The organism is Amycolatopsis sp. NPDC051061 (genome assembly GCF_040682935.1).
Taxonomy (GTDB): Bacteria; Actinomycetota; Actinomycetes; order Mycobacteriales; family Pseudonocardiaceae; genus Amycolatopsis.
Map to the genome: position 1 here is coordinate 111171 of NZ_JBFBBZ010000014.1, position 54500 is coordinate 165670.

Annotated in this window: 59 protein-coding genes (1 of these 59 only partly in view); 26 read left to right on the plus strand and 33 right to left on the minus strand. The window is 71.9% G+C overall.

Translation table 11 applies throughout. The annotated features are described in order from the left end of the window. Positions 1 to 126: 126 nt before the first annotated feature. The 3 genes from AB0N03_RS20710 to AB0N03_RS20720 form a co-directional block, all read right to left on the minus strand. Entirely contained in the window at positions 127 to 564 is a 438-nt protein-coding gene (locus tag AB0N03_RS20710) for an Hsp20/alpha crystallin family protein (RefSeq protein WP_364373890.1), read from the minus strand. Positions 565 to 661: 97 nt separating this feature from the next. After that, positions 662 to 1453, minus strand: coding sequence for a GAF and ANTAR domain-containing protein (locus AB0N03_RS20715; protein ID WP_364373892.1), 792 nt, complete (start codon positions 1451 to 1453; stop codon positions 662 to 664). Next, on the minus strand, positions 1450 to 1839 hold the full coding sequence (locus AB0N03_RS20720) for an STAS domain-containing protein (protein WP_364373895.1): 390 nt from the start codon (positions 1837 to 1839) through the stop codon (positions 1450 to 1452). The genes AB0N03_RS20715 and AB0N03_RS20720 overlap by 4 nt, the downstream gene beginning before the upstream one ends. A gap of 149 nt (positions 1840 to 1988) precedes the next feature. Between AB0N03_RS20720 and AB0N03_RS20725 the strand changes: the two genes are divergently transcribed. Next, positions 1989 to 2750: a methyltransferase gene (locus AB0N03_RS20725; protein ID WP_364373898.1), complete on the plus strand. Its 762-nt coding sequence runs from the start codon at positions 1989 to 1991 to the stop codon at positions 2748 to 2750. On the opposite strand, the gene AB0N03_RS20730 is transcribed toward AB0N03_RS20725, so the two are convergent. Then, positions 2726 to 3313: a helix-turn-helix domain-containing protein gene (locus AB0N03_RS20730; RefSeq protein WP_364373899.1), complete on the minus strand. Its 588-nt coding sequence runs from the start codon at positions 3311 to 3313 to the stop codon at positions 2726 to 2728. The genes AB0N03_RS20725 and AB0N03_RS20730 overlap by 25 nt on opposite strands. A 107-nt stretch (positions 3314 to 3420) precedes the next feature. Here AB0N03_RS20730 and AB0N03_RS20735 point away from each other — a divergent pair, with 107 nt between their 5' ends. Further along, positions 3421 to 4314, plus strand: a complete 894-nt coding sequence (locus tag AB0N03_RS20735) for an SDR family oxidoreductase (RefSeq protein ID WP_364373901.1) — start codon at positions 3421 to 3423, stop codon at positions 4312 to 4314. Here AB0N03_RS20735 and AB0N03_RS20740 read toward each other — a convergent pair. The 3 genes from AB0N03_RS20740 to AB0N03_RS20750 all read right to left on the minus strand — a co-directional run bounded on the left by AB0N03_RS20740 (position 4311) and on the right by AB0N03_RS20750 (position 7443). Further along, positions 4311 to 5978: an alpha/beta fold hydrolase gene (locus tag AB0N03_RS20740; RefSeq protein WP_364373904.1), complete on the minus strand. Its 1668-nt coding sequence runs from the start codon at positions 5976 to 5978 to the stop codon at positions 4311 to 4313. The genes AB0N03_RS20735 and AB0N03_RS20740 overlap by 4 nt on opposite strands. A gap of 111 nt (positions 5979 to 6089) precedes the next feature. Continuing rightward, positions 6090 to 6248: a hypothetical protein gene (locus tag AB0N03_RS20745; protein ID WP_364373906.1), complete on the minus strand. Its 159-nt coding sequence runs from the start codon at positions 6246 to 6248 to the stop codon at positions 6090 to 6092. Between the two features lie 55 nt (positions 6249 to 6303). Further along, a complete protein-coding gene (locus AB0N03_RS20750; RefSeq protein ID WP_364373909.1) occupies positions 6304 to 7443 on the minus strand; it encodes a serine hydrolase domain-containing protein in 1140 nt (379 codons plus the stop codon). Positions 7444 to 7595: 152 nt separating this feature from the next. Between AB0N03_RS20750 and AB0N03_RS20755 the strand changes: the two genes are divergently transcribed. Next, positions 7596 to 8558, plus strand: coding sequence for a zinc-binding dehydrogenase (locus AB0N03_RS20755; RefSeq protein WP_364373912.1), 963 nt, complete (start codon positions 7596 to 7598; stop codon positions 8556 to 8558). Positions 8559 to 8637: 79 nt separating this feature from the next. Here the strand turns inward: AB0N03_RS20755 and AB0N03_RS20760 are convergent, their stop codons facing one another. The 6 genes from AB0N03_RS20760 to AB0N03_RS20785 form a co-directional block, all read right to left on the minus strand. Further along, entirely contained in the window at positions 8638 to 9039 is a 402-nt protein-coding gene (locus AB0N03_RS20760) for a cupin domain-containing protein (RefSeq protein WP_364373915.1), read from the minus strand. Between the two features lie 42 nt (positions 9040 to 9081). After that, the gene (locus AB0N03_RS20765; protein WP_364373918.1) at positions 9082 to 10014 is read right to left on the minus strand and encodes a PDR/VanB family oxidoreductase; all 933 of its coding nucleotides are present in this window, start codon (positions 10012 to 10014) and stop codon (positions 9082 to 9084) included. After that, positions 10011 to 10175 carry a hypothetical protein gene (locus AB0N03_RS20770; protein ID WP_364373921.1) on the minus strand — a complete coding sequence of 55 codons (165 nt, stop codon included), beginning with the start codon at positions 10173 to 10175 and terminating at the stop codon, positions 10011 to 10013. The genes AB0N03_RS20765 and AB0N03_RS20770 overlap by 4 nt, the downstream gene beginning before the upstream one ends. Continuing rightward, complete coding sequence (locus AB0N03_RS20775) at positions 10172 to 11203, minus strand: aromatic ring-hydroxylating dioxygenase subunit alpha (RefSeq protein WP_364373923.1); 1032 nt, start codon at positions 11201 to 11203, stop codon at positions 10172 to 10174. The genes AB0N03_RS20770 and AB0N03_RS20775 overlap by 4 nt, the downstream gene beginning before the upstream one ends. A gap of 83 nt (positions 11204 to 11286) precedes the next feature. Next, complete coding sequence (locus AB0N03_RS20780) at positions 11287 to 12051, minus strand: IclR family transcriptional regulator (RefSeq protein WP_364373926.1); 765 nt, start codon at positions 12049 to 12051, stop codon at positions 11287 to 11289. 76 nt (positions 12052 to 12127) lie between these two features. Then, positions 12128 to 12793: a DUF4097 family beta strand repeat-containing protein gene (locus tag AB0N03_RS20785; protein WP_364373929.1), complete on the minus strand. Its 666-nt coding sequence runs from the start codon at positions 12791 to 12793 to the stop codon at positions 12128 to 12130. A gap of 461 nt (positions 12794 to 13254) precedes the next feature. On the opposite strand from AB0N03_RS20785, the gene AB0N03_RS20790 reads away from it, so the two are divergent. Beyond that, positions 13255 to 13818 carry a hypothetical protein gene (locus AB0N03_RS20790; RefSeq protein ID WP_364373932.1) on the plus strand — a complete coding sequence of 188 codons (564 nt, stop codon included), beginning with the start codon at positions 13255 to 13257 and terminating at the stop codon, positions 13816 to 13818. A 127-nt stretch (positions 13819 to 13945) separates the two neighbouring features. Continuing rightward, a complete protein-coding gene (locus tag AB0N03_RS20795; protein ID WP_364373935.1) occupies positions 13946 to 14992 on the plus strand; it encodes a DUF2235 domain-containing protein in 1047 nt (348 codons plus the stop codon). Positions 14993 to 15013: 21 nt separating this feature from the next. Here the strand turns inward: AB0N03_RS20795 and AB0N03_RS20800 are convergent, their stop codons facing one another. Next, a complete protein-coding gene (locus AB0N03_RS20800) occupies positions 15014 to 15835 on the minus strand; it encodes an alpha/beta fold hydrolase (RefSeq protein WP_364373938.1) in 822 nt (273 codons plus the stop codon). 98 nt (positions 15836 to 15933) lie between these two features. On the opposite strand from AB0N03_RS20800, the gene AB0N03_RS20805 reads away from it, so the two are divergent. Both AB0N03_RS20805 and AB0N03_RS20810 read left to right on the plus strand, forming a co-directional pair. Next, entirely contained in the window at positions 15934 to 16314 is a 381-nt protein-coding gene (locus tag AB0N03_RS20805; protein ID WP_364373941.1) for a helix-turn-helix domain-containing protein, read from the plus strand. 56 nt (positions 16315 to 16370) lie between these two features. After that, a complete protein-coding gene (locus AB0N03_RS20810) occupies positions 16371 to 16670 on the plus strand; it encodes an EthD family reductase (protein WP_364373944.1) in 300 nt (99 codons plus the stop codon). An 18-nt stretch (positions 16671 to 16688) separates the two neighbouring features. On the opposite strand, the gene AB0N03_RS20815 is transcribed toward AB0N03_RS20810, so the two are convergent. After that, positions 16689 to 18584, minus strand: a complete 1896-nt coding sequence (locus AB0N03_RS20815; protein WP_364373947.1) for a primary-amine oxidase — start codon at positions 18582 to 18584, stop codon at positions 16689 to 16691. Positions 18585 to 18710: 126 nt separating this feature from the next. On the opposite strand from AB0N03_RS20815, the gene AB0N03_RS20820 reads away from it, so the two are divergent. Beyond that, complete coding sequence (locus tag AB0N03_RS20820) at positions 18711 to 19301, plus strand: TetR/AcrR family transcriptional regulator (protein ID WP_364373950.1); 591 nt, start codon at positions 18711 to 18713, stop codon at positions 19299 to 19301. Positions 19302 to 19308: 7 nt separating this feature from the next. On the opposite strand, the gene AB0N03_RS20825 is transcribed toward AB0N03_RS20820, so the two are convergent. Next, complete coding sequence (locus AB0N03_RS20825; RefSeq protein ID WP_364373953.1) at positions 19309 to 19989, minus strand: TetR/AcrR family transcriptional regulator; 681 nt, start codon at positions 19987 to 19989, stop codon at positions 19309 to 19311. Positions 19990 to 20057: 68 nt separating this feature from the next. Here AB0N03_RS20825 and AB0N03_RS20830 point away from each other — a divergent pair, with 68 nt between their 5' ends. The 3 genes from AB0N03_RS20830 to AB0N03_RS20840 all read left to right on the plus strand — a co-directional run bounded on the left by AB0N03_RS20830 (position 20058) and on the right by AB0N03_RS20840 (position 23115). After that, positions 20058 to 21197: an FAD-dependent monooxygenase gene (locus AB0N03_RS20830; protein ID WP_364373956.1), complete on the plus strand. Its 1140-nt coding sequence runs from the start codon at positions 20058 to 20060 to the stop codon at positions 21195 to 21197. A gap of 124 nt (positions 21198 to 21321) precedes the next feature. After that, positions 21322 to 22563, plus strand: coding sequence for a cytochrome P450 (locus tag AB0N03_RS20835; protein ID WP_364373959.1), 1242 nt, complete (start codon positions 21322 to 21324; stop codon positions 22561 to 22563). A 150-nt stretch (positions 22564 to 22713) separates the two neighbouring features. Continuing rightward, complete coding sequence (locus AB0N03_RS20840) at positions 22714 to 23115, plus strand: STAS domain-containing protein (RefSeq protein WP_364373961.1); 402 nt, start codon at positions 22714 to 22716, stop codon at positions 23113 to 23115. Between the two features lie 8 nt (positions 23116 to 23123). Here the strand turns inward: AB0N03_RS20840 and AB0N03_RS20845 are convergent, their stop codons facing one another. Next, complete coding sequence (locus tag AB0N03_RS20845) at positions 23124 to 23534, minus strand: ATP-binding protein (RefSeq protein WP_364373964.1); 411 nt, start codon at positions 23532 to 23534, stop codon at positions 23124 to 23126. A 243-nt stretch (positions 23535 to 23777) separates the two neighbouring features. On the opposite strand from AB0N03_RS20845, the gene AB0N03_RS20850 reads away from it, so the two are divergent. Then, the gene (locus tag AB0N03_RS20850) at positions 23778 to 25142 is read left to right on the plus strand and encodes an NAD-dependent succinate-semialdehyde dehydrogenase (protein WP_364373967.1); all 1365 of its coding nucleotides are present in this window, start codon (positions 23778 to 23780) and stop codon (positions 25140 to 25142) included. Between the two features lie 12 nt (positions 25143 to 25154). On the opposite strand, the gene AB0N03_RS20855 is transcribed toward AB0N03_RS20850, so the two are convergent. Genes AB0N03_RS20855 through AB0N03_RS20880 form a run of 6 tightly spaced genes read right to left on the minus strand, consistent with a single transcriptional unit; the run spans position 25155 to position 31094 of the window. Continuing rightward, positions 25155 to 26705 (minus strand): fused response regulator/phosphatase, encoded by a 1551-nt coding sequence (locus AB0N03_RS20855; RefSeq protein WP_364373970.1) that lies wholly within the window; start codon positions 26703 to 26705, stop codon positions 25155 to 25157. A 1-nt stretch (position 26706) separates the two neighbouring features. Then, the gene (locus tag AB0N03_RS20860) at positions 26707 to 28455 is read right to left on the minus strand and encodes an ATP-binding protein (RefSeq protein WP_364373973.1); all 1749 of its coding nucleotides are present in this window, start codon (positions 28453 to 28455) and stop codon (positions 26707 to 26709) included. Continuing rightward, a complete protein-coding gene (locus tag AB0N03_RS20865; protein ID WP_364373976.1) occupies positions 28452 to 29477 on the minus strand; it encodes an ATP-binding SpoIIE family protein phosphatase in 1026 nt (341 codons plus the stop codon). Before AB0N03_RS20865 ends, AB0N03_RS20860 begins: the two co-directional genes overlap by 4 nt. Continuing rightward, positions 29474 to 29884 carry an anti-sigma regulatory factor gene (locus tag AB0N03_RS20870; protein ID WP_364373978.1) on the minus strand — a complete coding sequence of 137 codons (411 nt, stop codon included), beginning with the start codon at positions 29882 to 29884 and terminating at the stop codon, positions 29474 to 29476. The genes AB0N03_RS20865 and AB0N03_RS20870 overlap by 4 nt, the downstream gene beginning before the upstream one ends. Then, positions 29881 to 30246: an STAS domain-containing protein gene (locus AB0N03_RS20875; protein WP_364373981.1), complete on the minus strand. Its 366-nt coding sequence runs from the start codon at positions 30244 to 30246 to the stop codon at positions 29881 to 29883. Before AB0N03_RS20875 ends, AB0N03_RS20870 begins: the two co-directional genes overlap by 4 nt. Then, positions 30246 to 31094, minus strand: a complete 849-nt coding sequence (locus AB0N03_RS20880; RefSeq protein ID WP_364373984.1) for an STAS domain-containing protein — start codon at positions 31092 to 31094, stop codon at positions 30246 to 30248. The genes AB0N03_RS20875 and AB0N03_RS20880 overlap by 1 nt, the downstream gene beginning before the upstream one ends. A gap of 162 nt (positions 31095 to 31256) precedes the next feature. On the opposite strand from AB0N03_RS20880, the gene AB0N03_RS20885 reads away from it, so the two are divergent. Both AB0N03_RS20885 and AB0N03_RS20890 read left to right on the plus strand, forming a co-directional pair. Then, complete coding sequence (locus tag AB0N03_RS20885; protein WP_364373987.1) at positions 31257 to 31619, plus strand: STAS domain-containing protein; 363 nt, start codon at positions 31257 to 31259, stop codon at positions 31617 to 31619. Next, a complete protein-coding gene (locus AB0N03_RS20890; protein ID WP_364373989.1) occupies positions 31616 to 32044 on the plus strand; it encodes an ATP-binding protein in 429 nt (142 codons plus the stop codon). The genes AB0N03_RS20885 and AB0N03_RS20890 overlap by 4 nt, the downstream gene beginning before the upstream one ends. Positions 32045 to 32067: 23 nt before the next feature. Here AB0N03_RS20890 and AB0N03_RS20895 read toward each other — a convergent pair whose 3' ends face one another. Together AB0N03_RS20895 and AB0N03_RS20900 are read right to left on the minus strand one after the other, a co-directional pair. Next, complete coding sequence (locus AB0N03_RS20895) at positions 32068 to 32832, minus strand: DUF1206 domain-containing protein (RefSeq protein WP_364373992.1); 765 nt, start codon at positions 32830 to 32832, stop codon at positions 32068 to 32070. A gap of 41 nt (positions 32833 to 32873) precedes the next feature. Then, complete coding sequence (locus AB0N03_RS20900) at positions 32874 to 33227, minus strand: hypothetical protein (RefSeq protein ID WP_364373995.1); 354 nt, start codon at positions 33225 to 33227, stop codon at positions 32874 to 32876. Between the two features lie 71 nt (positions 33228 to 33298). Between AB0N03_RS20900 and AB0N03_RS20905 the strand changes: the two genes are divergently transcribed. Further along, on the plus strand, positions 33299 to 33859 hold the full coding sequence (locus AB0N03_RS20905) for a DinB family protein (protein ID WP_364373998.1): 561 nt from the start codon (positions 33299 to 33301) through the stop codon (positions 33857 to 33859). 10 nt (positions 33860 to 33869) lie between these two features. Here the strand turns inward: AB0N03_RS20905 and AB0N03_RS20910 are convergent, their stop codons facing one another. Together AB0N03_RS20910 and AB0N03_RS20915 are read right to left on the minus strand one after the other, a co-directional pair. Then, on the minus strand, positions 33870 to 34814 hold the full coding sequence (locus tag AB0N03_RS20910) for a hypothetical protein (RefSeq protein ID WP_364374000.1): 945 nt from the start codon (positions 34812 to 34814) through the stop codon (positions 33870 to 33872). Between the two features lie 28 nt (positions 34815 to 34842). Then, positions 34843 to 34998 (minus strand): hypothetical protein, encoded by a 156-nt coding sequence (locus AB0N03_RS20915; protein WP_364374003.1) that lies wholly within the window; start codon positions 34996 to 34998, stop codon positions 34843 to 34845. Positions 34999 to 35587: 589 nt separating this feature from the next. Between AB0N03_RS20915 and AB0N03_RS20920 the strand changes: the two genes are divergently transcribed. Next, positions 35588 to 37075, plus strand: coding sequence for a PKD domain-containing protein (locus AB0N03_RS20920; protein ID WP_364374006.1), 1488 nt, complete (start codon positions 35588 to 35590; stop codon positions 37073 to 37075). 17 nt (positions 37076 to 37092) lie between these two features. Beyond that, positions 37093 to 38574, plus strand: a complete 1482-nt coding sequence (locus tag AB0N03_RS20925; RefSeq protein ID WP_364374008.1) for a hypothetical protein — start codon at positions 37093 to 37095, stop codon at positions 38572 to 38574. A 54-nt stretch (positions 38575 to 38628) separates the two neighbouring features. Here the strand turns inward: AB0N03_RS20925 and AB0N03_RS20930 are convergent, their stop codons facing one another. Continuing rightward, positions 38629 to 39981, minus strand: coding sequence for a glycoside hydrolase family 6 protein (locus AB0N03_RS20930; protein ID WP_364374205.1), 1353 nt, complete (start codon positions 39979 to 39981; stop codon positions 38629 to 38631). 412 nt (positions 39982 to 40393) lie between these two features. Here AB0N03_RS20930 and AB0N03_RS20935 point away from each other — a divergent pair, with 412 nt between their 5' ends. Both AB0N03_RS20935 and AB0N03_RS20940 read left to right on the plus strand, forming a co-directional pair. Then, complete coding sequence (locus AB0N03_RS20935) at positions 40394 to 45319, plus strand: RHS repeat-associated core domain-containing protein (protein ID WP_364374011.1); 4926 nt, start codon at positions 40394 to 40396, stop codon at positions 45317 to 45319. Between the two features lie 13 nt (positions 45320 to 45332). Next, positions 45333 to 46976 (plus strand): phospholipid carrier-dependent glycosyltransferase, encoded by a 1644-nt coding sequence (locus AB0N03_RS20940; protein ID WP_364374014.1) that lies wholly within the window; start codon positions 45333 to 45335, stop codon positions 46974 to 46976. 33 nt (positions 46977 to 47009) lie between these two features. Here AB0N03_RS20940 and AB0N03_RS20945 read toward each other — a convergent pair whose 3' ends face one another. Further along, positions 47010 to 47978: a LysR family transcriptional regulator gene (locus AB0N03_RS20945; protein ID WP_364374017.1), complete on the minus strand. Its 969-nt coding sequence runs from the start codon at positions 47976 to 47978 to the stop codon at positions 47010 to 47012. 74 nt (positions 47979 to 48052) lie between these two features. On the opposite strand from AB0N03_RS20945, the gene AB0N03_RS20950 reads away from it, so the two are divergent. The 4 genes from AB0N03_RS20950 (at position 48053) to AB0N03_RS20965 (ending at position 49875) form a co-directional block, all read left to right on the plus strand. Next, a complete protein-coding gene (locus AB0N03_RS20950) occupies positions 48053 to 48664 on the plus strand; it encodes a hypothetical protein (RefSeq protein ID WP_364374020.1) in 612 nt (203 codons plus the stop codon). Continuing rightward, a complete protein-coding gene (locus AB0N03_RS20955; RefSeq protein WP_364374022.1) occupies positions 48661 to 49032 on the plus strand; it encodes an SgcJ/EcaC family oxidoreductase in 372 nt (123 codons plus the stop codon). Before AB0N03_RS20950 ends, AB0N03_RS20955 begins: the two co-directional genes overlap by 4 nt. Beyond that, entirely contained in the window at positions 49029 to 49412 is a 384-nt protein-coding gene (locus AB0N03_RS20960; protein ID WP_364374025.1) for a VOC family protein, read from the plus strand. Before AB0N03_RS20955 ends, AB0N03_RS20960 begins: the two co-directional genes overlap by 4 nt. A gap of 64 nt (positions 49413 to 49476) precedes the next feature. Then, complete coding sequence (locus AB0N03_RS20965; RefSeq protein ID WP_364374028.1) at positions 49477 to 49875, plus strand: DUF3558 family protein; 399 nt, start codon at positions 49477 to 49479, stop codon at positions 49873 to 49875. On the opposite strand, the gene AB0N03_RS20970 is transcribed toward AB0N03_RS20965, so the two are convergent. Both AB0N03_RS20970 and AB0N03_RS20975 read right to left on the minus strand, forming a co-directional pair. Further along, the gene (locus AB0N03_RS20970) at positions 49824 to 50654 is read right to left on the minus strand and encodes a hypothetical protein (protein ID WP_364374031.1); all 831 of its coding nucleotides are present in this window, start codon (positions 50652 to 50654) and stop codon (positions 49824 to 49826) included. The genes AB0N03_RS20965 and AB0N03_RS20970 overlap by 52 nt on opposite strands. Positions 50655 to 50656: 2 nt before the next feature. Continuing rightward, positions 50657 to 50944 carry a hypothetical protein gene (locus AB0N03_RS20975; RefSeq protein ID WP_364374034.1) on the minus strand — a complete coding sequence of 96 codons (288 nt, stop codon included), beginning with the start codon at positions 50942 to 50944 and terminating at the stop codon, positions 50657 to 50659. Between the two features lie 487 nt (positions 50945 to 51431). Here AB0N03_RS20975 and AB0N03_RS20980 point away from each other — a divergent pair, with 487 nt between their 5' ends. Beyond that, positions 51432 to 51995 (plus strand): chemotaxis protein CheB, encoded by a 564-nt coding sequence (locus AB0N03_RS20980; protein WP_364374208.1) that lies wholly within the window; start codon positions 51432 to 51434, stop codon positions 51993 to 51995. 157 nt (positions 51996 to 52152) lie between these two features. After that, a complete protein-coding gene (locus tag AB0N03_RS20985; RefSeq protein WP_364374037.1) occupies positions 52153 to 52398 on the plus strand; it encodes a hypothetical protein in 246 nt (81 codons plus the stop codon). Here the strand turns inward: AB0N03_RS20985 and AB0N03_RS20990 are convergent. Continuing rightward, positions 52386 to 53186 (minus strand): alpha/beta fold hydrolase, encoded by an 801-nt coding sequence (locus AB0N03_RS20990; protein WP_364374040.1) that lies wholly within the window; start codon positions 53184 to 53186, stop codon positions 52386 to 52388. The two genes, AB0N03_RS20985 and AB0N03_RS20990, sit on opposite strands and share 13 nt — an antisense overlap. A 126-nt stretch (positions 53187 to 53312) precedes the next feature. After that, the gene (locus tag AB0N03_RS20995; RefSeq protein WP_364374042.1) at positions 53313 to 54113 is read right to left on the minus strand and encodes an MBL fold metallo-hydrolase; all 801 of its coding nucleotides are present in this window, start codon (positions 54111 to 54113) and stop codon (positions 53313 to 53315) included. Between the two features lie 372 nt (positions 54114 to 54485). On the opposite strand from AB0N03_RS20995, the gene AB0N03_RS21000 reads away from it, so the two are divergent. Next, on the plus strand, positions 54486 to 54500 hold the beginning of the coding sequence (locus AB0N03_RS21000) for a hypothetical protein (protein ID WP_364374045.1). The gene runs 438 nt beyond the window's last position; 15 of the gene's 453 nt are visible here — the first part of the coding sequence; its start codon is at positions 54486 to 54488; the stop codon falls past the right edge of the window.

The following is a 54500-nucleotide window of genomic DNA, read 5'->3' on the forward strand; positions in this document are numbered from 1 at the left end:
CGGTGTATTCTGCCCCCCTGTGGGCTGCCGGGGCAGGGCGGTCGGTGGCGAATTATACTGTGGGGGCGTGGGAGGCCGGGAATGAGTCATTCGCGACGCTGCCGGCCGCGTGGGTGACCAGCCGAGTCAGGCCTTGATCTGCTTCCGGTCGGACTCCTCGCCGGAGATCTCGATCCGGCGCGGCTTGGCCTTCTCGGCGACCGGGATGCGCAGCGTCAGCACGCCGGCCTCGTAGTCGGCCACGATGCGGTCGGCGTCGAGGGTGTCGCCGAGGAACAGCTGACGGGAGAAGACGCCGAGGGGGCGTTCGGAGACCTGCATCTGCACGTCGTCACCGCCGGGGAAGGGACGTCGTTCGGCCTTGACGGTCAGGACGTTGCGCTCGATGTCGAGCTCGATGGCGTCCTTCGTGACGCCGGGCAGGTCGAAGCAGACGACGAACTCGTCGCCGGCGCGGTAGGCGTCCATGGGCATCGCGGCCGGCTTGGACCAGGTGCCGGGGCCGCCGAAGACCTGCTGGGCGAAGCGGTCGAGCTCGCGGAACGGGTCGGTGCGCATCAACATCGTTCTCCTCCTGTTCGATGTTCGGGCGTCAACACGCACTGCTTTTCTATCATGTCGTCCGAACGATGACAAGAGGGAAGTCGTCGATGTGATGACGTCAGCCGGCGGGTAGGTCGATCTCGGCGTGCCGTTCGGCGAGGGTCCGCGCCAGCTCGGCCAGCTTCACGTTCAGGTCCTGGGAGGTGCGCCGCAGGACGTCGAACGCCTCCTCCGCCGAGACGCCCCGCCGGGCCATGATGATGCCCTTGGCCTGGCCGATCACGTCCCGGCTGTCGATCGCCTTGCTCAGGTGCGCGGCCTGCAGCCGGCCGCGGGTCACGGCGTCGGTGGCCGCGACGGCCAGCGACGCGTGGGTGGCCAGCAGCAGCAGGACGTCGCGGTCGGCCTCGTCCAGCCCGCCGGCGGAGCGCGAATAGACGTTGAGCGCGCCGACGGACCGGCCGGTCGGCTCGCCGGGGATGAGCGCGGTGGAGAGGACGGCGCCCACCCCGAGCCCGACGGCGGCCGGCGCCCACTGCGGCCAGCGGGGCTCGTCGGCGAGGTCCGGCGCGATCGCCACGGCCGGACCGGCCGGCACGGCGGCCTCGACGCACGGCCCTTCCCGGAACCGGTACTGCAGCAGGTCCAGCTCGACGGCGACCTCGTCGGTCTCCGCGGGCGTGTGGAACTGCCCGTCGGCGTCGATGAGCGTGAAGCTGGCCAGGTCGGCGGAGGGAACCATGAGCGTGGTGGCTTCGAGGACGCGCTCCAGGACGTCTTCGACGCTCGGCGCGGTGAGCAGCCGGCTCGTCAGCCGGACGAACTCCCCGGCCAGCGGGCCGGTGCCGCGCCGGTCCGCGCCGGAGACGAACCTCTCCTTGTCGCGCTGCCACTCCTGGTCACTGGTCACGGTGCGAGCCGGTTCTCGGCCTCGGCGAGCGTGCGGTGCAGGGGCAGCTCGGCCTCGAGTCCCAGGGCCCGGACCGGGCGCAGCACCGCGCGGCTCTCGGCGACGACGGCCACCGGGACCCCCGCCGCGCGGGCCGCCGAGACCGCGTCCAGCACCACGCCCAGCCCGCGGGCCGAGCAGAAGGCCAGCCCGGTCAGGTCGATGACCAGCGCTCTCGGTGCCAGTTCGAGCTCTTCGCCCAGCAACGACGCCAGGTGGTCCGTCCGCGCCAGGTCCAGCTCGCCCGTGACGGCCACGGTCGTGCGTTCGGCCGTCGTCGTGATCGCCGTGCTGGACGGTGCGTTCGCCAGCAGGGCGATGCCCGGGCGAATGATGGTGGCTTGCATGGTTTCTCACCTCGATCCCGGCCGGCGCGGGAGCGCGCGCGGCCCCTCGGGGTTCCAGGAGGCGGCTGCTGTGCTCAACCGCAGCGACGCCGACACTACCCCCGCGCGGCGCCCCGAGTCACCAGGCACGCGCCGGTATCGTGCCTCCGATGGGTGACGACACCTGGGCCGCATTGGCCGGCCGGTTCGCCGACGACGCCTACGCGTCGGTGAAGGGCCGCGTGCGCACCTACGTCATGCATCGCCAGCTGCTGGAACACCTCCCGGCGCCGCCGGCCGCGGTGCTCGACGTCGGCGGCGGCGCCGGGCACCAGTCCTTCCCGCTGGCCGAGGCCGGGTACGAGGTCACGCTGCTGGACTCATCGCCCGCGATGCTGGCCAAGGCGCGGCAACGGCCGGGTTCCGGGCGCGTGACGTTCATCGAGTCCGACGGCGAGCACGCCGAGGAGGCGGTCGGCGGCCGGCGCTTCGACGCCGTCCTGTGCCACGGCGTCCTCGGGTACCTCGAACGGCCGGAGCCGGTCCTCGACCAGCTGTGCCGGTGCGCCGCGGCCGGGGGCGTGGTCTCGATCCTGGCGGGCAACGCCGGCGCGATGGCGGTGCGCCCGGCCCTGGAACAACGCTGGGAAGACGCGCTGGCGGCGTTCGACGCCCGGAGCGAGATCGGCGTGCTGGGCGTCCCGACGCGCGCCGACACAGTGGCGGAGCTGGGCGAGAGCCTGCGCGACCGGGGCGTGGAACCCGTGCGGTGGTACGGCGTCTGGCTGTTCGTCGACTGGCTCGGGTTCGGCGGCGCCGAGGTGGATCCGGCCGACGCGGAACGCGTGGCGGCCGTCGAGTTCGAAGCCGGCCGGCGAGACCCCTACCGCGGCCTCAGCCGGGTCTTTCACCTGGTGGGGCGCAAGGCCTGACCGGCCGTTTCGGCCAGCGTCAGCAGTTCGTCCAGGACCTCCGCCGCGAGGTCGGCCAGCGACCGCTCTTCGCGCAGCCACCGGGTGAACGCGATCCCGAACACGGTGGCCCCCGACTCCGCCGCGAGAGTGGCCGCGACCTCGTCGATGCCCCGGGCGCGCAGGGCGCCGGCGACCGTCGTGGCCAGCGTCGTCAGCTTGTGGTGCTCCCGTTCCTGCAGCGCGGGGTTGCGGTCGATGACGGACTGCCGCGTGCGGGAGTGCGGGCGGCGCTCGTCCGGGAAGAAGGACGCCGCCGACCGCAGCGCCGAAGCGACGACTTCGAGCGGCGACGCGTCCGCCCGCGCGGCGGCGACGCCGTCGAGGAACGCCTGGACCAGCAGCTCCTGCCCGTGGAAGAGCACCTCGCGCTTGTCGCTGAAGTGGCGGAAGAAGGTGCGCTCGGTCAGGCCGACGGCCTGCGCGATCTCCGCCGCGGTCGTCTGCTCGTACCCGCGGGTGGCGAACAGTTCGAGCGCGGCCCTCTGCAGCCGCTCCGCGGTCCCCGGTTCCCAGCGCACCATGCGGCCGAGTCTAGTGATGGCAGCGGCTGACATAAAGGCGTACGGTATGGATGTCAGCGACTGACGTCGGTCACTGACATCACGGATCTCTCGAAGGAGTGCACGTCATGCGCGTTTTCGTCACCGGTGCCTCGGGCTGGATCGGCACCGCCGTCGTCGGCGAGCTGCTCGCCGCGGGCCACGAGGTCAGCGGGCTGGCCAGGTCGGCCGGGTCGGCCGCGAAGCTCGAAGCGAAGGGCGTCCAGGTCCGGCGCGGCGATCTCGACGACCTCGCCGGCATCCGCGCCGGCGCCGAGGCGGCCGACGCTGTCATCCACCTGGCGAACAAGCACGACTTCGCCGACCAGGCCGCGTCGAACGCGGCCGAGCGCGGCGCCGTCCAGGCCATCGGCGACGCGCTCGCGGGCAGCGGCCGCCCGTTCCTGCTGGCGTCCGGAGTCGCGGGCCTCGCGCAGGGCCGGCCGGTCACCGAAGCCGACGCGTCCCCCTTCCACGGCCCGGACTCCCCGCGCGGCGGCGCCGAAAACCTCGCGCTGGAGTTCGCCGACCGGGGCGTGCACCCGGTGAGCCTGCGGTTCTCGCCGACCGTCCACGGCACCGGTGACCACGGGTTCATCGCCCACCTGTCCGCGATCGCCCGCGAGAAGGGGGTGGCCGGTTACCCCGGCGACGGCACGAACCGCTGGGCGGCGGTGCACGTGACGGACGCGGCGCGCATGGTCGTCCTCGGTCTGGAGAAGGCGCCCGCGGGCAGCCGGTTGCACGCGGTCGCCGAGGAGGGCGTGCCGACGAAGGAGATCGCGGAGGCGATCGGCCGGGCGTTCGACCTGCCGGTCGCGTCGATCGACGCCGGCGACGTCCCGGACCACTTCGGCTGGATCGGCGGGTTCTTCGCGATGGACCTGGCGGCGACGAGCACCGCCACGCGGGAGCTGCTGGGGTGGACGCCGACCGGGCGGACGCTGATCGAGGACCTCGACGGGGGTGCGTACGCGGGCTAGTCCGCGTGGTTGATCGCGCTGATCCGGTCCTGGAGCCGTTGCCGCGTTGACGAAAGCGCGTCCCGCGGGGCCGGCTCCAGTGGCCGCGCCACGGTCTCGTCGCCCGCCGGGCCCGGCACCGGGTAGACCTGCTTCTCCCCGGGCAGCGGGACGCCGGGGCAGATCGTGGCGGCCGGGCGGGCGCCGCCGAGGAAGTAGCCGCTCACCAGACCGTCCACACAGGAATTGCCGCTGACCGCGTACTGGCCGTGGAACGGTGAATCCGCCACCGAAACCATCGGGACGCCGGCCGCCCGCGCCGCCGCTTCGGCCTGTTCGTAGCCGGTCTGCGGGTCGAACTCGCCTTGGACGACGAGGACGTTCTTCGCCGCTTCCGGCGACAGCCGGGGCAGGGGGTGGCGGGGGAGGTCGGACCAGAAGCCGCACGGCTCGCTGAGCCCGTAGGCCCAGCCGAACAGCGGGTACGCCGGGCCCTGGAGATCGCTGAGCAGCTTGTACCAGGTCGCCGCGCGCACCGGCTGGTCGCCGCACGCCACGGCCAGCCGGGTGCCGCCCACGTCGGCGTAGTCGGGCTCGGGCGGCGCCACGTCCGCCGCCGTCAGCTGCGCCGCGGGCCGGCCGAACGCCGTGCGCGCCACGCGGTCGAGGTCCGCCGCCGACGGCGGGGGCGTGCCGTCGAGGGCGGTCAGGCCCTTGGTGAGGATCAGCGCGCCGACCAGCCACTGCTTCGTGCTGCCGTTGCCGACGAAGACGTGGTCGAAGACGTCCGGCGACACGCCTTGGTCGCGGAAGTACCCCCGCACCCGCTCCCAGTTCTTCTTGACCTCCGCGACGGTCTTGCCCAGCTGGTCCGGGAACCGCCGGGCCAGCCACGGCGCGTAGACGTGGTCGAACTGCCGCTGGTCGATCTTCGGGAACGCCTCGAAGGCGGCCTGGAGCCGGCCTTCGAAGTTGACGCTGGAGTCGAGCACCACCCGCCCGGCGTGCTCGGGGAACAGCGACGCGTACTTCGCGCCGAGCCAGGTGCCGTAGGAGTAGCCGAGGTAGTTCAGCTTTTCGTCGCCCAGCAGCGCGCGGATCAGGTCCATGTCGTGCGCGGTCTGCCAGGTGGTGACGAAGGGCGCGAGCGCGTCGCTCTGGCAGGCCTCGGCCACCGCCCGCGGCGTCCGCTGGTGCAGCGCGATGCTGGCGGCCGACCGGTCACGCGCGTCGAGGTCGTCCTCGGCCGGCAGCCGCCCGAGCGGCACCCGGCAGACGAACCCTTCGTCGTCGCCGCCTTCCTGGCCGGTGCCCCGCGGGTCCATGCCGACGAAGTCGTAGTGCTCGTTCACCGCCGGTTCCAGGCCGGCCAGCGCGCCGGCGAGCGAGGTGCCCTGCCCGCCGGGCCCGCCGGGGTTCACCAGGATCGCGCCCCGCCGCTCGCCGGTCGCGGCGGCGCGGCTGATCGCGACCCGGAGGTCCTTCCCGGCGGCCGGCGCGGACCAGTCCCGCGGGACGGTGATCCGCGCGCACTGGGCCTTGCGCCCCTTGAACGGGCAGCTGCCCCAGGCGACCTGCTGGGTCAGGTAGGGCGCGAGCGGATCGGGCGTGGTCGCGGCGGCGGGCGCCGTGGCCGCCACCAAGACCGAGACGGCCACCGCCAACCCCGCACGCGACGTCCGCACCGCAGCTTCCTTCCTCGATCCCCGGCAATCCGGGAACACCCAAGCACGGCGGGACGGGCGTCGGCAGCCCGGAGACCACCGTTCGCGCCGCGAATTCCCTCGATCCGGTGATCAGCTGGGCGGTTCCGCCTCGCCGGCGTCCTCCTCGACGTCCTGGTGCTCGGGCTCCTCGCGGTCGACCTCGGGGATCTCGACGTCGAGGTCGAGCTCCGGAGTACCGGGCGGGCGGGGCGCGTCGGGGGTGATGGGTCCTTGCTCGGCTTCGGTCATGGGTGGCGGTTACCCGGGAGCCGGCGTCCCAAGCGCTCCCGGGCCACCGCGGCGGTCACCGGCAGAAGGCCGTGTCCACAGCGGACAGCACCGCCTTCGCCGCCTTCTCCCCGTCGCCGAAGGTGCCCGGGAGCGCGGTGACGGCGAGCCCGACCGAACGGCCGTCTTCCGTGGCGCCACCGCGGGTTTCGTAGCCGTCGATGTCGCCGCCGTGGCCCCAGTAGACGCCGCCGCAGCTCAGCGGGACGCGGAACAGGCCGAGGCCGTACTGCCACCCCGGGAACAGCGGCGCGTCGACGGTCTTGCGCATCTCGGCCAGCTGCGCGGGCGGCAGCAGCTTGCCGCCGAGCAGCGCGCGCGAAAGCCGCGCGAGGTCGCTCGGTGTCGAGATCAGCTGGCCGGCCGCGCCACCCCACGACGGATCCATCTCGGTCGCGTCGACGACCGTCGCGGAGGTGCTGTTCGCGAGCGCGTAGCCGTGCGGGTGCGGCCCCTGGATGGTCTCGTCGCCCGGCTGCGGCCAGTAGGTGTCGCGCAGCCCTGCCTTGGCGATGACCCGCTTGGTGATCTGCTCCTGCACCGGGCGCCCGGTCACGTGCTCGATGAGCAGGCCGGCCAGCAGGTAGTTGGTGTTGCTGTAGTCCCACTTCGTGCCGGGCGCGAACTTCGCCGGGTGGGCCAGCGCCGCGGCGAGCAGGTCGTGCGGCTGGAAGAACTTGTGCCGGACGTCTTCGAAGTTCTCCACGCCGAGGTACTCGGTGTAGTTCGGCAGCCCGCTGGTGTGCTGCAGCAGCTGCCGGACGGTGATGGCGGTGCCGTCGATGCCCTCGCCGCGCACCAGCCCGGGCAGGTACTTCTCGATCGGCGCGTCCAGCTCGACCTTGCCCTCGGCCACCAGCTGGAGGACGACGACCGCGGTGAAGGTCTTCGTGTTGCTGCCCGCCCGCACCCGGCCGTCGCGCGGGACCGGGACCGGGCGGTCCAGCCGCGCGGACCCGGCGACCAGCGACGCCGACGAGCCGTCGCGGCCCACCCAGGCGAGGGCGGCCGGGAACCGCTCCTGGTTGACCAGCGCGTCGAGGCTTTCCTGCACGGGCGACTTCGGGTTCGCGGCCGGTGGGTTCGCGGCCGCCGCCGTCGTGGTCAAGCCGCCCAGCAGGCCCGCTACCGTCAAGATCACTGCACCCTTGCGCATCGCTGCTCCTCTGTCCGTCCCGGATCGATACGGAAATGCTGCTCGAATCCGGCACGAAGATCAGTAGCGCGAGCCACCGGATCCGGGGTAGCGCTGGCGCTACCGCGGGAAAACCCGTTGCCGACGGGGTGCTTCCCTGCGACGGTGGCGCCGTGAGCACGACTATGCGCGCGGCGGTCTGTGTCGGAGCGGGTGGACCGGAGGTGCTGGAGGTCCGTGAGCTGCCGGTACCGGCGGTCCGGGAGGGCTGGAGCCTGGTCCGGGTGAAGGGCGCCGGCCTGAACCGGTCGGAGCTGCGGACCCGGCAGGGCCACTCGCCGGACGTGCGGTTCCCGCGCGTGCTCGGCATCGAATGCGTGGGCGTCGTGGCCGCGTCGACCGACCCGGCGCTGCCGGAGGGGACGACCGTCGCGGCGGTGATGGGCGAGATGGGGCGCGAGTTCGACGGCGGCTACGCGGAGTACGCCCTGCTGCCGAACGCGCTGCTGATGCCGATCACCACCACGTTGTCCTGGGAGGTCCTGGCGGCGCTGCCCGAGACGTACCTGACGGCCCAGGGCGCGTTGGACGCGCTGGGCATCGAGCCGGGGACGCGGCTGCTGATCCGCGGCGGGACGTCGTCGGTCGGCCTGGCAGCGGCGTCGATCGCGGCGGGCCACGGCGTCGAGGTCGCGTCGACGACCCGGCGGCCGGACAAGGCGGGCGCGTTGACCGCGGCGGGCGTTTCGCACGTCCTCATCGACTCCGGCCCCTTGGAACTGCCCTGGGCTTCGGCGCCCGACTCCGTGCTGGACCTGGTCGGCGCGCGCACGGCGGTGGACTCGCTCCGCCTGGTCCGCCGGGGCGGCACGGTGTGCGTGGCGGGCTCGTTGAGCGGGTGGTCGATCGCGGACTTCCAGCCGGTGGCGATGATCCCGTCCGGCACCCGGCTGACGGCCTTCCACAGCAAGGACATGAAGGGCCGGGCGGACGTGCTGCAGCGGATCGTCGGCGAGGTCGAGGCGGAGGTCCACCGGCCGCACATCGACCGGGTCTTCGGGCTCGGCGAGATCGTGGACGCGCACCGGTACATGGAGGACGACCAGGCCAGCGGGAAGCTCGTCGTGGTGCCTTAGCCCTGGTCAGGGGCCGAGCAGCTCGTCGAGCATCGCCCGGACGGCGGCCGTGCTAGTCCTTGGGCACCTCGACCGGCGCCTACAGGCTCGGCAGGTTGACGACGATCCCCTCCTGGCTGCTGCGCGCGATGATCACCACGGCTTCTTCGTCGGTCGGGTTCTCCTCGCGGTGCGGCACGTACGGCGGCACGAAGATGTAGTCCCCGGGTCCCGCCTCGATGCGCACCTCCTCGTCGCCGTCGGCGAAGACGAAGACCGGGTGACCCGACTTCACGTAGATCGCCGTCTCGGCTTCGCCGTGGTGGTGGTCGCCGGAGTTCGTCACCGGGGCGACGTGCGTCTCGCCCATCCACACCTTCGACGACCCCACCGTCTTGCCGGAGATCGCCTCCAAGCGCCGCATTCCGCTCGTCTGGTTGGTGTCGCCGGTCAGGTCCGCGCCGCGGATGTGCCGCAGCGGCTGGTGCCAGAGGTCGGTCATCGGAGTCGTCCCTTCGTCACCGCCATCGTCCCCCGGTGGTGATCACAGGTCGAGCACCAGCCGGGGTGAGCACGAGCGGGAGACGCAGATCATCATCACGTCGCCCGCCCGCCGTTCCGCCGCGGTCAGCACGGAGTCGCGGTGGTCGGGCGTGCCGCCCAGGACGCCGGTTTCGCACGTGCCGCAGGTGCCTTCCTGGCACGACGACAGGACGGGGATTCCCGCATCCTCGACCGTCTCCAGGATCGTCCGGTCCGCCGGGACCTCCAGGACGCGGCCCGACCCGGCCAGCTCGACCTCGAACGCCGTGTGCGCGCCGTCGTCCGGCCGAGCGGCGAACCGCTCGACGCGCAGGGCGTCTTCGGGCCAGCCGGCGCAGTGCTGTTCCACCGCCGCCAGCAGGGGTTCCGGGCCACAGCAGTACACCGCGGTGTCCGGCCGCGGCTCGGCCAGCAGCGCGGGCAGGTCGAGCAGCCCGTGTTCGTCCTGCGGCCGGATCGTCACGCGGTCCGCGTGGCGCCGGAGATCGGCGGTGAAGGCCATCGAGGAGCGCGTCCGGCCGCCGTAGACGAGCTGCCACTCGCGACCCGTCCCGTCGACCCGGTCGATCATGGGCAGGATCGGCGTGATGCCGATGCCGCCGGCGACGAACAGGTAGCGCTTGGCGTCGACCAGCGCGAAGTGGTTGCGCGGCCCGTCCACGGAAATGCGTTGCCCGGCAACGAGTTCGTCGTGCACGTACGCCGAACCACCGCGGCCGTCGAGCTCGCGGAGGACCGCGACCTGGTACGCCGACGGGTCGCCGGGCCGCCCGCACAGCGAGTACTGCCGGACGACGTCCCCGGGCAGCCGCAGATCGACGTGTGCCCCCGGTTCCCAAGCGGGGAGCGGTTGCCCGTCCGGTGCCCGGAGTGTCAGCCGGACAACGCCGTCGGCGATCTTTTCCTTGTTCGCCACCACCAGGTCCAGGGTCATGCGTCGTGTCCTTCGGGGTGGGCGAGCAGCCATTCCCACAGCCGCACGGGGTCGTCGAACTCGCGCTCGGCCGAGCAGTGGCAGACCGCGCGCAGCCGGTCGGTGCCGAGCACCCAGTGGATGCGGTAGACACGGTCGCCGGTGAGCATCGGGCGCGTCACGACGCGACCAGCCGCTGCAGCAGCCGGCGCGCCGCGAGACCGCCGGTGTCGATGTTGACCGACAGCTCCTGGTAGCCGTCCGGCTCGGCGGCGATCACCCGCTCGAGGACGTCGAGCGCTTCGACGTCCTGCAGGACGACCGTGCGGTTGTTCTCCGCGAGGAAGGCCGAGACGCCGTCGTCGTCGAGGGCGAAGTCGCGGGCCACCGCCCAGAAGTCGTGCGTCGAGTGCTCGGTCTCCGGCGTGATCGCGTAGACGACCTCGACGTGGAAGGCGTCCGGGTCGCTGCCGTCCGGGTTCGGCACCGAGCCGACCGGCGCGATGCGGCTGTGCAGCTTGTACAGGCACGGTGGCGTGTACTCGATGTCCTGCCAGCGGGTGATCCGGCCCTGCAGGCCGGTGGACTTGGCGTAGAAGGGCGGGCACGCGGCGTCGGCCATGTGCCGGGACACGTAGACGATCCCGGCTTCGTCGTCGACCTCGGTCGTGATCGGCGTTTCGGCGACCTCCGGCGTGCCGATGTAACCGCCGTGCAGGTAGGTCTCGTGCGAGAGGTCCAGCAGGTTGTCGACCAGCAGCGCGTAGCGCGCCTTCAACGGCTCCATGCCGGCGACCGTCGTGTACCCGGGGGAGTCGAGGTACGGCGCTCGCGGGATCTTCGCGGCGTCCGCCCGGTCCGGGTCGCCGATGAACACCCAGACGAAGGAGTCCTGTTCCACCAAGGGATAGCTCCGCAGGCGCGCGGTCCGGGGCACCCGGGTCTGGCCGGGCACGGACACGCACTTGCCGTCGACGCCGTAGGTGAAGCCGTGGTAGCCGCAGACGACCTGGTCGTCGACGAGCCGGGAAGGCGCCTGGGACAACGGGAACCGGCGGTGCACGCAGCGGTCGGCCATCGCGGTGATCCCGCCGTCGCGGGTCCGCCAGAACAGGATCGGCTCACCGCAAATGGTGCGGCTGAACAGGTCCTGGCCGATCTCGGAGCCGTACGCGGCGACGTACCACTGGTCGCGGGGAATGGCGCTCATCGGTTTCGTCCTCTCGTGGCGGAGCTCACAGCCTGCGCTCACGACGCGGCGCCCACGAAGGGCCTTTCCATAAGATGGAAAGATCAGCCGAGCGCGCGCGAGATCGCGCGGGCGCTGGTCATGACCAGCGGGGCCAGCGCGTGCGGTGAGGCGCTGCCGTACCGGACGACGAGCGACACGGCGGCGACGACCCGGCCGCGCGCGTCGTGGATCGGCGCGCCGACCGAAAGGCTGTCGAGGGTCACCTGGCGCTCGCTGGTGGAGAAGCCGTGGGTGCGCACGTCGGCCAGCATGTGCCGCAGGCGGTCCGGGTCGGTGACGGTCTCGGGGGTGTACCGCTCGATCGGGTTGCGCAGGACGTCTTCCTGCACGTCGGCGGGCGCGTGGGCGAGCAGGACGAGCCCGACCCCGGTCGCGGTGAGCGCGAACCGGCCGCCGACGCGCGTCAGCACGGGAACGGCGCCGGTCCCGGCGATCCGCTCGATGTAGACGACTTCGGTGCCTTCGCGGACGGCGAGCTGCACGTTCTCACGGGTGATCTGGGAGAGGTCCTCGAGGAACGGCAGCGCCCGCTCACGCAACCCCAGCCCCCGCGGCGCGAGCGACCCGAGTTCGAACAGCCGCAGCCCGACCCGGTAGACCCCGGCTTCGTCCCGTTCGAGGGCGCCCCACTCGCAGAACTCCCGCAGGACGCGGTGCGCGGTGGCGGCGGGCACCCCGGCCCGGCGCGCGATCTCGCTCAGCCGCAAGGCGGGGTGGTCGGGGGTGAAGGCCCCGAGCACCCGCAGCGCCCGCCCGAGAACGGGCCCGGTGGCCCCCGGAGCACGACCTCGACGCGGCACGGCCACCGAGCATAGTGGACGAAGCTCTCCGTCCCGCTCGCTCCGCTGTCTTGAACCGCACCGCGCCACGGGCCCCCGCGCTTCAGAGGCTGTGGGCGACGATGTCGCCCTGGCTGGTGGTGGCGCGGATGGACAGTTCGGCCGTGCCGTTGTTCTTGAGGGTGTTGTCGACGCGGCCGTAGGACGTGCCGGCGTCCAGGGAAGCCGAGACGCCCGCGGCGGCGCCGACGGTGATCGAGCCCGCCTGGGTCGTCAGCGTGACCAGGCCGGCCGCGGCTTCGCCGATGCGGATGTCGCCGCGGGCCGTGGTGATCTCGGCCGGGCCGGCCAGGCGGCCGATCTCGACGTCGCCGTCGGTGGCGGTGAGGTGGACGCTCGCCGCCTCGTCGAGCTTGATGTGGCGGTACGCGCCGGTGAAGGTGACCTCGCCCAGGCGGCCGGTGCCGTCGAGTTCGCTGCCGGCGGTGGTGGCTTCGACGCGGGAGTCCGCGGGCAGCCCGACGGTGACCTCGACCGAGCCCGAGGAGCCGAAGTACTGGTTCTTGCCCTGCGGGGTGTGGACGCGCAGGACACCGTCGGCGAAGGTGACGGTGGTCTGCTCGGCGGCCTTGACGTCGCGGTTCTTGCCCGGGTCGGCGGGGCGGACCTCGACCGTGGTGTCGGCGCGGTCGGTGGCGGCGAGCCGGACGCGGCCGGCCGGGAAGTCGAAGACGGCGGTGATCGGGGCGGCGGTGGCGAAGGTGCGCATCGTGTTCTCCTGGGAATCCGTGGCCCCCGGTGGTGGGGACGAGAACCACCTTCGCCGGTCGGGCTGACACCCGGCGGCCACGGCGCTGACACGGCGGCTGACACGGCCGCCGGTGACGCGGGAATCACGGGTGATCGCGGTGCGGCATTCGGGCGCAATGCGAGTCGTGCATTCGGTTCAACCGGGCGTGGGAACATTTCTCGCGGTCTGTCACAGTAGTTCTGAATGGACAGTGCATTCGCGACGGTCCGGACGCGATCAAGCTCGACAAACGTGCTACAGTAAGGAAAATCCGCGCGCAAACGCCGCGCCGCAAACGAGTCGGATCCGGATCGGTTACGGCGAAACGCGATGTCGATCAGTTGAGATTGCTCACCACGGCTTTTTCCGCTTTTCGCGTTTCTCGATGCCATTTCGGTGGATCCCTGGAGCGTCCCATTCCTCCGCTGAAGGAGACCACCATGAGAGTTCGCAAGACTGGCATCGCGGCGATCGTCGCGGTCCTCGTGACCGCGATGGTCGCCCTCTTCACCGGTGCGGCCGGGGCCGCGTCCGCCGCCCCGGCCCCGGCCGCACCGGCGATCCCGGCGCTGTCCACGCCGATCACCGGCACGTTCACCGACGCGTCCGGCGGCACCGGCACGGCGGCCGGCACCTTCACCCCGACCGATTTCGCCACGGACGGCAGCACCCTGCTGGCCAACGGCGTCGCCGACGTGACCATGACGGACGCCGCGGGCCAGCCGGTCGGCACCGAATCCCGCGCGGTCACCGTGCCGGTCGGCGTCGCGGCGGCGTCCTGCGAAATCCTCGACCTGGTGCTCGGGCCGCTCGACCTCGACCTGCTCGGCCTGGTCGTGCACCTGGACCGGGTCCACCTGAACATCACGGCCGAGTCGGGCCCCGGCAACCTGCTGGGCAACCTGCTGTGCGCGGTCGCCGGCCTGCTCGACCCGGGCCCGCTGACCAACCTGCAGGCCCTGGTCGATCTGCTGAACCAGATTCTCGCCCTGCTCCGCGGCTGACGCGTCGCCCCGCGATGACGGATCGGCTCACCTCGCGGTGGGCCGATCCGTCGCCGGGTGACCGGCCGGCGTAACGGCCGACCGTCCGGACGCGACTCACGCGTGTCCGGCGGGCCGGGGAGGCAGGATGAAGAAACGACTGGTGATCTGCTGCGACGGGACCTGGAACTCCCTCAAGCAGCCGGCCCGGACGAACGTCTCGCAGGTGTGGGACGCCGTGCCCGGCGAGGCCGCGGACGGGGTGCGCCAGCTGACCTGCTACCTCAAGGGCGTCGGCGCCGGTTTGCCGTGGCTGGGGCACCTGGCCGGCGGAGCGTTCGGCTGGGGACTGTCGGCCAACGTGCGGGACGCCTACCGGTTCGTCGTCGAGAACTACACGCCCGGGGACGAGCTGTTCTTCTTCGGGTTCAGCCGCGGCGCGTACACCGCGCGCAGCACCGTGGGCCTGATCCGCAACTGCGGCGTGCTGCGCCCCGAACACGCCGGCCTGATCGGCGAGGCGTACCGGCTCTACCGCGACCGCGACAAGGCGACCGGGCCGGACAGCGCCGACGCCGTCGGGTTCCGGAAGGAGCACGCCCACGAAGACGTGACGCCCATCCGGTTCATCGGGGTGTGGGACACGGTGGGCGCGCTGGGCATCCCGCTGAGCGGCGGCCGGCTGCTCCACCTGATCAACCGGCGATGGCAGTTCCACGACATGACGCTGAGCTCGACCGTGCAGTCGGCTTTCCAGGCGCTGGCGGTGGACGAGCACCGGAAGTCCTACGTCCCGGCCGTCTGGAAGCCGTCGGCGAAACCCGCGGAGCGGAACCAGGAACGGGAGCAGGTCTGGTTCGCCGGAGCCCATTCCGACGTCGGAGGCGGGTACCGGGAGCACGACCTGTCGGACCTCGCCCTGCGGTGGCTGGCGAACCGGGCCGAACGGTGCGGTCTCGGCTTCGACCCGGGCGCGTTCGGCGACCTGGCCCATGCGAACGCGAAGGGGGTGCTGCACAAGTCCCTCAACGCGTTCTTCCGGCTGTTCGGCTCCGCCGACCGCCCGATCGGCGAGGCGGACGTGCCATCGGAGTCGGTGGCCTCGAGCGCACAGGACCGGCAGCAGGCGATGGCGTACTCGCCCCCGAACCTCGCGACTTACCTCGAAGGCAGCCCGAAGATCACCACGGTCTGAGCGGATGAGGATCGCGCTGGCTCAGCGGCCGGAGGTCAGCAGGGGAACGAGGGCGTCGGGGCGGTCCAGCGGAATGATGTGGCCGCAATCCTCGATGACGTGGGACTCGAGGTCGTCGGTCACCGGGCGCAGCTGGCGCGCGAGGGTGTCGCCGACCGGGTGGGCGCCGATCGCCACGGTGGGCACGGTGAGCCGGCTGGTCGCGACGGCCTCCGCGATCTGCCGCGCGCTTTCGGGCATGGCCCGGTAGTGGGCGAACGCGCAGCGCAGCGCGTCGCGGCCGGTGTAGGCGGCGGTGAAGTGGTCGCGGAGCTCGGCCGGCACGCCGCGGCCGCGGGTGCCGGCGTCGAGGAACCAGCCGATGTAGCGGGCTTCGTGGCCGGTCAGCACCGTCTCGGCGAGGCCGGGGACGGCGTGGAAGCCGAACCACCACGGCGGCCCGGTGGCGAGGAAGTCTTCGGCGCCGGGGAGGCGGCCGAGCAACGACTCCATGAGGACGAGCCGGCGGATCCGGCCGGGCCGGCGCAGGGCGAGGAGGAAGGCGGGCGGCGCTCCCGCGTCGATGCCGGCGACCACCGCCGCCGGTTCGCCGAGGGCGTCGAGGAGGGCTTCGGCGTCGGCGGCGAGGGTGCCGGCGTCGTAGCCGCCGTCAGCGCGGGTGGTCGCGCCGAGGCCGCGCAGGTCGGGCGCGATCACGCGGTGGTGCGGGGTCAGGTGCGGGATGACCGCGGTCCACAGGCGCCAGGTGTGCGGGAAGCCGTGCAGCAGCAGGAGCGCGGGCCCGTCGCCGCCGATGGCGACGTTCACGTCGATGCCGTTCACGGTGATCCGGTGTTCGCGCACGCTGTCTCCCGAGTGGTTACCATTGGTTAGTGGCTAACGGTAGGTAACGACGTCGGCCCGGCCAAGACGGCACTTCCCTGACAGGTGGTGAGCTCCAGGTGACCCCCTCGCCGAAGGGCGCCCGCGGCGACCTCTTCGACCCCGCGTGCCCGACCCGCCGGCTGCTGGACCGGATCGGCACGAAGTGGACGTCGATGGCGGTCAAGGTGCTGGCCGACGCCGGCCCGGGCGAGGTGCGGTTCGCGGAGCTGCAGCGGCGGATGCCGGGGGTTTCGCAGAAGATGTTGTCCGTGACGCTGCGGAACCTCACGCGCGACGGCCTGGTGGCGCGCCGGGTCGAGCCGACGGTGCCGCCGAAGGTGCACTACCGCCTGACCGGCCTGGGGCGCTCGCTCGAGGTGCCGCTGGCCGCCCTGCGCACCTGGGCGGAGGAGAACATGCCGGCGATCGACCGGGCCAACGGCGCCGACCGGGAGTGACCCGCCGGGTGCCGAGGTGTGCCACGCTGGGGGAGACCGCCGCCGAAAGGAACTCCATGCACCGGCTCACCGTGCTCTACCCGCCGCCCGCCGACGAGGCCCACTTCCGGGACTACTACGTCGGCACTCATCTGCCCTTGGCGGCGAAGCTGCCCGGTCTCCTGCGGTCGCAGTACTCCTTCGACGTCGCCTCCCTCGCGGGGGATCGCAAGTACTTCGCCGTCTTCCACGCCGACTTCGAATCGGCCGAAACCATGGCGGCGGCGCTGGGCTCCGAAGCCGGCAAGGCCGTCGCCGCGGACGTGCCGAACTACGCCGACGGCGGCGTGGAGATGATCCACTACCCGCTCAGCTGAGCCCGGGCGCCGCGCCGGTCACCGGTGGCAGTGCGCGCCCGCGGCCGGCGGCACGTCCAGCGTCGGGTTGCGGTCGAAGAACCCCACCGGCTCGAGGGTGAAGCCCGTGTGGTCGACCGGCATGATCGGCCAGTCCTCGGGGCGCGGCACGTGCGTCAGGCCGAACGTGTGCCAGAGGACGACGTCCTCGCCGGCCAGCGAGCGGTCCTGGGCCGCGTAAGCCGGGAGCCCGGCGCCGCCGGCGTGCTGGTTGACGAAGTCGCCCGCCGAGTACCGTTCGGCCGGGTCGTAACGCGTCACCCACAGGTGTTTCGTGGCGAACGCGGCGCGGCGCGCGATGGACGACCGCGGGTCGGCGAGCAGGGTCGGCAGCCCTTCGGGGACGAGGGCGTAGCCGACCGGCCGGCCGAGGCGGTTCTCGCGGCCGGGGTTGACGATGTGCCACGTCCGGTTGCGGCCGGGATCGGCGTCGCGCTGGGCTTCGGACTCCGTCTCGAGAACGGTCCGCCGCGTGGTGAAAGCGTTGCCGCGTGGGTTGTCCGGCCCGATCGGCACGCGTTCGACGTCGATCTCCTCGACGCGGTTGCGGACGCCGTCGACGGTCATGTCGAGCCGCGCGCTGAACAGGTGCTGGTGCAGCGGCGCGCCGAGCCCGGGCGCGATCTGCGCCGCGTACGGGTAGTCGCCGCCGTCGTGGGCCGAGGTGAACACGACGCCGGTCGCCTTGGCTTCGAAGGCGATCGTGCCGTCGAGGGAGAAGTACCAGTAGAAGCCGTAGTCGTAATTGCCGACGGTGGTGAAGAACGACACCACCAGCCGGCGCTGACGCCGGGTCTGGGCGGACCCGGACCACAGATCCGTGTGCTTCCAGAGGATCCCGAAGTCCTCTTCGTGGATGCAGACGGCGTTGGGGAGCGTCTTCGGCTCACCCCGTTCGTCGGCGATCACCGCGTCCAGGTAGGAGATCTCGCCGAGGCAGTCGCACCCGAGCTCGAGCGCGTTCGCGTACCGGCCGACGAGGTACTCGCCGGTGTCGAAGTAGTTCTGCCACGACCGCACCGGCGCCGGGTCGGCGTAGGGCACCACCATCTCGGCGATCGAAGCGCGGTGGACGATCGGGCGCACGCCGTCGCCCTCGTCGAAGCCGATCTGGTGCAGGACCAGGCCTTCCCGGGCGTCGAACCCGACGCGCAGCGACCACTTCTCCCACGTGAGGAGGTTGCCGTCGAGGTGGAGGCTCGACCCCTCGGGCTGGGTGATCTCGATCGGTTTCTGCGTGGTGCGAAGGGGACCGCTGACCGCCGGGTCGTCGTAGTCGCCGGATTCGCGGGGGACCGGCACGGGACCGCTGTCGATGACCTGGTCGACGACCCGGTTCATCGTGTCGACGTAGGCGACCAGCCCGTCGATCGGGTGGGCCCATGCCGAGTCGGTTTCCTTCTCCTGCAGGAAAGCCAGGCCGCGCAGGATCCGCCGCCCGGCTTCGTCCGGGTACTCGTCGGCGTAGACGCCGGCCGAAAGCGGGGCCACGCGGACGTGGTCGACGGCCAGCCCGCGGGCTTCGAGCGCGGCGAGCCAGCGTTCGTCGGTGGCGAGGACCCGTTCCACGAGCTCGAACTCCTCGTCCAGCACCGGGAGCTGACCGGTGGTCGCGGTGTCGAGCTCGGTGGCGGACACGACTTCCGCGGCCACGACGTCGACGACGACGTCCCGCGAGGTCTGGGTCGCCAGGTCCAGCAGCAGCGCGCGGAACCGGCGGCCCGCGCGGCCGGCAAGCACGTCGGCTTTCGGGGGTTCTTCGAGCCCGACGTAGACGAACCGGGTGCTTTCGGCGACCAGTCCCGCCTGCTCGGCGGTTTCGCGGACGGTCCGGATCTCTTCGGCCGTCACCGGGGCGAGCGGATGCTGAGGCATCGGCGTCCTCCTTGAGCGCGTGCCGCAACTATACTGAACGCTTGTACAAAATAAAGAGGGCCGGGAGTCACGGCTGGGTCACGGCCTAGGCTGGGCGGACGAGCCGCCGCCGGAAAGAGAGCCTTCGTGCCCAAGGTCGTCGATCACGACGCGCGCCGCCGGGAGATCATCGCGGTGGTGTGGCGGCTCGTCGCCGAAGAAGGCATCCAGTCGGTGACCACCCGGCGGATCGCCGAAGCGGCCGGGTTCGCCAACGGGGCGCTGCTCTACTACTTCCCGAACAAGGACGCCGTCCTCACGGCCGCCTTCCGGCACATCTTCGAGGCGACGAACGCCCGCGCCGACGAGGCGGACGGGCAGCGCCGCGGCCTGGCCGGGCTCCGGACGCTGTGCCTGGAGATCATGCCGCTGGACGACGAACGCCGCACCGAGGCGCGGCTGGCGATCACCTTCTGGCAGCAGGCGCTGAACTCCCCCGAAAAGGCCGAGCTGCACGCGGGCTTCGTGAACCGCTGGCGGGCGGAGATGGGCGTCCGCCTGGCGGAGGCGGCGGCCGACGGCGAGATCGGCGAGCCGCCGAACGTCGACGCCGTCGTGGACGAGCTGCTCTCGATGCTCATGGGCCTGCAGATCCTCGGCGTCCTCTCGCCGCGGGAGGCCACCCCGCGGCGGCAGCTCGGTCAGCTCGACGAGTTCTTCGCCCGCCTCCGCGGCTGACGTCCGTTCAGGCCGGGATGCCGGCGCCGATGCCGTCGAGGAGGAAGCCGAGGCCGGTCCGGAAGGTCTGGCCGGCGTCCAGGTGGGCGGCGTCGCGGACGACCGTGGCCAGCGCGGGGTACCGGCCGGTCGCGAAGGTCCGCTCCAGGTACGGCCCGAAGGCGCGCTGCCACTGCCGCTGGTCCATCCCGGAGGCTCGCTCGGCACGCCGCTCGGCGATCTCCCGGCGCACCGTGCCGATCACGAACGAGTCGACCGCGCTGACCACCGGCATGACGATGTCCACGTCGAGGTCGCGCAGCGCGGACAGCACGGCTTCGCCCCGGGCCAGCGCGTTCGGCCCGAGCTGCGGCCGCCCGCCGATCAGGTCGGCGAGCCATTCGTGCCGGTGCGCGGCACGCCGGGTCAGTTCGGCGACGGAGGTCAGCACCTCCCGCCAGCCGTCGCCGGCCGGCCGGATCTCGGCGTACACCGCGTCGACCATCAGATCGAGCAGCTCCTCCTTGGTGGCGATGTAGCCGTACAGGCGCATCGGCCCGACGTCCAGCGCCGCGGCGACCTTCCGCAGCGACACCGCTTCCAGGCCGTTCGCGTCGGCCAGCCGGATCGCCGTCCGCACGATCCCTTCCCGGCTCAACGGGGCCGGGACCGGTCGTTCCGGCGGCTCCGGCCGTTCCCACACCAGCATGCGGGTGACAGTACATCGCATCCTGCGATACAGTGTATTGGAAAATACACTGTATCGAAGGGGGAGTCATGACGATCGCCATCATCGGCGCCGGGATGGGCGGCCTGGCCCTCGCCCGGGTGCTGCACGTGAAGGGCATCGACGCCGTCGTGTACGAGCGGGAAGCCTCGCGCGATGCTCGCGGCCAAGGCGGCATGCTCGACATCCACTCCGGGCAACGGGCACTGCGCGAAGCCGGCTTGATCGAGCAGTTCCACGCGATCGCCCGGCCCGAAGGTCAGGACATGCGGCTGCTCGAGCCGGACGGCACCCTGCTGCTCCAGGAGGACACGCCGGACGACGCCCCGTCCTTGCGCCCCGAGGTCGACCGCGCCGATCTGCGCGACCTGCTGCTGGATTCGCTCCCCGCCGACACGGTGCGCTGGGGGCACGCGTTCGAATCCGCCGGCGACGGCGTGGTGCATTTTTCGTATGAGCACAGTTCGGACGAGCACCGTGGTGATGGCCGCAGTGCGCCGTACGACCTCCTGGTCGGCGCGGACGGCGCGCAGTCCCGGGTCCGCGCGCTGCTCACCGACGCCCGCCCGGCGCACCTCGGCCAGAACGTCGTCGAACTCGGCATTCCCGACATCGACCGCACCCACCCCGACCTCGCGGCGATGGTGGGGCGCGGCAACTACTGGGTGTTCGGCGACGGGAAGTCGCTGGCGGCGCAGCGCAACGGCGACGGCCGCGTCCGCATCGGCGTCAACTTCTACAACACCGCCGAGGACTGGTTCGCCACCAGCGGGATCCCGTTCGACGACCCGGCGGCCGCCCGGGCACGGCTGATCGACCTGCTCCCCGGCTGGGACCCGCGGTTCACCGCGCTGATCGCGGCCGGCGACGACACGGTCGTGCCCCGGTCGATCACCACGCTCCCGGCCGGCCTGACCTGGCCGTCGGCCCCGGACGTCACGCTGGTGGGCGACGCCGCGCACCTGATGCCCCCGGTCGGGGAGGGCGCGAACATGGCGCTGCTCGACGGCGCCCTGCTCGGTCTCGCGCTGGCCGCCCACCCGGGCGATTTCCCCGCCGCCGTCGCGGAATACGAAGGCGAAATGTTCGAACGCGCCGGCGCGGCCGCCCGGATGTCGGCGAAGATGCAGGAATTGCTGATGGCACCGGACGCCGCCCGGCGATTGCTCGCGTTCTTCCAGCCGGGCTGAAGGTTCTTACCTTGCCGTGACGGAATTCCGTGTGCTGCTGGTAACTGCGGAAGAACGGCCTACGGTCGGGGCAGGCCGGTTCCGGCACCGGCCTCGTACTGTTCCGGCTGTGGGAGGGAAACAGATGACCAGCGGCAGCGTCGTGCGGCTCGACACGAACGGCAAGGACGTGCACGAAGAGGGACGGCTCCTGCGTTCCGAAGGCCCGGCCCGGCTCGTGGAGCTGCCCGGCGGCGTCCCGGCGTGGGCGGTCGCGGACGCGGCCACCCTGCGCATGCTCCTCACCGACCCCCGCGTGTCGAAGGACCCCCGCGCGCACTGGACCGCGTGGCGCGAAGGGCGGATCGGCGAAGACTGGCCCCTGCTGATCTGGGTGTCGGTGCGGAACATGTTCACCACCTACGGCGCCGACCACCGGAGGCTGCGGAGCTTGGTGTCCAAGGCTTTCACCCCGCGCCAGGTGGAGGCCATGCGGCCGGTCGTCGAACAGATCACCACCGAGCTGCTCGACCGGCTCGAGCGCGCGGGCGGCGGGCCGGTCGACCTGCGCGAGGAGTTCGCCTACCCGCTCCCGGTCGAGGTGATCTGCCGCCTCTTCGGCGTGCCGGCCGACCGCCGGGCCGCGCTGCGCTCGGTCGTGGACACCGTCTTCGACACCACGGTCACCGGCGCCCGGGCGCAGGAGAACGCGCTGGAGCTGTACGAGATCATGCGCGGCCTGGTCGCCGACAAGACCGCGAACCCCGGGAACGACCTCACCAGCGCCCTGATCACCGCGCGGGCCGAAGACGCTTCGCGGCTCGACGCCGACGAGCTGGTCGACACCCTCATCCTCATGCTCACGGCGGGCCACGAAACCACCGTCAACCTGCTCGACCACGCCGTCACCGCCCTGCTGACCCATCCCGGACAGCTCGCCGGCGTCCTGCGCGGGGACCACACCTGGGCCGCGGTCATCGAGGAAACGTTGCGCTGGCAGGCTCCCGTCCCGTACCTGCCGTTGCGGTACGCGGTCGAGGACATCGCCCTGGACGACGGCACGATCATCGGCGAGGGGGAAGCCATCCTCGCGGCCTACGCGGCGGCGGGCCGCGATCCGGCCGAGCACGGCGACACGGCAGGCGAGTTCGACCTGTCCCGCGAAGACAAGCAGCACCTGGCCTTCGGGCACGGGGTGCACTTCTGCATGGGCGCTCCGCTGGCCCGCCTCGAAGCCGCCATCGCGCTGCCCGCGCTGTTCGCCCGGTTCCCCGGGCTCCGGCTGGCCGTGGACCCGGCGGAGCTGGCCACCGTCCCGTCGTTCCTGTCCAACGGCCACGCCGCCATCCCGGCCCTGCTCGGCGCGAGGGAAGAACCGGTGACCTGACGGAAGGCCCGCGCTCGTGCCGATCGGCGGAACAGGCGGATCCGTGTACGGTTGGCACGCGGTGGTTCGGTCCGAAGGCCGTCGCACCGCGACCCGCGACTTGGTGTGGGACCGGTCCGGTCGCACGATTTCGTCGTTGAGGAGGCTCCCGTGGTTCCGCCGCCGCGGTACCCCTCGGCACCCGAGCCGTCCGGCTCCCTCGAGGTGCGCACGACCGCCGAAGCGACGGTCGTCGTGGCGGCGGGAGACCTCGACCTCGCCGTCACCGACGACCTCGCGGCGCTGCTGGACCGGGAAATCCGGCGGCGGCCGGCGGCGCTGGTGGTCGACGCCTCGGCCGTGACGTTCTGCGCGGCGCGCGTGCTGACGATCCTGGTGGACGCCACCGCCGACGCGGTCCTGCACCGGGTGCCGTTCGCGGTCGCCGGCCGGAGCCGGGCGCTGCTGCGGCCGATCGCCGTGCTCGGGCTGGACCGGGTCCTGCCGGTGCACCGGGACACCCGCGAGGCGCTGGCCTGGCTGGCCGCGATTCCGCTGCTGACCGAACGCTAGGCCCGCGGTCACGCCGCGTCGGACGCCTCGCAGTCGAGGCGTCCCCACACGAGCTTTCCCTCGTCGTGGCGGCTCACGCCCCACGTGACGCACAGCCGGTCGACGAGCTGCAGGCCGAGGCCGCCCCCGCGGCCGGGCGTGCGCAGCCGAGGTTCACCCGCTCCGGTGTCGGCGACGGCCACGGTCACCTCGCACGGCTCGGGCACGTGGTGGATGCGCAGCTGGCGCGGGCCGCCGGCGTGCACGTAGGCGTTCTCGAGCAGCTCGCCGACGACCATCAGCGTGTCGACCAGCTGAGGCTCGGTGAGCGTGGCCAGGACGGTCTTGGCCCAGCGCCGGGCGGCCCGCAGGCGGGTGCGGTCGGCGCCGGTCACGTCCAGCACCCGCCAGCCGTCCTCGTCGGCGCCTGTCCAGGTCACTTGCACCGTGCGTTTCTCCTTTTCGACGGCGTGCCGCAGCCGCGTACGCCGTTCGTCCCGTATCCGGTTTACCCGCGATCGCGAGAATTACCCATGTCCCGGGGGCGGCCCAGGGTCCCGGCGAAGTCGTCGCGGCCTGGCGGGTGCCGGCGGTTCGACGCGCCACCGCGCCCACCGGGGTTTCCGCGAGCCCGGGCCGGGTACGCGGACCGGGAAACGCTTCGACGACGGATGGAGTGTCCGGTGGCCATCGCGACGGTGAACCCGGCGACGGGAGAGCGGGTCCGGGAGTTCGACCCGCTCACCGCGGACGGGATCGAGGACAAGCTGCGGCGCGCCGCGGAAGCCTTTTCGAGCTATCGCAAGACTTCCTTCGCTGAACGCGCGGGGCTGCTGCGCCGCGCCGCGGACATCCTCGAGGACGAGGCCGACGAGCTGGGCCGCCTCGCGACGCTCGAAATGGGCAAGACCCACGCCGCCGCGATCGCCGAGGTGAAGAAGTCTGCCGCCGGGTGCCGGTGGTACGCCGACCGCGGCGCGGACATGCTCGCCGACGAGCCGTGGCCGGTGCAGGGCGCGCGCGTCTTCACCCGCTACGAACCGCTCGGGCCGGTGCTGGCCGTGATGCCGTGGAACTTCCCGTACTGGCAGGTGTTCCGGTTCGCCGCGCCGGCGTTGATGGCCGGGAACACCGGGCTGCTGAAGCACGCGTCCAACGTGCCGCAGGTGGCCCTGGCGATCGAAGACGTCCTGCGCCGCGCGGGCTTTCCCGAAGGCGTGTTCCAGACCTTGCTCGTGCCGTCGTCGGCGATCGAGGACCTGATCGGCGACGAGCGGATCCGCGCGGTGACGCTGACCGGCAGCGAACCGGCCGGCCGCGAGGTCGGCGCGGCCGCGGGCCGGAACGTCAAGACGAGCGTGCTGGAGCTCGGCGGCAGCGACGCGTTCGTCGTCATGCCTTCCGCCGACCTCGGCAAGGCCGTCGAAGCCGGCGTGAACTCCCGGACGCTCAACAACGGCCAGTCCTGCATCAACGCCAAGCGGTTCATCGTCCACGCCGACGTCGCCGAGGAGTTCACCCGCCTGCTCACCGAACGGATGGCGGCGCTGACCGTCGGCGACCCGATGAAGGACGACACCGACCTCGGCCCGCTCTCTTCGGCCGACGCCGTCGAGACGCTGCACAAGCAGGTGACCGGCACCGTCGAGGCCGGTGCCCGGCTCCTGACCGGCGGTGAGCCCCTCGACGGGCCCGGCAGCTACTACCCGCCGACCGTGCTGACCGACATCCCCGACGGCTCGCCCGGCCACCGCGAGGAGTTCTTCGGGCCGGTGGCGTTGGTGTGGCGGGCCGCGGACGTCGACGACGCGATCCGGATCGCCAACGACTCCCCGTTCGGGCTCGGCGGCAGCGCGTGGACCACCGACCCGGCCGAGCAGGACCGGTTCGTGACCGAGGTCGAGACCGGGATGATGTACATCAACGAGTTCACCCAGTCCACGCCGGAAGTGCCCTTCGGCGGCACGAAAAACTCCGGCTACGGGCGCGAGCTCGCGACGTTCGGCCAGCGGAGTTTCGTCAACGCCAAGACGGTCTGGATCTCCTGACCCGGCGGCCGTTCAGGCCTCGCGCCGGAAGGCGAGGAGGGCGATGTCGTCCTGGGGGTCGCGGCCGAATTCGTCGAGCAGCTTGTCGCACAGGGCCTCGAGGTCGTCGTCGTGCGCGACGGCCCCGGCGAGGGCGGCCATCCCGGCGTCGAGGTCCGTGCCGGACCGCTCGATGAGCCCGTCGGTGATCAGGAGCACGAGGGTCCCGACCGGGAGCTCGATCTTCGTCGCCGGGGGGCGGGGGAGCCCGACGCCGAGCAGCGGCCCGCGGATCTCGAGGAAACGTTTCCCGGACGCGTCGGCCAGGAGCGGCGGGATGTGGCCGGCGCAGGCCACTTCCGTCGTGCCGGTCGCGGGATCCACGAGCAGGAGGCACGCGGTCGTGAGGCCTTCGGGGTGGAACCGGCTCACCACCGCGTCGAGGCGGTCGAGGATGTCCACCAGGCCGTGGCCTTCGACGGCGTAGGCGCGCAACGCGTGCCGCACTTCGCCCATCACCAGCGCGGCCTCCAGCGAGTGGCCCGAGACGTCGCCCACCGCGATCAGCAGGCGACCGTCGAGCTCGGTCACTTCGTAGAAGTCGCCACCGATCTCGGCGTGCCGGGACGCCGGGAGGTAGCGCGCCGCCATCGGCAGCTCCCGGCGGCCCGGGAGCCGGCGCGGCAGGAAGCTCCGCTGCAGCGCGACGGCCAGGTCGTGCTCCCGCGACAGGGTGCGCAGGGCGTCGGCCGCCAGGGCGCTCACCTGGCCCAGCTGGATCAGGACGTCCCGGTCCTGGTCGGTGGCCGCCACTTCGTCGTCGACCGCGACGCACACGACGTCGGCGCCGGGTTTCGCCCGGGCCAGCACGATCGTGGAGCTGCGTCCGGGCCGCCACGCGAGCTCGTGCCCGCCGCTGACGGTGGTGCGCAGGTGGGGCTGCAGCAGGGACGCGGTCAGCTTGTCGAGCACGGCCGGCTCGGGGCCGGCGGCCTGCCGGAGGTCCTCGGCGGCGCTCGCGGTGCGCACCGCGCCCTGCGGTGTCGTCGCCAGCGCGGTCGCCGGGGCCGCGAAGATCGCCGACGCGCCCGCGGCGACCGCGGCGAGGAAGCCATCGAACGTCGTCGCGGAGTTGATGGCGAGCGTGGCTTCGGTGAGCTTCGTGAGCCGGTGGGCCAGCCGCTCGGCCACGGCGCGGGCGCGGTGGTAGCGCAGCGCCGATTCGACCACCGCGATCAGTTCGGCCGGGTCCACCGGTTCGATGAGGTAGCCGTCGGCGCCGCGGTTGAGCCCGTGCGTCCGGTCGTCGGTCTCGATGGCGGTGGCGGACATGTGGATCACCGGGATGGCGGAGGTCGCCGGGTCGGCCTTGATCCGCTCGCACACCTCGAGCCCGCTGATGTCGGGGAGGTTGACGTCGAGCAGGACGAGGTCCGGCCGGTGCTCGGCGACCGCCGCGAGCCCGGCACCGCCGGTGCCCGCTTCGACGACGCGGTAGCCGTTGCGGCGAAGCCAGCTACTGGCCAGGTAGCGGCTGGCTTCCATGTCGTCGACGATCAGGATGGTTGCGGCCGGGTCCGGCATGTCACGTCCTCCGCACTACAGTGAACGCTTCTCCGACCGCGAGCTTGACGGTCTCGGCGGAGATCTGCGACTTGAGCAGCAACGCGGCGCGCAGCCCGGCCGCGGTGAGGTCCATGCCGCCGGGGACGGCGGAGGTGACCACGACGACGGGCAGGTCGCAGAGCTCCGGCTTCGCGCGGAGCACGGCGAGGACCTCCCGGCCGTTCATGCCGGCCATGGCCAGGTCGAGGAAGACCACGTCGGGCCGGAACCCGGCCAGCGTCTCCAGCGCTTCCCGGCCGTCGCCGGCCACCCGGACCTCGGGGGAGAGCTCGGCGATGCGGCGGGTGAACTCTTCGCGGAACACCGGGTCGTCGTCGACGACGAGCACGCTGCCGAGCGCGGTGATGTCGTCCCCGCGAGGCCGGGCGGGCAACCGCAGCTCCGCGGTGGTGCCCCGGTCGACCTCGCTGGTCAGGTCGAGCTCGCCGCCGAGGATCTCGGCCAGCTTCCGCGCATAGGACAGTCCGAGCCCGGTGCCCGACGTCTTCGCCTGCAGCTTGTTCCGGACCTGGTGGAACTCTTCGAAGACGCGGTCGAGCTGCTCGGCCGGGATGCCGATGCCGGTGTCGGTGACGGTGAAGCGGACGTGCTCGTCGCCGGCCGCGGTGACCGCGAGGCCCACCGAGCCGCGCTCGGTGAACTTGATGGCGTTGGAGAGCAGGTTGCGGAGGATGCGCACGAGCATGGTCTCGTCGGTGACGAGCGTGTCGACCTCGGTGTCGCCGATGCGGAGCTCGACCCCGGCCGGCACGGTGGACCGCAGCACGCCGTGCAGGTGGAGGAGCACGGCGCGGAGGTCGACGGGCGTCGGCTGCGGGATCAGCCGGCCGGATTCGGCCTTGGCGGTGTCGAGCAGCTCGTTGACGAGGGCGAGCAGGGTTTCCCCGGAGTCGTTGATCAGCCGGACCTGGCGCTGTTGATCGCCGGAGAGCGGTTCGGATCCCGCGGCGCCGAGCATGCGCGCGAGGCCGACGATCGAGTTCACCGGCGAGCGGAGCTCGTGGCTGATGTTCGACCAGAAGCGCGTCTTGGCTTCGTTGACGGCGGCCAGCTGCGTCGTCTTCTCGTTGATCTCCGCGTAGAGCGCCACCACGCCGCGGTTGGTCTCTTCGAGCTCTTCGGAGAGTTCCTTGTACAGCGCGACGACGCCCTGGTTGGTCTCTTCGAGCTCTTCGTTGAGCCGCAGCAGTTCCTGCCGGTTGCTTTCCAGGTCGTCGAGCGCGGTGAGCAGCTCCTGGTTCTGGGCGCGCAGCTCGTCGAGCGGGCCGGCGGCCCGGTCTCCGGCGAGCCGTTCGCGCAGGGCGTCGAGAGAAATGATCATGGGCGCTGAACCTGCCGTCGAGCCCTTCGTCATGGTCATGGTGGCGCGGCCGGACTCGTGGGTGGCGGCGACCTCGTCCATCAGCCGGGCCATGGTGTCACGGCTCACGTCCAGGACGTCGTCGGCGGGCGGACCCAGCCAGGTGATCTCGATGGACAAGCGGGGGACCGACGTCGAAGTCAGCCCGAAGCTGACCGTCGCCTCGGTGCCGCTGCGCACCAGGTCGCGGCCGACGTCGCTCAGCGCGGTGGCCACGCGGATCTGGTCCTGCGGGTCGAGGCCGATCGCCTTGGCCGCTTCCCGGCCGTACTGCCGCATCGCGAAGACGCCGGGTTCGGCGGCCAGCGTCATCCGCATCAGCTCGTTCGCGCTGCGCCGGGGAGTCATGGCCGCGGCTTGCCGACGAGGACGCTCGCGTCGTCGTTGCGGACGCCGGCGTCACGCACCAGGGCGGTGGCGATCACGAGCGGGGTGCTCTCGAACAGGGCGGTCCACTGGCCGGGGCGCCACTTCTCGGTGAGCCCGTCGCTGTGCAGCACCACCGCGGCGCCGGCGGGCAGCTCGTGGTCGAAGGCGCGGATCGTCCGGGCCTGGTAGCCCGCGATCCCGGGCACCGAGATCATGCCCTGCTTCCGGTCGTCGAGGACGACGGAGGCGGCGATGTTGCCCAGGCCGGCGAAGCGGACTCGCCGTTCGGCCGGTGCCAGGTCGGCGACGGCGACGGCGCCGCCCCGGCTGCTCCGCAGCGCCGCGTGGATCGCGGCGATCACCTGTTCCGGTGGTTCTTCGGCCGGCCGCTCGCAGAAGACCCGCACGGCTTCCCGCGCCGCGCTGGCCGCCAGCGGGCCGTGCCCGGAGCCGTCGCACATCATCAGCCGCAGGCGGCCGTTCGCCCGCATCACCGCGTAGGCGTCGCCGCAGACTTCCTCGCCGGTGATCGGCCGGGTCATCCCGGCCGCGTCGGTGTCGGCCAGGTCCGCCCCGGCCTGCTGGAACCGGGCGGTGACGACCGTGCCGCGGCCCGGCTCGGAGAACACCGTCACCGCGTCGGAGAGCCGGTGCACCGCGCCGAGCCCGACCCCGAGGGTGCCCGCGGTGGAGTGGCCGTCCTCGATCGCCGCGGCCGGATCGCCGATGCCGGGGCCGCGGTCGGCGGCGACGATCTCCACCGCGGCGTGGGTGGTCGCGCGGACCGAGCGGACCAGGAGCGTGCCGTGCCGCGCGTGCCGGTCCAGGTTCGTGGCCAGTTCCGTGACGACGATCCCGACCTCGGCAATCCGCTTCTCCGTGAAGCCCAGCCGCTCGGCCAGGCCGGCGGCGAGCCGGCGCGCCCGGCCGGCGGCCGAGGGATCGTCGACGGGTACCCAGGCGACGTCCTCGGTCACCGGCAGGCAGTCCGCGACGGTCATCGCGACCACTTGACCACGGTCACTTCGGTACCCCGGCCCACCACGGTGTCCAGGGTGAACTCGTCCACGAGCCGGCGGGCCCCGCTCAGGCCGAGGCCGAGGCCCTTGCCGCTGCTCCAGCCGTCGGCCAGCGCGAGGTCGGTATCGGGGATGCCGGGGCCGTCGTCGTGGAAGACGGCCTTGACGCCGGAGCGGCGGCCGTCCCCGACGACCTCGATCCGGGCGAGGCCGCCCCGGCCGTAGACGAGGGTGTTGCGGGCGAGCTCACTGGTCGCCGTGACGAGCTTGGTCTGGTCGACGAGCGAAAGCTTGATCTGCTGGGCGAGGGACCGGACCGACTGGCGGACACGGACCACGTCGGAGTCCGTGACGATGGGAATCTCCGCCACCACGCCGGCGGAGGTCATCTCCGGGCCGCCCGGAGCCCCCGCAGGATCTCCATGCCCTTGTCCAGGTTCAGTGCCGTGCGGACATCGCCGAGCGTCAGGCCGAGCTCGACGAGCGTGATCGCGACGGCCGGCCGCATGCCGACCACCACCGTGTCGGCGTCGAACAGCCGCGACAGGGACGCGATCGTCGCGAACATCCGGCCGATGAAGGAGTCGACGATCTCCACCGCGGAGATGTCGATGATCACCCCGGTCGCGCCGGTCGCGCTGATCTTCTCCGCGAGGTCTTCCTGCAGCGTGAGGACGCTCTGGTCCTCGAGGTCGATCTGGATCGAGACCAGGAGGATGTCACCGATCTTCAGAATCGGGATCCGCTCCATCAGGGGCGCCTCGTCTCGCCCTGCACGAGCTCCACGCCCTCGAAGCGGAGGGCGTGGCGCAGGGCGTCGGAGAGCGTCGCCTTGGTGGTGATGTCGCCGAACTCGATCCCGAGCGCGACGATCGTCTGGGCGATCTGGGGACGGATGCCCGAGATGGTGCACTCGGCGCCCATCAGCCGCGCCGCGACGACGGTCTTGAGCAGGTGCTGCGCCACCTGGGTGTCGACGGCGAGGACGCCGGTGATGTCGATGATCGCGTGCTGGGAGCTCGTCTCGACGAGGCTCTCGAGCAGCTTCTCCATCACGACCTGGGTGCGCGCCGAGTCCAGGGTGCCGACCAGGGGCACGGCGAGCACGCCTTCCCACAGCTTCACGACCGGGGTGGTCAGCTCGAGCAGCTGCTCGGACTGCTCCCGGATGATCTCCTCGCGCGCGGCCGCGTACGTCTCGAACGTCCAGAGGCCGAGCCCGTCGAGCAGCCCGGAGAAGGCCATGAGCCGACGGAACACCGCCGGGTCCTCGCTGCCTTCGGTGAGTTCGAAGACGGCCTGCTTCAGCGCGAAGACGCTGGACGCGGTTTCGGCGGGGCTGAAGCCCTGGCGCGCCCGGTTGCGGGAGAGATCGGCCAGGAACGCCCGGAGCTCGCGGTGCCGGTCACCGTCGAGACCGGCGGCGGACTCGTCCGCGACCGGGAGCAGGGTCGTGAACAGCTCGCCCAGGTCGCGTTGCAGTTCCGTGGTCGTCATGCGCCCGCGCAGGCCGGCGCCGGCCAGCTCGGCCCAGCGCTCGATCAGGCTGTCGCGGTGCTCACGCAGCAAATCCGACAGCTGCCCCTGACCCACAGTCATGCAGAGCCCTCCTCGCCTTCGCGGTACGTCCGCGAACTTTAGCCTGGCGGCCCGCCGCCCCCGGGTTCCCGGTCCGCGCGGGCCCGATCCCCTGCGCGGCGGCGTGACCCGGCCCGTACGCTGAGCGGGGTCGGCGGCGCGCCACGGAAAGGGGCCGAAGCAGTGGACAAGGGCGATCCGGTCGTCCTGCGCATCTCCCACCGGCGGGCCGGTGCGGCCCACGTGGTCGAGGTGGCCGGGGAGATCGACGCGGGCACGGCGGCCGAGCTCCGCCGCGAGCTCGCCTCGGAGGCCGTGGACACCACGGTGGCCGAACTCGTCGTCGTCGACCTGAGCGAGGTCCGGTTCATCGACTCCGCCGGGCTGACCGTCCTCGCCGGGCTCTACCGCCGCAGCCGCGAACGCGGCGTGAGCGTCAAGGTCGTCACCCGTCAGTACGCCGTCAAGCGCGCGTTGAGCATCACCGGGCTGGACGAGCTCATTCCCGTCGTCGCCGACCTGGCCGAAGCCCTGCCGGGCGAATGACCGCTCAGCCCGACGACGTCGACCCGGAGCTGTTCGACCTCCACGGAACGGGCTCGTCCGACCTGGCCACGGTCCGCCGCTGGGCGGCCCGCCGGCTGGGCGACCTGGGCGAGCCGCACCGCGAGGACGCCCTGCTGGTGCTGAACGAGCTGGTCCAGAACGCGTACGAGCACGCGGGCGGCGCGCGCCGGCTGCGGTTGACCCACCGCGCGGATCCGTGCGAGGTGACGATCGGGGTGGAGGACAACTCCCTGGCCCCGCCCCGCCTCCGGGCGTCCGCGGGAACGGGCTTCGGAGGGCGAGGCCTGTACCTGGTCGACAACCTGGCGACGGCTTGGGGCTCCCGCGACGGCGTGGCGCGGGACGGCAAGACGGTGTGGGCCAGGGTTTCCTGCGGCCTGGCGCACCAGGAACCCTGCCGCTGAAGCGGAAGGGCGGCCGTGGCGGGTCAGATCCGGCGGAACCGGGCCTCCAGGAGGACGAACACGCCGAAGAGCGCGATGCCCGCGGCCAGTGCCAGCAGCAGCGCCTGTCCATACGGCTGCACCGCGAGGGTCTTGAGCGCCGGATCCAGGCCCGCGGCCTTCGCGGGGTCGTAACGGACGGCGGCCAGGACGAACATCGCCCCGACGGTTCCGTACGCCACCGCCACCGCGCACCAGCCGACCTGGCCGAGCCGCTCGATGGAGCGTCGCAGCCCGCGGGACGCGCCGTGGAAGTCGAGGTCCTGCACGAACTTCTTGCGGATTCCGCGGTAGGCGAGGAACGCCGCGACGAGGATCACGATCGCGCCGGCCGAGGAGACCGCCGCGGCTCCCCACGGCTCGCCCAGCACCGTGGCGACCACGGATCCCGCCTTGCCGGAGGCGCCCGTCGCGGTCTTGCCCGCGCTGTAGGCGACGAGCCCGTACAGGACGACTTCGATCCCGCTGGTGACCCGCCGCACCCAGCGTCTTCGCGGGGGGAGGTGCCGATGGCCGGTGATCGTCTCGGTCAGCTGCCACAGCGCGAGCACCCCGGTTCCGGCCGCGACCAGCCAGAGCAGCCAAGCCCCGCCCCCGGTGGCGACGACCTGCAGCGCCCCGGCCTTGTCGGCCTTCTCGTTGTCGCCGAGGGCGACCTGGGTGGCCAGCCACGCGACGATCAGGTGGACCAGCGCGTAACAGGTGAGCCCGATCCGGGCAACCAGTGCGAATCCTCGTAAGCCGGGCATCGCTGGATCCTCGCCGACGGCGGCCGGTTTGACCAGAGCGGCTAGGGCATCCGGCGCAGCGCCGCGTCGACGCAGTCCTCGGGGCTGGTGGTGAAGGCGATGGCCGCCGCGGGCGCGTGCTGCCGGACCAGGTTGACCACCTGCTCGAAGAGTTCGAGCAACGGCTCGTGGGTGCGGATGCCGCCGCCGATCACCACACAGGCGTAATCGTGGCCGGTCAACGCTTCGGCGACGGCTTGCGCCGGACGCTCGTCGAGGGACACCAGGCAGTAGTCGGCCGAGATGCCGTGCTCGTCGAACCGGGCCCGGCCGCGAACGATCGCCGCCTGGACCGGTCCGGGGTCCCAGCCGTCCAACTCGGCGGGGTCGAGACCGATGACCAGCACTCGTGTCATCGCCGGGACGATACGCCGGCGCGACCGGGAGCGGTTGCCCTCCGGCCCGCCGGTCGGCGACCATGGTGACCGTGCCCGATGAGCCGGCACCCGGCCCGCGGGGTGTCCCGCCGCTGGCCGGGGAGGACCACACCTGCGCCGAGTGCGGGATCGCCTATCCCACGCTCACGATCGAGACCGCCCGCGCGATCATCGGGTCCTTGCCCGGTGCGGTGGGTGCTGTGGTCGGGCACGCGCCGCCGCGGGACCTCCGGCGCCGGCCGGGGCCGGACCGCTGGTCGGCGCAGGAGTACCTCTTCCACCTGCGCGATGTCTGCGTCACCTACACGATCCGGCTGCACCGCGCCCGCACCGAGGACCGGCCCGTCCTCGAGCCGATGCTCAACGACCTGCGCGCACGCCGGTTTCGCTACAACGACCGCTCCCTCGACGGACTGCGCGACGAACTCGCGGCCTGCGCCGCCGGCCTCGGCGACGAGATCGAGCGGCTGACCCCGCCGGACCACGAGCGCACGGTCACCCGGCTCGCGGGGGAACACCGCACGGCCCGGTGGCTGGTCCGCCAAGCCGCTCACGAGGTCACGCACCACCTCGAAGACATCAGGCGCTGCTTGAGCGAGGTCGTCCGTTAGCCGGGTGGCGTCAGCAGGTTCCGCTCGGCTTGCTCCGGGCCGGCGAGAATTCCAACCGCAGCGAGTCCGAGCGCGGGAGCACGAACGACACACCGCTCGACACCTGCCAGTTCGCGGGTAGGAACACGTACTGCCCGCCCGACTGCAGCAACAGCTTGAGCCCCGAATACCGGTACTTGTACGCGGCGTCCGCCTGCCCGCACACGACTTGCCGCACACCGGCGGCCTCGAGGTTGAGGCTCTGCGCGCTGTAGAGGGTCACCGCCGGCAGCGCCGGAATCCGGGAAGCGGCGGCGAACGCCTCGGCGACCCCGACCTCGGCCGAGTAGTCGGAGACCGCCCAGAAGAGCCCGAACGCCACCAGCACGTAGGTGACGATCCATTCCGCGACCAGGAACGCCGGGACGTGCCGGCCGGGAACCAGCCGGCGCCAGCCGACCACCGTGAGCACCACGCCGACCGCGAGCGCGAGCCCCGGCAGCCCGGGGTGGTCGTCGAGCAGTGCCGAGTCGAGCACGACGGGAACCGTGGTGCCGACGAGCGCCAGGCCCGCGACCATCGCGACCGGGGTACCGATGCGCAGCACGGTGGCCCAGACTCGGTCCGGCAGCAGGAAACGCGCGAGCCGGGTCAAGCCGAACAGAGCGAGCCCGGCGCCCGCCGCGGCTCCGATGGGTAGGTGCAGCCCGAAGGCGCCGCGGGCCAGGATCTCTTCCGTGGTCTGGTCGAGCACGGTGTAGTGCACCCGGAAATAGTCGAAGAACTTTTGTGTGTACAGGAGTCCGAAGAAGTACAGCAACGCGGTGGACAGCGCCAGGTTCGCCGCCACGGACACGATGACCTTGAGCGCCTGCGACGCCCCGGATCCGGCTCGCTTGGCGGCGCCGGTATCGGGCCGCCGCAGGCCGGTTCGGGTCACCCCGCGGCGCGCGGCGAGGGCTCTGCGATCGGGCACGCTGGTTCCCGGGAGTCGAGTGTTCTTCCTACGGTGTGGGCGTTGTGGACGTGCTTTCCTCCTCCGCCGGCGGCTCCTCGGTCTTCGGGCACGAACCGGTGCTGATCTTGACGACCCCGCCGCGGGGGACTTCCTGGGGTGGGTTGATCGCCTTGGCGCAGGCGGTTTCGCTGCCCCTGATCACGACGGTGACCCCGCACCGCGGCCGTGGGCAGCCCAGGCCCTCGGTTCTTCCGTCCAGGTCCAGGAGAACCGAGTCCCGGACTTCGCCGGCCGGCCGGTCACCGCCCCCGAGCTGGGTGCTGTCGTACTTGATCGGACTGCCCAGCGTCCCGGGCGGGTCCGGTGGCCGGACAGCGGAACCCTCCGGTTCTCCGGGAGATTCGACTGGTGCCGAAGCCGTTTCCCCCGGCGTGCCCGGTCGTCGCCGGGAGCGGACGTCCCGTCGCACCCCGCCACAAGAACGAGGATCAACGCCGCCGCGCTCCAGAGTGATTTCATTCGAGCCCCCTCACCTGACTTCCTTGCCTGGCGGAGGCGCGAAGCCGGCCGAAAATACGCCACCCGGGGTTTCCTTGGTGCCGCGGCGAAAAGCGGTCACTGGCCGGAACCGGACACTGTCGTCGCCGAGGCAGGCCCACTCTCCGTAGCGCGGTTGCGACATCCGGCGTAATTCCCGCCGGATCGGTCACATCGGGCCGGGAGCCGTCGATGTGCCCGGCGGGGATCCCCACCGCGTGCGTGGGGACGGAACACATCTGGGGGGATGACTCGTGCTGCTGTCTTCGCGGTCGCGCGGCCGGATCGCCTTGGCCACCGCGCTCACCGCCGTCTTCGCGCTGCTCGTGCCGGGCGTCGCGCACGCGGCGCCACCGTCCAACGACGACTTCGACCAGGCGGCGGCCGTCACCGCCCTGCCGTTCGCCGCGCAGCTGGACACCGGTGAGGCCACCCAGGCCCCCGACGACCCGAACTGGTGCCAGCCCTACGACGTCCGGGGCAGCACCTGGTTCAGCTACACCGCCACCGCGGACGGGTACCTGCGCGCCAGCACCGCGGGCAGTGACCGGTCGATGATCCTGGCGGTCCACACAGGCACCCGCGGCGCCCTGCGCGGCATCACCTGCGACAGCGGGACGGACGCGACCACCACGTTCCGGGCGACCGCCGGCACGACGTACTCGTTCATGATCTCCGGCTACGACGCCCCGGGTGGCGCGCTCTCGTTCGCCCTGGACTCCGTCGCGCGCGCGGCCAACGACGACTTCGCCGCCGCGCAGCCCGTGCCCGCGCTGCCGTTCTCCGCGCAGCCGGACTTCTCGGTCGCCTCCTACGAGGCCGACGACCCCGAGGCGAGCTGTCAGTACGAAGGCAACCTCGTGCCTTCGGTCTGGTACGCCTACACGAACTCCGGGCCCGCGAAGTCGGTCACCGCGCGCACCGTCGGATACGGCGGGGGCGTCTCGGTGTACACCGGCGCGAGCCTGCCGGAGCTGAAGCAGGTCGCCTGCGTGTCGGACTCCTACGGACGGCAGACCGCGTTCCGGGCCGCCACCGGCACGACCTACTACGTCCGCGTCACCGGGCCGAGCGACAACCGCGAGCCCGTCACGCTGACCCTCGACGACGCCCCGGCGCTGGACCCGTCGATCTACCAGTCGCCGTCGTACCCGACGGTCTACGACACCGTCGGGTTCTCCGCCGAGTCGTGGAACGACATCGACAAGCCGATGACCGTGGCCTGGGACTTCGGGGACGGCGCCACGGCACCGGCCGGCACCGAGCCCGTTTCGCACCGCTACGCCAAGGACGGCACGTACACCGCCACCCTGCGCGCGACGTCGCCGGACGGCCGGACGGCCACCAAGACGACCGAGGTCGTGGTGACCACGCACGACGTCGGGATCACCAAGTTCACCGTGCCCTCCGCCGCCCGGGAAGGCGACAGCAAGCCGATCTCGGTCGACGTGTCCAACACGCGGTACACCGAAACGGCGACCGTCGTGCTGTCCAAGCACGACGGGACGTACTGGCGGGAGGTCGGCCGGCTCACCATCGAGGTGCCCGCGCGGCCCACCCGCACGGTGAAGTTCCCGTTCTCCTACACCTTCGGCCCCGACGACGCGGCGCTGGGCAAGGTCTCCTTCCGCGCCGAGCTGAAGCTGGACTACCCGGTGACGGATGCCCGGCCGGTGGACAACGAAGTGATCTCCATCGCCACGAACGTGAAGCCGCGCGGCTCGCGCGTCGTCGCCGTCTGAACCCAGGGGGAAACAAGATGAAGCACCACGCTTTCCGGCGCCTGCTGGTCGCCGGCCTCGCCGTCGCGGCCGCGTTGGTGGCGCCGGCCACCGCACACGCCGAAGCGCCGTCGAACGACGACTTCGACATCGCCACCACCGTCACCGCCCTGCCCTTCCGGGCGACCCAGGACTTCGGGGAAGGCACCGCGGCCGCCGACGACCCGACCTCGTGCTACTCCTGGATCGCCTCGAGCGTGTGGTACGACTACACCGCGGCCGCCGACGGGTTCGTCCGGGCGCTGCCGTCGGGGGCCGGCCAGCTGCCGTTCATCGCCGTGTACACCGGCGAACGCGGGGCACTGAACCAGGTCCCCGGCGCCTGCGCGGAGTGGAACAACGGCCCGTCGGTGACGTTCCCGGTCACCGCCGGGCAGACGTACCACATCATGCTGTTCAAGCAGTATTCCGGCGCGGGCCAAACGGCCACGCTGGATCTCGCCACCGTCCCGAGGGAGCCCAACGACGACTTCGCGGCGGCCGCGCCGGCCACGTTGCCCGGGACGTTCTCGGGCGACCTGACGCGGTCCACGACCGAGCCGGGCGAAGCGGCGCCGAGCTGCGACGGCGGTGCGGACCACTCCGTCTGGTACCGCTACACCCCGGACCGCACCCGGCCGATCAGCGTGGAGGCGCGCTCGCGCTGGTCGCCGTCGGTCGCCGTGTACCGGGGTGACACGCGCGCGGAACTGTCCGAAGTGGACTGCAAGGCGGCGCCGGACTCCGGCAAGAGGGTCGTGTTCACCGCCACCGCGGGGCAGCAGTACTGGATCCGGGTGGCCGACGATGCCGAAGGCGCGTCCTGGTACGACATCCGCCTGACGACCGCGCCGGCGTTGACGCCCAACGTGTACCTCCAGTCCGGCACCCCGTCGGTGTTCGACGACATCCCGATGTCGCCCAACGCGGGTGACCACCTCGGCCGTGCGCTGGTCGGCGGTGAGCTGAAGTTCGGCGACGGCACGTCGGTCCGGCTCACCTCGAACGCCTCGGTGACGCACCGGTACGCCGCCGACGGCGACTACCGCCTGGAGATCAGCGCGACGACCGACGACGGCCGTTCCGGCACCGGTTCCCAGGTGCTGCACGTCGAGACGCACGACGTGACCCTGACGGGGCTGTCCCTGCCGGCCCAGGCGCGCGTGGGCCAGACCAAGCCGGTCAAGGTGTCGGTGGTGAACAACCGTTACGGCGAGACGGTCGCCGTCTCGCTGCGCAGGAAGGCCGAGAGCGGCTACTACCAGGAGGTGGGCACGCTGACCCAGTGGGTGCCCGCCGGTGGCCGGGTGGACTTCCCGTTCGCCTACACCTGCACCGCGGCCGACGCGGCGGCGGGCCAGGCGGAGTTCGAGGTGGTGGCGAACATCGACGGCCGGTACGACGGTGACAGCCACGCGGTGGACAACCGCCTCACCGCGGTGACCGTGGTCCAGGCCAAGTCGGGCGCCCGGGCGAGCTGACGCCGTCCGCCGGGACGGGGGTGTGCGCCCCGCCCCGGCGGACCGCCGGGGCGATCAGGAGCAGGACGTCCCGTTCAGGGCCGGTGACCGGAACGGTGGTGTGCCGCCGGTGTAGCTCGCGTTGTACCCGATCGTGGCCGTTCCGCCCGTGGCGAGGGCGCCGTTCCACGGCGTGCTTTCGACGGTGACGGTGTCACCCGTGTCGGTCCAGGTTCCGTTCCAGCCCTGGCTGACGGTGACCGCGGGAGCCGAGAAGGTGAGCGTCCAGTGGTCGATGGACCCGGCGAGGTTCTGGACGACGATCTCGCCCGTGTACCCGGTCGCCCAGGAGCTCACCACGCGGTGCGTGACCTTGCAGCCGCCGGGCACCGGTGTCGTGGTCGTGGGCGTGCTCGGCGTGCTCGGCGTGGTGGGCGTGGTGGGCGTGGTGGGCGTCGTGCTGGTCGCGGGCGTCGTCGTCGGGACCGGGCCGGCCGCGACGGCGAGGTCGTAGGCGCGCTGGGGCACGAACTGGCCGGCCGTGGCGAGGCAGCCGTCGGCCTCGCCCGGCGGCTTGATCCAGAGGAAGGCGGCGATCCGGCTGTCGCCGGTCTGGCCGGTGCTCGGCGTGCCGATCGCGCGGCCGGCGGGGTCGCACCACTCGCTGCCCAGCGGCCCGTTGCCGTTGCGGCTCGTGTCGATCACCGCTTGCAGCCGCCCGTCGCCGACTTGGCCGAGGACCGCCTTGTCGTAGGCGACCTCGTCGGCGGTCGCGCGGTAGTTGGACACGTTGGTGGAGATGCCGTCGGCGCTGTTCGAGACGTCGGCGGCCCGCAGCCGGGCCGCGGCGTCGCCGGGGGAAAGCCAGGCGGAGTGCCCGATGTCGAAGTACACCTTCGCCTGCGCCGAGCCCGCTTTGAGCCGTTTGCCCGCGTAGGCGATCGACGCGGTGGTCTGGCTCTGCTGGTCGCCGCTCTGGCAGTTCGTCATGAGCGCGAGCACGTCGGGTTCGAGGACGATGGCGGCGGGCCGGCCCGCGAGGCCCGCCGCGACCTGGTCGACCCACGCCCGGTACGCGTCGTGGGACGGGGCGCCGCCGCCGCTCGCGCCGCCGCAGTCGCGGTTGGGGATGTCGTAGACCACCATGATCGGGATCGTCCCCGCCGCGGCCGCGGCGCCGACGTAGGCGTCCACTTCGCCGCGCACCGCCGAGGTGTTCGTGGTGGTGAACCACCGCGCTTGCGGTACCGCGGCGATGCGGTCGCGGATGACCGCGGTCCGGGAGTCACCGGGGTTCGCCGCGACCCACTCGGCCGCGTTGGTGCCGGGGTCGACGTAGTACGCCGATCCGGCGGCCTGGGTACTGGCCCAGGTGGTGGTGATGACGACGCCGCTCGCGGCGAGCGCGGCGAGGACACCGGCTGCCACTGTCCTGCTTCGCATGCGTTTTCTCCTTGTCGACTGGGGGCACGTCGGCGGGCGGCCTCACGGCGGCCCCCGGCCGGGATCGGCGAAGCGAGCGGGAAGCCGATGCCGAGCCGGCCGGCCCGCTGCCCGGGCGCGTGCCTGATCGCATCGAGGTCCCTCGTCGCGTCGTCGATCCAGTCCGTTGGGAGCGCTCCCAGTCCTCCGGGACTGTAGGTCATGGAGGCCCGGTCGGGGAAGGGGCCGCCCTGGTGGCCAGGTCGAAGACGTCGATGACCGGCGGAGATCGCCGTGCGTTTTCGTTCCGTCCCGGCTGACCGGAAGGGCAGGGTTCGTGCGGCCGGGGTTCCGGGTTCGCTAGTGTCGACGGCTTCGGCGAGGTGGTACTCGACTCTGCGGTAGGGGGGCCTGCGCGGTGAGCAATCCACTGGTTGCACCGGTGAAGGATTCGACGACGGCTGTTTCCGGGGTGTCGCTGCTGGAGAGCGCCTCCGACCTGAAGTCGGCGATCGAGAGCGGCGACTGGGCGTCCGTGGCGATGGGTGCGGTGGGTACCGCGCTCGACGCGCTGTCGATGGCGATGGACCCGTTCGGCGCCATCCTCGCCGCCGGTGTCGGGTGGCTGATCGAGCACGTCGGCCCGCTCAAGGAAGCCCTCAACGCGCTGACCGGCAACGCCGACGAGATCTCCGCGCAGTCGGCGACCTGGACGAACGTCGCCAAGGAGCTGGAAAGCGTGTCCACCGAGCTGGTGGACCTGGTCAAGGCCGACCTCGGCGGGTGGAGCGGCCCGGCGGCCGACGCCTACCGCCAGCGCGCCGAAGACACCTCGACGCTGATCGCGAGCGCGCAGAAGGGCTGCGAAGGCGCGGCCAGCGGCGTGAAGACCGCCGGCGAGGTCGTCGCGGCGGTCCGGGCCCTCGTGCGCGACATCATCGCCGAACTGATCGGGCACCTGATCTCGTGGGCGCTGCAGGTGGTGTTCACCCTCGGCATCGGGCTGACCTGGGTCGTGCCGCAGGTGGTGGCGGCGGTCGCGAAGACGGCGTCGAAGATCAGCGGGCTCACCACCAAGCTGGTCAAGGCGCTCAAGGCGCTGATGCCGCTGCTCAAGCGGGCCGGGACGCTGTTCGACGACGCGGGCAAGGCGTTGAAGAACATCAAGCCCGGCAAGGCCGCGCCGGTGCCGAAGCACGCCGACATCAACGGCAGCCCCAAGGGCCTCGACGGGCCCAAGGGCAAGGGCGGCGACTCCACCAGCACCGCCGGTGACCACGGCGGGGGCACCCCGGGCGGCCACAAGGGCGACTCCACCGACACCGCGGGGGACAAGGGCGGGGGCAAGGGCTCCCCGGGCAACGGCGACTCGACCGGCCCCGCCGGCGCTCACGACAAGGGCCCGGGCGGTGGCGGGAACCAGCCGGGCGGCAACGGCACCGGCTCCCGGGGCAACCCCGACGACACCAAGCCGCAGGGGATCCGCGGCCAGGGCGAGAACAACCGCTCGATCGGCAACGAGGTCTGCGTCACCGACCCGGTCGCCGTCTCGACCGGGCAGATGGTGATGGAGGAGGTGGACGCCTCCTTCCTCGCGGCGCTGCCCCTGGTGTTCCGGCGGACGCACTTCTCCGGCTACCGCGCGGGTCTCTTCCTCGGCGGCGGCTGGGTGTCCACTGTGGACCAGCGGATCGAGGCCGACGAGACCGGGGTCAGCTTCGCCGCCGAGGACGGCACCCTGCTGCGCTACCCCACGCCGGGCACGGACGACTGGGTCGTCGCCGAAAGCGGTCCGCGCCGCCCGCTGAAGCGCGCGCCGGACGGCGGCTACCTGGTCGACGACCAGGAGCTGGGCCGGCTGCTCTACTTCGCGCCGGGCAGCGGGCGGGCCTTGCTGACCTCGGTGACCGACCGCAACGACAACGCCTTCGAGATCGTGCGCGCCGACGACGGCCGGCCGCTGGAGATCCGGCACACCGCCGGGCACCGCGTCCGCTTCGAGACCCACGACGGGCTGGTCACCGCGTTGTTCGCGGTCACCGGCGACGGCGAGGTCGAGCTGGTCCGCTACGGCTACGAGGGCCGGAACCTGGTCTCGGTCACGAATCCGTCGGGACAGCCGATGACCTACGCCTACGACGGCGCGGGGCGCATCGTGGGCTGGACCGACCGCAACGACGAGTGGTTCCGCTACCACTACGACCAGGCCGGCCGCGTCGTCCGCACCGAAGGCTCGGGCGGGTTCCTGGACTGCGTGCTCGAGTACGACCCGGAGAACCGCGTCACCCGGTCCACCGACGCGCTCGGCCACACCTGGGAGTTCCACTACGACGAAGCCGGCCAGGTGGTCCGCGAGGTCGACCCCCTCGGGCACGCGACGCTCTCCGAGTGGGACGCGCGCGGCCGGCTGCTGAGCTCGACGGACCCGCTGGGCCGCGCCACCCGCTACCGCTACGACGAGCTCGGCAACCTCGTCGCCGAGACCCGCCCGGACGGCACGGAACGCACCTGGGAACGAACCGCGGACGGGCGATCGGTGACGGTGCACGACGCACCCGGCGTCGTGACGCGCAACGAGTTCGACGAGCGGGGCAACCTCGTCACGGTCGTGGGCGCGGACGGCGCGACCACGCGGTACCGCCACGACGACCGCGGGGTCGTCGTCGCGGTCACGGACGCGACCGGGGCCACGGCGACCCTCGTCAACGACGCGGCCGGCCTGCCGGTCGAGGTGACCGATCAGCGCGGCGCCGTCACCCGGTACGAACGGGACGAGTTCGGGCGGATCGTCGCGATCGCCGACCCGGTCGGCGGGGTGGAGCGCGTCGCCTACTCCGTCGACGGGAACCTCGCCTGGCACCAGAACCCCGACGGCAGCCAGGACCGGTGGGTGCTGGACGGCGAGGGCAACCACCGGATGCACACCAGCGCGGCCGGCGGCGTAACCCGTTACGAATACGGCGGTTTCGACCAGGTGACCGGGCAGATCCTCCCGAACGGCGACCGGATCTCGGTCCGCTACGACGGCGAGCTGCGGGTGGAAACGGTGACCGACCAGCAGGGCCGGGTGTGGCGCTACGAGCGGGACGCGGCCGGGAACCTGGTCCGCGAAACCGACTTCGCCGGCGGCGTGACGACGTTCGGCTACGACGCGGCCGGCCAGCTCGTCGAGCGCGTCCGCCCGGACGGGCAGCGCACGACGTTCCGCTACGACCTGGCCGGTCACCTGGTCGAGCAGGTCGACGGGAACCGCACCACCCGGTTCGAGGTCAGCGCCACCGGGCAGCTGCTGTCGGCCGACGACGGCACCACGCGGGTCAGCTACGAGCGGGACGCGGTGGGCCGCGTCCTCGCCGAGACGGTCAACGGCCGCACGGTCCGGTCCGCCTACGACGCCGAGGGCCGCCGGGTCCGCCGGCTCACCCCCTCCGGCGCGGAAAGCGCGTGGGAGTACGACCCCGCCGGGCTGCCGGCCGCCGCCCGGATCGCCGGCCGGGAGCTGCTGTTCACCCACGACGCCGCGGGCCGTGAGGTGCGCCGCACCCTCGGCACCGGCGCCACCCTGACGCAGACGTGGACCGCGAACTCGCTGCTGGCGTCCCAGGCGATCTCCGACGGTGCCCAGGCGACCCGCCAGCACCGGTCCTACCGCTACCGGGCCGACGGTGAGCTGGTCTCGCTGCTCGACCAGGCGAGCGGCCCGCGCGAGTTCACCCTCGACCCGCTCGGCCGGATCACCGAGGTGCGCTCGCCGCACGGACCGGAGTCCTACCGCTACGACGAAGCCGGGAACGTCACGGACGCGTCGTGGCCCACGGCCGAGCCGGACCTGGTGGGCCGCCGGACGTTCGTCGGCCCGCTCGTCACCGCCGCCGGCGGGACGCGCTACGGGCACGACCGGCGCGGGCGGGTGGTGCTGCGGGAACGCACGATGCCCGGCGGTGCCAGGCTGACGTGGCGGTTCGGCTGGGACGGCGACGACCGGCTCGTCGCGGCGACGGTTCCGGACGGCAGCAGCTGGCGCTACACCTACGACGCGCTGGGCCGCCGCGTCGCCAAGGAGCACCTGGCCGCCGACGGCCGGACCCCGCTCGAACGCGTCGACTTCACCTGGGACGGGCAGCTGCTGGTCGAGGAGGCCCGGCACACCCCCGACGGCGTCCAGGCCACGGTGTGGGACTACGAGCCCGGCGACTACCGCCCGCTCGCGCAGCGCGGCCGCCTGGCCCGGCCCGGCCAGGCGTGGGTGGACACCCGGTTCGACGCCATCGTCGCCGACCTCGTGGGCAGTCCCGCGGAGCTGGTCGACGACCACGGCCGGATCACGTGGTGTGCTCGCACGAGCGTGTACGGCGCCGCCGACGGCGGGGGTTCCCCGGTGGCGACCCCGTTGCGGTTCCCCGGGCAGTACTTCGACGCCGAGACCGGGCTGCACTACAACGCCCAGCGCTACTACGACCCGGTGACCGCGCGCTACCTCAGCCCCGACCCGCTCGGCCTGGCGCCGGGGCCCAATCCCTACGCCTACGTGGACAACCCGTTCGGGCAGATCGACCCGCTGGGCCTCGCCCCGCAGTCCTGCGGCAACACCAGGCCCAACCTGACGATCGACACGAACGTCGGGCCCAGCCCCATGAAGCAGTCGCCGGGCGGGGGGAAGTACAGCCAGTCCCCGGGTGGCGGCTGGTACAAGGAGTCGGCGCCCGCGGGGCCGAACAGGAACAAGAAGAACCGGCCGGCGGCCGGGATGGCCAACCCCGACTGGACGCACTCGAACATCCGGCCGATGTTCGAAAACGCCATGGTCAACAAGCACCAGATGCCGCCCGGCCTCAAAACCGCCGACCAGAACACGTGGATGAAGAAGCACGGCCAGTTCCAGACCTACCACCAGGACGGTACGCCGGACCAGATCGTTCCCAAGAAGGACGCGATCATGGGGCACAACAAGGCGGCGGGCACCTACTTCAACGAGACCGGGCACAAGCTGCCCATCGACGACAACAAGACCTACAACCGGCAGAGCAGCAGCTACGGCCAGGTCGAGTACGGGAAGAGCTCGTCGGGCACCGGCGCGCACGAGGACAAGTACATCCCGCCGCGCCCCGACCGCGGCTCGCACCCGACCTACACCAACCCGGCCGCGCCGAACCACAGCGGCGGTCCGTGGCCGTCCTACCCGCAGGCGCCGAACGGCGTGCCGCCGGGTTCGGGGCCCATCTCGCCGGGCGGCACCCCGATCCCGCACGCGCCGACGACCCCGACCAATCCGGGCCCGCCGCCGGTCCACACGCCGCCGGCGTCCCCGACGGGCCCGCCGGCGAAGCGGCCGCGGCTCGGTTAGCGATCTGCCGGCCGTGACCGTCGGCCAGGTCTCGCGGCGCGGCCGGCGGTGGGCGTTCGCGCTCGTCGTGGTCGCGCTCCTGGCCGAGCTGGCCGTCGCGATGAGCGCGACGGCCGTGCAGCAGTCCCCGACGATCGACGAGCCCGTCTACGTGGGCACGGCGGTGGTCTACCTGGAGCAGCACAGCCTGCGGTACAACCCGGAGCACCCGCCGCTGGGCAAGCTGATCATCGCGACGGGACTGGCCTTCGCCGACGTCCACCTCGATCCGGCCTTCGCCGGCGACCAGGCGCAGCTCGGCCGGCACGTGCTGTACGAGTCAGGCGGCGATCCGAGCCGGCTGCTGCTCGCGGCGCGGCTGCCGGTCATGGTGCTGACGGTGCTGTTCGGCCTCGTCGTCTTCCTGTTCGCGCGCGATCTGACCGGCCCGGCCGGCGGACTGGTGGCGCTCGCCCTGTACGCCTTTTCCCCCGACGTCATCGCGCACGGTTCGCTGGCCACGCTCGACGTGCCGGTGGCCGGTTTCCTGCTGACGTCGGCCTGGCTGCTGTGGCGGGCCCGGCGACGCCCCGTCCGCTACCTCCCCCTGGCGGGCCTCGCGCTCGGCGCGGCGCTCGCCACGAAGATGAGCGCGCTGGCCGCGGTTCCGGTGCTGCCGCTGCTCGTCGTGCTGTCCGTGCGGGAGGCCCGCCGTGCGAGCGGCGCGAACCCGGACCGGCGGGCCCGGCTCCTCGAGCCCCTCGCGGCGGTCGCGGGCGTGGTGCTGATCGCGATCGCCGTCGTGTGGATCTCCTACCTCGTCGTGGATCCGCGATTGCGCTGGGAGCCGCCCTCGGGCCTGCCCGCCGCCCACGGCGTGCGCGCGCTCGCCGACTGGCTGCCGTTGCCCCGGCCGTACCGGGACGGGCTGCGCGTCCAGTTCGGCTTCGAGGACCAGGTGTGGAGCGGCTTCCTGTTCGGCCGGCGCTATTCAGGCCCGCTCTGGTACTACTTGCCGGCCGCGCTGCTGGTGAAGACCCCGCTGGGCACGCTGGCGCTCGGCCTGGCGGGCGCCGTCGCGCTGGTGGCGGTTCCCCGGCTGCGCCGGGCCGCGCCGTACGTCCTCGTGCCCGCGGCCGTGCTGCTGGTCGCGGCCATGCAGAGCAGCCGTGACCTCGGCGTCCGGTACGCGGTCTTCGTGCCGATCTTCCTGGCGGTCGCCGCGGCCTGCGTGGTCGACGTGGTCGCCGTCCGCCGACGATGGGCGCGGGTGGCGACGGCGGCCCTGGTCGTCTTCGCCGCGGCCAGTTCGCTGCGGACGTTCCCGTACTACCTGCCCTACTCCAACGAGGCGTTCGGCGGGACGGCGGAGACCCACCTGCGCCTGCACGACTCGAACGTCGACTGGGGCCAGGACCTGGGCCGGCTGGCCGACCGCCTGGGAGAGCGTTACCCGCACGAGCGGATCTGGCTCGTCTACAAGGGAAGCGGCGTGCCGGAGGCCTACGGCATCGACGCCGGCGACCCGCTCACCGTGCCGGCCGGACGGGTCCGCGGTCTGCTCGTGGTGTCGGATTCCGCCGCGGTCAAGGCGGACGAGGGACTGCGGGCCCTGATCGACGGCAGCACGCCGATCGACGAGGTCGGTCACGCCATCACGATCTACCGCCGGCCGTAGTCCGTCGTGTCCACTCAGGACAACGACTGCCGGTCACGTGGGGGGAAGCGCGAACGCCGCGCCGCCGTCGTGCCACCAGTCGCGGTAGAACTGGGCCTCCTCGACGAGGGCGAGGTAGCCGTCCGCGATCGTGGCGCAGAGTTCGGGGACCAGCGCGGCGACCGGCGAGTCCACCCGCCACGCGAGAACCAGTTCCCGGTACAGCGGTGTGCCGGCCAGCGAGAGCGTGGCCAGGCCTTCGCGCACGGTGCCGATCGGGTAGAGCAGGCAGATCCCGCGACGGGCGGCGGTGAGGGCGAAAGCCACGTGTGCCTCGCCGGTGAGGTGCGCGATGCGCTGGTCGAAGCCCGCGGACGTGCAAGCGCGGGCGATGCAGGTGTTCATCCCGCTGTCGTCGGCGTCGGGCATCACCCATTTTTCGCCGGCCAAGTCGGCCAGGCCGGCTTCCTTGCGTGCGGCGAGCGGGTGCCGCGCCGAAACCCCGATGAAGATCGGTTCGCGCAGGAGCAGCCGCTGTTCGACGCCGGCCTGCGGTGCCAAGGGAAAGCCCGGGAACTGCCGCAGCACGGCGATGTCCAGCTCGCCGGAGCTCAGGAGGGTGGCGAGGGTTCCCGTCTCGCGGATCGTGCGGCTGGTGACCTCGCGTCGCGGCAGGACCGCCGTGAGGGCGTTGACCAGCAAGCTGAACTGTTGTGCCGGAATGCCACCGACTTTCACCGGCGCACCCGACTCGTCTTGGGCGTTCACCCGCGCTGTGCGTTGCAGCACGCCGAATTGGTGCAGCAGGCGCTGGGCTTCGCGGACCAGCTCGGCTCCGGTGTGGGTGGGGAAGACGCCGCCGGTGGACCGGATGAACAGTGCGCCACCGACGAAGGTTTCGATGCGCTTCAGCTGGGTGGTCACCGCGGGTTGGCTCAGGTGCAGTCGTGCGGCCGCCCGGCGGAGGCTGCCGGATTCGGCGATCGCCACCACGAGCTCCAGGTGCCGGATTTCCAACCGCATGCCGGAAAGGTTATCGCCGGATGCAATCGGGTGGAACCTGCTGAAGTCGGTTCTGTCCCGCTAGCGTGCGATGGGTGACGATCACGTGTCCGGCGCCGCCGAGTGCGCGAGCAGCTTCGGCCGTCCTGTTCTCCGACGACGTACTGCGGAAGTTCCTCGACGCGGCCGTGGCCGAGTACGCCCACATCACCCCCGACGAGCCACGGCCGTGCTTCGGGGCCCTGCTGGGCACGGTGGTGGGTGAGACCGTGCTCGTGTCGGACGTGGCGTTCGGCCGCAACGTCCGCACGACGGACCCCGCCGCCCGGGAGGAGTTCGCGACCGCGATCGTCCCGCGATTCGGTGCGGCTTACGAGAACCCGGTCCGGGCGTGGTGGTTCGCGCCCGCCGACCTGCTCGGCATCGCGCGCGGTGCCGAAGAACGCGGACTGGACGTGCTCGGCTCCATCCACCTGCACCCGGACTGGCACCGGCTGGGGCCGGAATCCGAACGCGAGTGCCGGCTCAGCGACCGGCCGACTCCGATGGACGAATACGTGTTCCGCAGCACGGGCTGGCCGCTCAACGTCGTCTGTTACCTGGAAAAGCAGCACGGTGGTTTCTACTATTCCCTGGCCGCTTGGGATCCGGAATGTGTCGCACTGCCGTTGCGCGTGCACGCGCCGATGGAGAGGGAGAACCGGTGACCGACGAGCGGATTTCCGCCCTGTGGGAAACGATGGCCGCCGGCTGGGCCGCGGGAGACGCCGCGCGGTTCGCGTCCGTCTTCGCGGCCGACGTCGACTTCGTGAACGTCCGAGGTGAGACGCTCTTCGGCCGGAACGCCGTGGAGAAGAGTCATGCCGAGCTGTTCGCCACGGCGTACCGGGAGACGCGGTTGTCCGCCTCGGTGAACTCGATCCGCTCGGTGAGCCCGCACGTCTCGGTGGTGCTCGTGACCTCGGAGATCGCTCCGGCCGGCGTCGTCACGCACGCCCAAGCCGTGGTCCGGCACACCGGAGCGCCCGAGATCATCGCGTTCCACAACATGATCCCGAAGGGACTCACCGCATGACCCGCCCCCGGCTGCGCCACCTCGCGTTCGTCGTACAGAACGCCGAACGAATGGCGGACTTCTACGTCGAGCAGTTCGGCATGGAGCTGTTCCACACCGATCCCGACGGAAGCCGTTTCGTGACCGACGGGTACCTCAACCTGGCGTTGATCCAGCAAAAGCTCGACGGCGACGTCCCGGCGGGCTTCAACCACTTCGGCTTCGAAGTCGCCGACATCGACGGCGTGGCCGAGCGGCTGGTCGAGGCGGGGGCACCCCGCCCCGTGCTCCGCGGCGGCGACCGCCCGTTCGCCGAATACCGTGCGATCGACCCGGAGGGCAACTGGTTCGACCTCTCGGAGCACGGATTCCTGCCGCCTTCCGGTGGCTCGATCGCGTGATCTTGGCCGGCCGTAAGAACTGTCCTCAATTGACGCGCTCACGCCGGACCAGGTCGTCGCCGCCGTGGGTGTTCAGGTCACGGGTCAGCGCGAGGACCTCGCCCAGGTCGGACCGGCGTGCGCGTGGTCCAATCACGACACCGGAGGTGCGGTCGGAGTCTCCTACGCGCTGACCACCCACGTCGGGCTCAGCGACGTGTATGCCAACACCCAGCCGAAGTCGGCGCTGTGGAAGGAACTCCCGGCCGTCCAGGGCTTCCCCGTCGTCGCACACGCGGGAATCAAGGGCAGCGCGATCCCTGCCGATTTCTGCCAGGCCAGCGTCGGTCTCTCCGACAGCATCTCGATCGACGTCAGTCTCACCCTGGGCGAGAGCAAAAGGGAAACGGCGGACGCGTGCGGCCTGGTCTCTCAGATCGTCGACATGACAGTCACGACTCTGCGGGCGAAGGCGGGTTCCTGATGTTTCCCTTCGATCAGCTCGGGCACGCCGCGCATTCCTTGGTCCGCGGCGCGGAGGAAGCAGGAGCCGCGCTCGTTCGTACGGCGCAGGACGCGGCCGGCTGGGCGGACGACCTGTTTTCCGGTGACGTCGGCGTTCAGGCCATGCCGGTTCCGGTCGTCGTCGACCAGGTCATGGCCGGCAACAGCACCAGCTGGACCGAGACCGGCGCCACGTCCGGAAACGCCGCGGCCACCCATCACGAGATCGCCGCCGGGCTGGCGGCCATGCTCAGCACCCTCGAGCGCCTTGGCGACCGCGGCCCCGGTGGCGTCGGCGACCGCGACGTAGTCCCGCCGCGCCTGCACCGAGGCGGCCAGGAGGACGGCCAGCGACTCGACGGTCTTGATCAGGTAACCGGTCTGCTGACCGAGGAACGCCTGGATCATCGAGATCTGGTGCCGGAACGCGTCGGCCCCGCCCCCTTCCCAGTCCTGCACCGAATAGTCGATCTTGCGGAAGGCGTCGACGATGTCGGAGGAGGTGTCCTGGTCCAGCACCCGCCCGACCTTCTTCATGCGCTCGAACTCGTCGATGATCTTCTGAGGGTCGAGGCTGAGCACCTGGTCGGCGTCGTCCAGCAGGCCGCGCAGCAGCACGGCGCCACCGCCGTCGGGGTAAGCCTCCGGTGAACCGAGCCATTTGCCATCCGGTTGTTCATCGTCGAACAGGTCGATGAGCCCGCGCGCGGCGCGATCGGCGGCGGAGCGCACCTCGTCGTCGCTCGTCCAATCGCCCATCCCTAGACCTGCCCATCCGCCCGGCGATAGAGCGCGACGATCGCTTTCGCGGCCTCCGCGGTCGCGTCGACGACCTCGGCTCCGTGCTCCTGCCTGGCTGCGATCTCGTCGGTGAATCGGGCGTAGGACAGCTGGAAATCGTCGATCGTGTCCAATTTTCCGGGACCGGCCAATCCCTCGTGCGCGTTCAGAACGGAAAGGTGCGCGACCATGATGTCGCGCAAGGCCGGCAGGGCACTCTCACCGACACGGTGCAGCTCGTCGAGCGCTACCTTGAAGCCATTTCCCACCGTGACCTCCCAGCCCTCGCGCAGGTCATGTCAACTCACCATAGCCGTTCGGTTACGCCCCGCAAGTGATTGAAGTCTTCTGTCCAGTTCCGCGGAATTCGTCGGTCAGCACGAATTGCGCGACCCGCGCAATTTCTGTCGTACGCCCGGATGCGACCGACGGGGGTGCGCACCCGATTGCTGTAATGCCGCTCGACGTCACGTTTGTGGTGTGTTCCCGCACCTCGCCTCGGCCGGGTCCGTGAGCCGCCTTCAGTGGTGGTTGGTGTCAGGAGACCGCGGTGCCCGTCCCCTCCGGCGGACCGCACCGGGCCGCCGCGACTCCGCTCGGATTGCGATGCATCGCGACGCATTGCAGCATCCGGACCTGAAGTGCGATGGTGGCCCTTCCGACGCAGGAGGCAACCGTGACGGCTCAGCTCGGCCCATCGTGAATCCCGGCCCGGTCGAGCCGGCGCCACGCCAAGATCTTCCGGTCGTCGCCTTGGTGGCGTCAGCAGGCGGACTGCAGGCATTGCTCTCCGTGCTGCGGAACCTGCCCGCGGACCTGCCCGCTGCCGTCCTCATCGTGCTGCACCAGGCCCCGCACACCCCCAGCCGCCTCGCCGACATCCTCGACAGCCACACCCCGTTGCCCGTCCGGCAAGCCGTCGACGGTCAGCGACTGACCCCTGGGACCGTCCTGACCACGCCACCCGGGCGGCATCTGCTGATGGTGTCGCCGCACACCGTCGGCCTGATCGAGTCCGGCGACCTGCCACCGGCTCGCCCCTCGGCCGACCTGCTCCTGGCCACCATGGCCGCGACCTGTGGGCCACGGGCCCTGGCGGTCGTCCTCACCGGCCACGGCACCGACGGACAAGCCGGAGCTCGCGCGATCGCGCGCTGCGGCGGCACCGTGTTCGCCCAAGACCAGCCCAGCAGCACTCAGTTCGCCATGCCCAACGCGGCCATCAGCACCGGCCTGGTCCACGCCGTCCTCCCACTGGCCGACATCGCGGCCGCGATCCACGCCCACACCTGCCCGCGGCCCACGACGGGCTCTCGTTGACGGACCACCCCCATCCGGACGAACCGGTCAGTCACCGGCGACCCACCACACGTTTGCGTGGCAGGCCGCCGAGCACTGTCCCGTCACAGTCTGCATCAGCACAAATTTGCGTGAGCAAACCACGTCGCCCACGATCTGGCCCGGTGGTCGCAGGACCATGTCCGTGCTCTGGCGGACGCCGCCCGCGCGTACGGTATCCACCTTTCCGGCGGCTGCACCGCAGGCGGCCGGTGTCTCGCTCGACTGGGAGTTGCTGGCTCAAGGCGCGCAGGCCGTCGAGGAGCCGGCCCGTCAAGGAGCCGGACTTGCCGGCCGCTGCCACCCGCAGACTCTCCGGCAGCTGAAGTGGGCGAACGCGATGCTGAAGATCCTTTCTCCGCAGGTGCTGGCCTATCCCGCCTGAGCGAGTTCGCGATCACCGGCATCGTCGGCCCACGTCGTGAGCACCGGTTCGATCGCCGCATACACGTCGGGATCCACCGGCAGGCCGAGGTGGGTGCTGCCGACCTCGGCGTGGTCGGCGTAGGGGTCGAGGGACGATCGCCACGGGACGATCGCGTCCCGGCGGGAGAACACCGACAGCGCCGGCACGGCGGGGGACAGCGGGGCGGCGAGGCCGGCCACGTTGTCGTCGCGGCAGCGGCCGGTGAGGCAGTCCGCGGTCAGCAGCCCGGGCAGCCCGACGGCGGAGAGGCGGGCGAGCAGGCGGGCCGCGCCGAGGACGGCCGGGTGGGCGCCGAGCGGGTCCACCACCGGTGAGCCCAGCATGATCAGTCCGCGCACGAGGTCCGGGCGGCGGGCGGCGGCCAGGCGGGCCAGTCCGCCGCCGCGGCTGTGCCCGAGCAGCACGACGCGGCCGCCGGTGTCGCGGACGTGCTCGACGAGCTGCGCCTCGAGCCGGTCGACCAGCTCGCCGGTGCAGCCGATGTCGAAACCGATGTCGGCGCCTCGCGGTTTGAATCCGCGGGCCCGCAGCCATCGGCGGGTCAGCGTGAGGCTCGGGGAGCCGGCGAAGAAGCCCGGAACGAGCAGTACTCCGAGGCCGTCACCGCGATTTCCGCGGCCGGTGCGCCACACCGGATGACGAAGCAGTCGTGGCAGATCGCGCAGGGATGTGTAAGCGTTTTCGCGAGCGAGCAGCCGCACGGTGCCCGCGGTGGCGGAGAGCACGGACGAGCTTGACGGGAACATGGCCCTCCTTGGGTGATCGAGGGCCGGATACCGCGGGGCGGTCCGGACAAACGTGGCGCCGCTGTGGCGAAGGCGACGGTGCGACGTCGATCGGCGCCCGCCGGGCCGGCCCGGAACCGACCGCCGTCACAGCGGCAGGAACTCACCCCGCTGCAGGAGGTGGACCCGGGTGGCCGGCTCGCGGACCCGGACCTCCTCGACGAAGTTCGACACCGGGGAGTGGAACAGGCCGTAATCGTCGAAGTGGACCGGCACGGCGCGCGTCGGCTCCAGGAGGTTGAGCAGGTCGACGCCGCCTCGGTGATCGAGGGTGACCAGGACGCCGAACGCGCGTGTGCCGCCCAGGTGCACGACCGCGAGGTCGAGGTCGGGGAAGTGGTCCCGGATCGTGCGGAGTTCTTCGTGGATGACCGTGTCGCCGCTGAGGTAGATCCGCAGCGGAGTGGCGTCGGGGCCCGCGTGGTATTCGACGACGCTGCCCATCACCGGCGGGAGGACGCGCTGCATCAGCCCGGGGGCGTGCCGCGCGGGCACGGACGTGATCGTCACCCGGGCTTCGCCGTCGGTGAAGGTCTCGCTCAGCCAGGTCGCGAGCGGCAGCGGGGCGTGGAAGCCGCGGCGGAGCAGCCGGGTCGCCGCGTGCTCGGTGGTCAGGATCGGGACGTCGCGGGGCAGCTCACGCGAGGCGATCCGGTCGAAGTGGTCGCCGTGCAGGTGGGAGAGCACCACCGCGGTCAGCGGCGGCAGTTCGGCCGGCTGCAGCGCGGGTTCGGTGCGCCGCCGGGAGAACAGGCCTTGCCCGAAGTAGGACCACTGCCCGCGGTGGAGGAAGTTCGGGTCGGTCAGCAGGGTGAACGGGCCCAGCCGGAGCACCGTCGTCGCGGTCCCGACGAACATCAGGGAGTTGCCGCCAGGAGGTTCGAACATCGGTGGTCCTTTCGCGGGAGGCCGGATCGGGTCTGACTCGCACGAGGCACTTCAGCCGGATTGAGGTACCGCTTCGCATACGGCCAAGCGTCGGCGCAGTTCCCCGGCGAAATCCGGATTCGTTCGCACGAGGATGTCGAGCTGGGCTTCGGACGTGCCGGCCGGGCCGCCGCGGCAGCAGTACCGGACCCGGTACCGGGAGCCGCCGACCGGACGTACCTGCCAGACCGTGCACGCCGAGTTCGAGGACATGCCTCGCACTACCCCGCACACCTCCGGACAAACGGCAGGTCGCTCGGCCGATCGATGTGTGTTCGCGGCGGAAGCGGGAAGCCAGCCGGGACCCTGCCCGAATCGAATCGAGGAACCGGCATGAAGTGGCCGATC

Bases quoted from the DNA above. Each gene is read 5' to 3' on its own strand.
- AB0N03_RS20985 (WP_364374037.1), top strand. From the start codon at position 52,153: ATGTCCGTGCTCTGGCGGACGCCGCCCGCGCGTACGGTATCCACCTTT.
- AB0N03_RS20870 (WP_364373978.1), bottom strand. From the start codon at position 29,884: ATGACCTCCGCCGGCGTGGTGGCGGAGATTCCCATCGTCACGGACTCC.
- AB0N03_RS20795 (WP_364373935.1), top strand. From the start codon at position 13,946: ATGAAGAAACGACTGGTGATCTGCTGCGACGGGACCTGGAACTCCCTC.
- AB0N03_RS20825 (WP_364373953.1), bottom strand. From the start codon at position 19,989: ATGCTGGTGTGGGAACGGCCGGAGCCGCCGGAACGACCGGTCCCGGCC.
- AB0N03_RS20760 (WP_364373915.1), bottom strand. From the start codon at position 9,039: ATGACCGACCTCTGGCACCAGCCGCTGCGGCACATCCGCGGCGCGGAC.
- AB0N03_RS20810 (WP_364373944.1), top strand. From the start codon at position 16,371: ATGCACCGGCTCACCGTGCTCTACCCGCCGCCCGCCGACGAGGCCCAC.
- AB0N03_RS20790 (WP_364373932.1), top strand. From the start codon at position 13,255: ATGAGAGTTCGCAAGACTGGCATCGCGGCGATCGTCGCGGTCCTCGTG.
- AB0N03_RS20720 (WP_364373895.1), bottom strand. From the start codon at position 1,839: ATGCAAGCCACCATCATTCGCCCGGGCATCGCCCTGCTGGCGAACGCA.
- AB0N03_RS20960 (WP_364374025.1), top strand. From the start codon at position 49,029: ATGACCCGCCCCCGGCTGCGCCACCTCGCGTTCGTCGTACAGAACGCC.
- AB0N03_RS20860 (WP_364373973.1), bottom strand. From the start codon at position 28,455: ATGACTCCCCGGCGCAGCGCGAACGAGCTGATGCGGATGACGCTGGCC.
- AB0N03_RS20970 (WP_364374031.1), bottom strand. From the start codon at position 50,654: ATGGGCGATTGGACGAGCGACGACGAGGTGCGCTCCGCCGCCGATCGC.
- AB0N03_RS20710 (WP_364373890.1), bottom strand. From the start codon at position 564: ATGTTGATGCGCACCGACCCGTTCCGCGAGCTCGACCGCTTCGCCCAG.
- AB0N03_RS20875 (WP_364373981.1), bottom strand. From the start codon at position 30,246: ATGGAGCGGATCCCGATTCTGAAGATCGGTGACATCCTCCTGGTCTCG.
- AB0N03_RS20730 (WP_364373899.1), bottom strand. From the start codon at position 3,313: ATGGTGCGCTGGGAACCGGGGACCGCGGAGCGGCTGCAGAGGGCCGCG.
- AB0N03_RS20900 (WP_364373995.1), bottom strand. From the start codon at position 33,227: ATGACACGAGTGCTGGTCATCGGTCTCGACCCCGCCGAGTTGGACGGC.
- AB0N03_RS20880 (WP_364373984.1), bottom strand. From the start codon at position 31,094: ATGACTGTGGGTCAGGGGCAGCTGTCGGATTTGCTGCGTGAGCACCGC.
- AB0N03_RS20895 (WP_364373992.1), bottom strand. From the start codon at position 32,832: ATGCCCGGCTTACGAGGATTCGCACTGGTTGCCCGGATCGGGCTCACC.
- AB0N03_RS20890 (WP_364373989.1), top strand. From the start codon at position 31,616: ATGACCGCTCAGCCCGACGACGTCGACCCGGAGCTGTTCGACCTCCAC.
- AB0N03_RS20945 (WP_364374017.1), bottom strand. From the start codon at position 47,978: ATGCGGTTGGAAATCCGGCACCTGGAGCTCGTGGTGGCGATCGCCGAA.
- AB0N03_RS20835 (WP_364373959.1), top strand. From the start codon at position 21,322: ATGACCAGCGGCAGCGTCGTGCGGCTCGACACGAACGGCAAGGACGTG.
- AB0N03_RS20865 (WP_364373976.1), bottom strand. From the start codon at position 29,477: ATGACCGTCGCGGACTGCCTGCCGGTGACCGAGGACGTCGCCTGGGTA.
- AB0N03_RS20765 (WP_364373918.1), bottom strand. From the start codon at position 10,014: ATGACCCTGGACCTGGTGGTGGCGAACAAGGAAAAGATCGCCGACGGC.
- AB0N03_RS20925 (WP_364374008.1), top strand. From the start codon at position 37,093: ATGAAGCACCACGCTTTCCGGCGCCTGCTGGTCGCCGGCCTCGCCGTC.
- AB0N03_RS20990 (WP_364374040.1), bottom strand. From the start codon at position 53,186: ATGTTCCCGTCAAGCTCGTCCGTGCTCTCCGCCACCGCGGGCACCGTG.
- AB0N03_RS20785 (WP_364373929.1), bottom strand. From the start codon at position 12,793: ATGCGCACCTTCGCCACCGCCGCCCCGATCACCGCCGTCTTCGACTTC.
- AB0N03_RS20995 (WP_364374042.1), bottom strand. From the start codon at position 54,113: ATGTTCGAACCTCCTGGCGGCAACTCCCTGATGTTCGTCGGGACCGCG.
- AB0N03_RS20750 (WP_364373909.1), bottom strand. From the start codon at position 7,443: ATGCGCAAGGGTGCAGTGATCTTGACGGTAGCGGGCCTGCTGGGCGGC.
- AB0N03_RS20725 (WP_364373898.1), top strand. From the start codon at position 1,989: ATGGGTGACGACACCTGGGCCGCATTGGCCGGCCGGTTCGCCGACGAC.
- AB0N03_RS20735 (WP_364373901.1), top strand. From the start codon at position 3,421: ATGCGCGTTTTCGTCACCGGTGCCTCGGGCTGGATCGGCACCGCCGTC.
- AB0N03_RS20775 (WP_364373923.1), bottom strand. From the start codon at position 11,203: ATGAGCGCCATTCCCCGCGACCAGTGGTACGTCGCCGCGTACGGCTCC.
- AB0N03_RS20855 (WP_364373970.1), bottom strand. From the start codon at position 26,705: ATGCCGGACCCGGCCGCAACCATCCTGATCGTCGACGACATGGAAGCC.
- AB0N03_RS20830 (WP_364373956.1), top strand. From the start codon at position 20,058: ATGACGATCGCCATCATCGGCGCCGGGATGGGCGGCCTGGCCCTCGCC.
- AB0N03_RS20745 (WP_364373906.1), bottom strand. From the start codon at position 6,248: ATGACCGAAGCCGAGCAAGGACCCATCACCCCCGACGCGCCCCGCCCG.
- AB0N03_RS20815 (WP_364373947.1), bottom strand. From the start codon at position 18,584: ATGCCTCAGCATCCGCTCGCCCCGGTGACGGCCGAAGAGATCCGGACC.